Origin of the sequence: Eggerthella sp. BIOML-A1, assembly GCF_009875595.1 — a bacterium.
In the GTDB taxonomy this organism is placed as follows: Bacteria; Actinomycetota; Coriobacteriia; order Coriobacteriales; family Eggerthellaceae; genus Eggerthella; species Eggerthella lenta.
Map to the genome: position 1 here is coordinate 288358 of NZ_WWRZ01000001.1, position 57671 is coordinate 346028.

General features: G+C 59.9%; 51 protein-coding genes and 1 tRNA gene (2 of these 52 only partly in view). 27 read left to right on the forward strand and 25 right to left on the reverse strand.

Features of this window, described 5'->3' with window-relative positions:
- Nucleotides 1-378 carry the 5' end (the start) of a GGDEF domain-containing protein gene (locus tag GT590_RS01220; RefSeq protein WP_161170798.1) on the reverse strand. 1485 nt of this gene lie to the left of the window's left edge, so the window shows 378 of its 1863 coding nt (coding positions 1-378); it begins with the start codon at nt 376-378; the stop codon falls past the left edge of the window.
- 175 nt (nt 379-553) lie between these two features.
- The gene (locus GT590_RS01225; protein WP_015761530.1) at nt 554-2149 is read right to left on the reverse strand and encodes an LCP family protein; all 1596 of its coding nucleotides are present in this window, start codon (nt 2147-2149) and stop codon (nt 554-556) included.
- Nucleotides 2150-2539: 390 nt separating this feature from the next.
- Between GT590_RS01225 and GT590_RS01230 the strand changes: the two genes are divergently transcribed.
- Nucleotides 2540-2815, forward strand: a complete 276-nt coding sequence (locus tag GT590_RS01230) for a helix-turn-helix domain-containing protein (protein WP_009305432.1) — start codon at nt 2540-2542, stop codon at nt 2813-2815.
- Here GT590_RS01230 and GT590_RS01235 read toward each other — a convergent pair.
- The 3 genes from GT590_RS01235 to GT590_RS01245 form a co-directional block, all read right to left on the reverse strand.
- Complete coding sequence (locus GT590_RS01235) at nt 2812-3291, reverse strand: VanZ family protein (RefSeq protein WP_009305433.1); 480 nt, start codon at nt 3289-3291, stop codon at nt 2812-2814. The genes GT590_RS01230 and GT590_RS01235 overlap by 4 nt on opposite strands.
- A gap of 12 nt (nt 3292-3303) precedes the next feature.
- Nucleotides 3304-3960, reverse strand: a complete 657-nt coding sequence (locus tag GT590_RS01240; protein ID WP_009305434.1) for an HAD family hydrolase — start codon at nt 3958-3960, stop codon at nt 3304-3306.
- A 54-nt stretch (nt 3961-4014) separates the two neighbouring features.
- Nucleotides 4015-4089: transfer RNA gene (locus GT590_RS01245), tRNA-Gly, on the reverse strand.
- Nucleotides 4090-4461: 372 nt separating this feature from the next.
- Here GT590_RS01245 and GT590_RS01250 point away from each other — a divergent pair.
- The gene (locus GT590_RS01250; RefSeq protein WP_009608951.1) at nt 4462-5088 is read left to right on the forward strand and encodes a type IV toxin-antitoxin system AbiEi family antitoxin domain-containing protein; all 627 of its coding nucleotides are present in this window, start codon (nt 4462-4464) and stop codon (nt 5086-5088) included.
- Nucleotides 5085-6044 carry a nucleotidyl transferase AbiEii/AbiGii toxin family protein gene (locus GT590_RS01255; protein WP_009305542.1) on the forward strand — a complete coding sequence of 320 codons (960 nt, stop codon included), beginning with the start codon at nt 5085-5087 and terminating at the stop codon, nt 6042-6044. The genes GT590_RS01250 and GT590_RS01255 overlap by 4 nt, the downstream gene beginning before the upstream one ends.
- A 403-nt stretch (nt 6045-6447) precedes the next feature.
- Here GT590_RS01255 and GT590_RS01260 read toward each other — a convergent pair whose 3' ends face one another.
- From GT590_RS01260 to GT590_RS01280, 5 genes are all read right to left on the reverse strand, one after another.
- Nucleotides 6448-7944: an ABC transporter ATP-binding protein gene (locus tag GT590_RS01260; protein ID WP_009608943.1), complete on the reverse strand. Its 1497-nt coding sequence runs from the start codon at nt 7942-7944 to the stop codon at nt 6448-6450.
- On the reverse strand, nt 7941-8711 hold the full coding sequence (locus GT590_RS01265; protein ID WP_009608920.1) for an energy-coupling factor transporter transmembrane protein EcfT: 771 nt from the start codon (nt 8709-8711) through the stop codon (nt 7941-7943). Before GT590_RS01265 ends, GT590_RS01260 begins: the two co-directional genes overlap by 4 nt.
- Before the next feature lies 1 nt (nt 8712).
- Nucleotides 8713-9363, reverse strand: a complete 651-nt coding sequence (locus tag GT590_RS01270) for an MptD family putative ECF transporter S component (RefSeq protein ID WP_009305545.1) — start codon at nt 9361-9363, stop codon at nt 8713-8715.
- An 84-nt stretch (nt 9364-9447) separates the two neighbouring features.
- Nucleotides 9448-11181: an ABC transporter ATP-binding protein gene (locus GT590_RS01275; RefSeq protein WP_114548002.1), complete on the reverse strand. Its 1734-nt coding sequence runs from the start codon at nt 11179-11181 to the stop codon at nt 9448-9450.
- Nucleotides 11178-13052 carry an ABC transporter ATP-binding protein gene (locus GT590_RS01280; RefSeq protein ID WP_009305547.1) on the reverse strand — a complete coding sequence of 625 codons (1875 nt, stop codon included), beginning with the start codon at nt 13050-13052 and terminating at the stop codon, nt 11178-11180. The genes GT590_RS01275 and GT590_RS01280 overlap by 4 nt, the downstream gene beginning before the upstream one ends.
- A 248-nt stretch (nt 13053-13300) precedes the next feature.
- On the opposite strand from GT590_RS01280, the gene GT590_RS01285 reads away from it, so the two are divergent.
- Entirely contained in the window at nt 13301-14719 is a 1419-nt protein-coding gene (locus tag GT590_RS01285; RefSeq protein ID WP_015761535.1) for an MATE family efflux transporter, read from the forward strand.
- 167 nt (nt 14720-14886) lie between these two features.
- On the opposite strand, the gene GT590_RS01290 is transcribed toward GT590_RS01285, so the two are convergent.
- Together GT590_RS01290 and GT590_RS01295 are read right to left on the reverse strand one after the other, a co-directional pair.
- On the reverse strand, nt 14887-16551 hold the full coding sequence (locus tag GT590_RS01290) for an ATP-binding protein (protein WP_114526920.1): 1665 nt from the start codon (nt 16549-16551) through the stop codon (nt 14887-14889).
- A gap of 159 nt (nt 16552-16710) precedes the next feature.
- The gene (locus tag GT590_RS01295) at nt 16711-18171 is read right to left on the reverse strand and encodes a GntR family transcriptional regulator (RefSeq protein ID WP_015761537.1); all 1461 of its coding nucleotides are present in this window, start codon (nt 18169-18171) and stop codon (nt 16711-16713) included.
- A 269-nt stretch (nt 18172-18440) separates the two neighbouring features.
- Between GT590_RS01295 and GT590_RS01300 the strand changes: the two genes are divergently transcribed.
- The 14 genes from GT590_RS01300 to GT590_RS01370 all read left to right on the forward strand — a co-directional run bounded on the left by GT590_RS01300 (nt 18441) and on the right by GT590_RS01370 (nt 32505).
- On the forward strand, nt 18441-18695 hold the full coding sequence (locus tag GT590_RS01300) for a hypothetical protein (RefSeq protein ID WP_015761538.1): 255 nt from the start codon (nt 18441-18443) through the stop codon (nt 18693-18695).
- Between the two features lie 446 nt (nt 18696-19141).
- Entirely contained in the window at nt 19142-20437 is a 1296-nt protein-coding gene (locus GT590_RS01305; RefSeq protein ID WP_009608932.1) for an MFS transporter, read from the forward strand.
- A gap of 149 nt (nt 20438-20586) precedes the next feature.
- The gene (locus tag GT590_RS01310) at nt 20587-21858 is read left to right on the forward strand and encodes a CaiB/BaiF CoA-transferase family protein (RefSeq protein ID WP_009305553.1); all 1272 of its coding nucleotides are present in this window, start codon (nt 20587-20589) and stop codon (nt 21856-21858) included.
- A 128-nt stretch (nt 21859-21986) separates the two neighbouring features.
- Nucleotides 21987-23144 carry an acyl-CoA dehydrogenase family protein gene (locus GT590_RS01315; RefSeq protein ID WP_009305554.1) on the forward strand — a complete coding sequence of 386 codons (1158 nt, stop codon included), beginning with the start codon at nt 21987-21989 and terminating at the stop codon, nt 23142-23144.
- Nucleotides 23145-23254: 110 nt separating this feature from the next.
- Nucleotides 23255-24796, forward strand: coding sequence for a class I adenylate-forming enzyme family protein (locus GT590_RS01320; protein WP_161170799.1), 1542 nt, complete (start codon nt 23255-23257; stop codon nt 24794-24796).
- 51 nt (nt 24797-24847) lie between these two features.
- Nucleotides 24848-25642, forward strand: coding sequence for an enoyl-CoA hydratase/isomerase family protein (locus GT590_RS01325; RefSeq protein WP_009305556.1), 795 nt, complete (start codon nt 24848-24850; stop codon nt 25640-25642).
- Between the two features lie 132 nt (nt 25643-25774).
- A complete protein-coding gene (locus GT590_RS01330; protein WP_009305557.1) occupies nt 25775-27019 on the forward strand; it encodes a CaiB/BaiF CoA-transferase family protein in 1245 nt (414 codons plus the stop codon).
- Nucleotides 27020-27112: 93 nt separating this feature from the next.
- On the forward strand, nt 27113-27574 hold the full coding sequence (locus GT590_RS01335; protein ID WP_009305558.1) for a MaoC/PaaZ C-terminal domain-containing protein: 462 nt from the start codon (nt 27113-27115) through the stop codon (nt 27572-27574).
- A gap of 36 nt (nt 27575-27610) precedes the next feature.
- Nucleotides 27611-28150 carry a MaoC/PaaZ C-terminal domain-containing protein gene (locus GT590_RS01340; protein ID WP_009305559.1) on the forward strand — a complete coding sequence of 180 codons (540 nt, stop codon included), beginning with the start codon at nt 27611-27613 and terminating at the stop codon, nt 28148-28150.
- A 281-nt stretch (nt 28151-28431) separates the two neighbouring features.
- A complete protein-coding gene (locus GT590_RS01345) occupies nt 28432-29190 on the forward strand; it encodes an electron transfer flavoprotein (protein WP_114551895.1) in 759 nt (252 codons plus the stop codon).
- A gap of 16 nt (nt 29191-29206) precedes the next feature.
- Complete coding sequence (locus GT590_RS01350) at nt 29207-30091, forward strand: electron transfer flavoprotein subunit alpha/FixB family protein (RefSeq protein ID WP_114551901.1); 885 nt, start codon at nt 29207-29209, stop codon at nt 30089-30091.
- A 348-nt stretch (nt 30092-30439) separates the two neighbouring features.
- Entirely contained in the window at nt 30440-31741 is a 1302-nt protein-coding gene (locus GT590_RS01360) for an FAD-dependent oxidoreductase (RefSeq protein ID WP_161170800.1), read from the forward strand.
- Nucleotides 31738-32037 carry a ferredoxin family protein gene (locus GT590_RS01365; protein ID WP_086414152.1) on the forward strand — a complete coding sequence of 100 codons (300 nt, stop codon included), beginning with the start codon at nt 31738-31740 and terminating at the stop codon, nt 32035-32037. Before GT590_RS01360 ends, GT590_RS01365 begins: the two co-directional genes overlap by 4 nt.
- Nucleotides 32038-32049: 12 nt before the next feature.
- A complete protein-coding gene (locus GT590_RS01370) occupies nt 32050-32505 on the forward strand; it encodes a MarR family winged helix-turn-helix transcriptional regulator (RefSeq protein WP_114552287.1) in 456 nt (151 codons plus the stop codon).
- 368 nt (nt 32506-32873) lie between these two features.
- On the opposite strand, the gene GT590_RS14275 is transcribed toward GT590_RS01370, so the two are convergent.
- The 4 genes from GT590_RS14275 to GT590_RS01385 all read right to left on the reverse strand — a co-directional run bounded on the left by GT590_RS14275 (nt 32874) and on the right by GT590_RS01385 (nt 40817).
- The gene (locus tag GT590_RS14275) at nt 32874-33023 is read right to left on the reverse strand and encodes a DUF5679 domain-containing protein (protein ID WP_009305565.1); all 150 of its coding nucleotides are present in this window, start codon (nt 33021-33023) and stop codon (nt 32874-32876) included.
- A gap of 147 nt (nt 33024-33170) precedes the next feature.
- The gene (locus GT590_RS01375) at nt 33171-36332 is read right to left on the reverse strand and encodes an aminopeptidase (protein ID WP_161170801.1); all 3162 of its coding nucleotides are present in this window, start codon (nt 36330-36332) and stop codon (nt 33171-33173) included.
- Nucleotides 36333-36473: 141 nt separating this feature from the next.
- Nucleotides 36474-37796 carry a hypothetical protein gene (locus GT590_RS01380; protein WP_114556646.1) on the reverse strand — a complete coding sequence of 441 codons (1323 nt, stop codon included), beginning with the start codon at nt 37794-37796 and terminating at the stop codon, nt 36474-36476.
- 24 nt (nt 37797-37820) lie between these two features.
- Nucleotides 37821-40817, reverse strand: a complete 2997-nt coding sequence (locus tag GT590_RS01385; protein ID WP_057385271.1) for a helicase C-terminal domain-containing protein — start codon at nt 40815-40817, stop codon at nt 37821-37823.
- Between the two features lie 97 nt (nt 40818-40914).
- On the opposite strand from GT590_RS01385, the gene GT590_RS01390 reads away from it, so the two are divergent.
- Nucleotides 40915-41559 (forward strand): hypothetical protein, encoded by a 645-nt coding sequence (locus GT590_RS01390; RefSeq protein WP_021410630.1) that lies wholly within the window; start codon nt 40915-40917, stop codon nt 41557-41559.
- A gap of 52 nt (nt 41560-41611) precedes the next feature.
- On the opposite strand, the gene GT590_RS01395 is transcribed toward GT590_RS01390, so the two are convergent.
- Nucleotides 41612-42535 carry a D-alanine--D-alanine ligase gene (locus GT590_RS01395; protein WP_227101147.1) on the reverse strand — a complete coding sequence of 308 codons (924 nt, stop codon included), beginning with the start codon at nt 42533-42535 and terminating at the stop codon, nt 41612-41614.
- Between the two features lie 59 nt (nt 42536-42594).
- Between GT590_RS01395 and rlmN the strand changes: the two genes are divergently transcribed.
- Complete coding sequence (gene rlmN, locus GT590_RS01400) at nt 42595-43656, forward strand: 23S rRNA (adenine(2503)-C(2))-methyltransferase RlmN (RefSeq protein ID WP_009305571.1); 1062 nt, start codon at nt 42595-42597, stop codon at nt 43654-43656.
- Nucleotides 43657-43789: 133 nt separating this feature from the next.
- Here the strand turns inward: rlmN and GT590_RS01405 are convergent, their stop codons facing one another.
- Nucleotides 43790-44839, reverse strand: coding sequence for a ParB/RepB/Spo0J family partition protein (locus GT590_RS01405; RefSeq protein ID WP_021410621.1), 1050 nt, complete (start codon nt 44837-44839; stop codon nt 43790-43792).
- Entirely contained in the window at nt 44832-45803 is a 972-nt protein-coding gene (locus GT590_RS01410) for a ParA family protein (protein ID WP_009608924.1), read from the reverse strand. The genes GT590_RS01405 and GT590_RS01410 overlap by 8 nt, the downstream gene beginning before the upstream one ends.
- A gap of 254 nt (nt 45804-46057) precedes the next feature.
- Between GT590_RS01410 and GT590_RS01415 the strand changes: the two genes are divergently transcribed.
- On the forward strand, nt 46058-46459 hold the full coding sequence (locus GT590_RS01415) for an endonuclease domain-containing protein (protein WP_009608929.1): 402 nt from the start codon (nt 46058-46060) through the stop codon (nt 46457-46459).
- 177 nt (nt 46460-46636) lie between these two features.
- On the opposite strand, the gene rsmG is transcribed toward GT590_RS01415, so the two are convergent.
- The 6 genes from rsmG to rpmH all read right to left on the reverse strand — a co-directional run bounded on the left by rsmG (nt 46637) and on the right by rpmH (nt 49819).
- A complete protein-coding gene (gene rsmG, locus GT590_RS01420) occupies nt 46637-47278 on the reverse strand; it encodes a 16S rRNA (guanine(527)-N(7))-methyltransferase RsmG (protein ID WP_009305576.1) in 642 nt (213 codons plus the stop codon).
- 430 nt (nt 47279-47708) lie between these two features.
- Nucleotides 47709-48230, reverse strand: a complete 522-nt coding sequence (locus tag GT590_RS01425) for a R3H domain-containing nucleic acid-binding protein (RefSeq protein ID WP_009305578.1) — start codon at nt 48228-48230, stop codon at nt 47709-47711.
- A gap of 37 nt (nt 48231-48267) precedes the next feature.
- Nucleotides 48268-49053: a YidC/Oxa1 family membrane protein insertase gene (locus GT590_RS01430; protein WP_009305580.1), complete on the reverse strand. Its 786-nt coding sequence runs from the start codon at nt 49051-49053 to the stop codon at nt 48268-48270.
- 46 nt (nt 49054-49099) lie between these two features.
- Nucleotides 49100-49333, reverse strand: a complete 234-nt coding sequence (gene yidD, locus GT590_RS01435) for a membrane protein insertion efficiency factor YidD (RefSeq protein WP_009305581.1) — start codon at nt 49331-49333, stop codon at nt 49100-49102.
- 11 nt (nt 49334-49344) lie between these two features.
- Entirely contained in the window at nt 49345-49671 is a 327-nt protein-coding gene (rnpA, locus tag GT590_RS01440) for a ribonuclease P protein component (protein ID WP_009305583.1), read from the reverse strand.
- A gap of 13 nt (nt 49672-49684) precedes the next feature.
- Nucleotides 49685-49819 (reverse strand): 50S ribosomal protein L34, encoded by a 135-nt coding sequence (rpmH, locus tag GT590_RS01445; protein ID WP_013981168.1) that lies wholly within the window; start codon nt 49817-49819, stop codon nt 49685-49687.
- Nucleotides 49820-50573: 754 nt separating this feature from the next.
- Between rpmH and GT590_RS01450 the strand changes: the two genes are divergently transcribed.
- The 6 genes from GT590_RS01450 to gyrB form a co-directional block, all read left to right on the forward strand.
- Nucleotides 50574-51722 (forward strand): ATP-binding protein, encoded by a 1149-nt coding sequence (locus GT590_RS01450; protein WP_009305585.1) that lies wholly within the window; start codon nt 50574-50576, stop codon nt 51720-51722.
- Between the two features lie 123 nt (nt 51723-51845).
- The gene (gene dnaA, locus GT590_RS01455) at nt 51846-53408 is read left to right on the forward strand and encodes a chromosomal replication initiator protein DnaA (RefSeq protein WP_009305586.1); all 1563 of its coding nucleotides are present in this window, start codon (nt 51846-51848) and stop codon (nt 53406-53408) included.
- A 362-nt stretch (nt 53409-53770) separates the two neighbouring features.
- Complete coding sequence (dnaN, locus tag GT590_RS01460; RefSeq protein WP_009305587.1) at nt 53771-54871, forward strand: DNA polymerase III subunit beta; 1101 nt, start codon at nt 53771-53773, stop codon at nt 54869-54871.
- A gap of 18 nt (nt 54872-54889) precedes the next feature.
- The gene (locus GT590_RS01465) at nt 54890-56152 is read left to right on the forward strand and encodes a DNA replication/repair protein RecF (RefSeq protein WP_009305588.1); all 1263 of its coding nucleotides are present in this window, start codon (nt 54890-54892) and stop codon (nt 56150-56152) included.
- Nucleotides 56149-56724 carry a hypothetical protein gene (locus GT590_RS01470; protein ID WP_009305589.1) on the forward strand — a complete coding sequence of 192 codons (576 nt, stop codon included), beginning with the start codon at nt 56149-56151 and terminating at the stop codon, nt 56722-56724. Before GT590_RS01465 ends, GT590_RS01470 begins: the two co-directional genes overlap by 4 nt.
- Before the next feature lie 165 nt (nt 56725-56889).
- On the forward strand, nt 56890-57671 hold the 5' portion of the coding sequence (gene gyrB, locus GT590_RS01475) for a DNA topoisomerase (ATP-hydrolyzing) subunit B (protein WP_157011223.1). Its footprint extends 1171 nt past the window's final position; only the first 782 of its 1953 coding nucleotides appear in the window; its start codon is at nt 56890-56892; its stop codon lies off the right edge, out of view.

A 57671-nucleotide genomic window follows, 5' to 3' on the forward strand; every position in this document is an offset into this window, starting at 1 on the left:
CAGCTCCTCGATTGGAGTATAGGTAACCTGGAACGACCCCTGCTGGTTCCATTCCTCCAGATACGCAGCGAACGTCGAGCCGGAAGGATCGATGTCCGGGGACTCGGCCAACACGCACATGGTGGAGATGACGGAGCTCACCTCGCTGATGAACGACTCGACTTCCACCTTTTGCGCAGCCGTGTAGTCGTCCATGCTGACGCTGGCTAAATCGTAGAATTCGTCGCTGAGCTCGTTGGAGTAGACGCGGAAGATCGCGAACATCACGAGGCAAACCGCGATGATGGAGACGATCACCCCTATCACGGTGCGCAAAGAGCTGGCAGGGCCGACGCCCTTGTTCTCTTTCGCATGTTCGTGATTGTGTACGTCGCTCATGTCTTTGCGAGCCCCATCCGTCTTTGCAACCGGTGATCACCAGTATCCCGCAGAGGGTACGAAAACTCAACAGGAGAGCCGAAGCTCAACCTACCGGTTGAGGAGCCGATTAAAAAGCGGCATCGATCGAAGCCGATGCCGCTTGCGCAGTTCGAGAATCCCAACGAGACGCCGGCTAAGCAGCGGATGCCGTCCCGTCGTAGGCGCCCGGATCGGTATAGCCGGGGTCGTATCCGCCTGCACCGTCGGTACCGCCCGCACCGCCAGCAATAGTTCCATTGTCGTACCCGCCGGTTCCACCCGCTCCGCCGGTGTTGTCAACGTAACCGTTGTCAACGTAACCGTTATCAACATAGCCGCCGTTGTTAGCCCCTCCGGTTCCCGATGCATCGGTGTAGCCCGGATCGTAATAATTGGTGTTTCCTGCGCCGTTGCCGGCGCCCGAACCAGTGCTGCCGTAACCGTTGCCGTACGTGCTGGCACCGCCTGTGGTGTCGCCCGGATCAACGTATCCTGACGAGACAACCGAGCTCGGATCCTCTCCAGCCTCAACCAGCTTCATCATCTCCTTCGTCGCCACGGGATCGTTGATGACGTACGATACGTCGCCGATCATCGCCGTGGTAGAAGGAACCATCGCAGAGTAGATGGTAAGATCGCCGTCATCTTGGAACTGCTGGGCCAACGCGGCGATATCGCCCACCGCAAGATCCGTGGTCACGCAGTTGGCCGCTGCTTGAACCGCACCCAAAAGCTCGGCGGTGTTCAGTGCCAGCACCTTGTTGACGATGGCCATGATCAGCTTGCGCTGGTTCGCCGTGCGCGTGAAGTCTCCGTCGGGATACGCGCGGCTGCGCGCGAACACCAGCGCTTGGTTGCCGTCGAGGTGCTGCTCGCCTTCCTCGATGATGACGCGCGGCCACTCGGGATGAGCCGTGGTACCGTCTGCGTCGGGATCATCGACGCGCTCGGTCACTTCGACGTCCACGCCGCCGACTGCGTCGACCAATTCCTTCAACTTGCCGAAGTTCACTTCCGCGTAGTGCGATATCTCGATGCCCAGCAGCTGATTCGCTTCGCGGATGGTTCCGGCAGCGCCGCCGTAAGCGTAAGCGGCGTTGAACTTGTTCGTCCCGTAGCCGTCGATGTCGATCTTCGTATCGCGGGGGATGGATACCATCGTGGCCTGGTTCTTTGCAGGATCGATGCGCACCACGATGTTCGTGTCGGAACGATGCATGTCCTCGGTGCTGTCCTCGGCCTCGTCGGTGCCGATGAGGATCATGTAGAAGGGCTCGGTGAAGGTCATGTCCTTTTCAGGCTTGAGCGCATCGTTGATGGCCATGATCTCTTCGTCAGACTTGTTTCCCTTGATCAGCTTCTCGTTGACGGAGTTCTTCCACAAGGCGAACGCCGAACCGCCCCCCACGGCCACCACGAGAATCGCGATGATCACGCCGAGGGCTATCTTCTTGCCGCGCCCGGCTTTCTTGCGGGCTGCCGAGTAGCTTGGATTGTTGCGCGAATATTGACTTGCCGCAGTCTGCCGGGCGTACGCGCCGTTCGCGCCGGAACCTTGGCTGCCGGGCGTGTAGGCCGCACGGTACGAAGAGCCATCGCCATACGCATCGCGGGAGAAAGCGCTTGCCTGGCTGTACGGGGCGATGCGACCCGACTGCGCGGCCTTGGCAGACCGCACGGCGCGAGCAGACTGAGGAGCCCGCGATGAGCGCGCTTCTTTACGGTTCGTTCGAGAGTTTCTTGACGCCATATGGTCTCCTCATCGACTCCGAACACGTCTGCCAAAGCAGGCACCGTACGTCGCGTACCCCTCGCGACACAGCGCTTCGATTGTCGAAGCCTTCATTTTCTCATACCTACGAGAACCCGCTTTCGCCGGCGATTACACCATTTCCGCAACATAACCCGAGGTCGACGCGCATAGATTCTCACGTATGGCAGATATTGTAGCATCGTTGACCTACCATCATAAAATAGGCATGGGCTGGGTACAAACCGCACATTTTCTAAAAATGAACCGAAACGTATTCATGCGGTTACAGCCTTCTGCTCGCACGCCGGTACTCTAGTGGACATGCAAGCCGAGCACGAACATAGTCCGCTGAATGATGACGAGCCTGATCAGAGCAGGTTCTCTCCCGTGCTTGGCGAGAACGTCAGACGCATGCGCTCGTACAGCAACATCACGAAAACGCGCCTCGCGCTCATGGTGAGCATAGGTCGCCCGCTGCTCAATAGGATAGAGGACGGCACGGCGGACGTACGGCTATCCGTCGTCACGAAACTGGCGGATTCCCTTGCCACGACACCGAGCTTCCTGCTGGCGAAGCACAGCGATGAGGACATCCGCCACGAAATCGCCCATCGGAAAGCAAGCTCCCCCGTCGCTGCGGTGCGACACGCGCGCTTTTACTAAGAGCGGGCATCTCTTTTTCGCAGCACCGCGTACGCGATCCCGGAACCCAGCGCGCTGCCCGCAGTATCCACCATCCAATCCACCGGGTCGCACATGCGCTCGGGCACGAACAGTTGATGAACCTCGTCGCTCACCCCGTACAAGCTGGCACAGGCGATGGCGATGAGGCACGCACGACGCAGCGGCATGTGGCAGCGCAGCGCGTTGGCCAGAAGCGCGCCGAACATCGTGTACTCGCAGAAGTGCGCGATGGACGACAGCGCGTCCACCCCAGGCCCCAGCAGCTGCTCCTGCACGGCCTGCATTGCCCGGTAGATGCTGGAGAAGATGCCGAGCCCCGTGTTGAGACCCGTGCCGGTGTTCGAAGACATGAAGAAGATGAGGAACGCCCACGCCGCCACGAGAGCCCAGCTGACGATGACGAACCGTTTCGACGGGCGGGGCTGATTGGAGAGGGTCGACGGCTGATGCTCCATAATGCCCGCCGCCTAGCGCTCGACCGCGAACTGCAGCAGTTCGCGCGCGTCTTCGATAACGACGTCCGCGCCCGCCTTACGCAAGGCGTCGGCGTGGTGATAGCCCCACGACACGCCGATGGCGAACGCGCCGGCGTTGCGCGACACCAGGACGTCCCCCGGCGAATCGCCCACGTACGCCGTGCGGGCTGGTGCGGACCCCAGCTCGTCGATGCAGCGCAGCAGCCCCGTGGGGTCGGGCTTGCGCGGAATCTCGTCGCATTCGCCATACTGCACCGGGAACAAGCCGGGAAGATAGGCGTCGATCACGTCATGCACGCCCTGGTCGAACTTGTTGGACAGAACGCCCAGGCCGATGCCGCGCTGGGCGAGGGCAGCCAGCGTCTCTTCCATATGCGGGTAGGGCTTCGTCAGCTTGTTCCCGATGACGGGATAGAGCTCCATCCAGCGGCGCATGGCGGCCTCGGCCTGCTCGGGCGAAGCATCGGCGGGCACGGCCTGGTACATGAGCGCGCGGGCTCCGTTGCCCACGAAGCTGTGGATCTCGTCGGCCGTGCGGCTGGGGAAGCCCTGCTCGTTCAAGGCGGCGTTCGTCAGAACCACCAGGTCGGGCAGCGTATCGAGAAGCGTGCCGTCAAGGTCGAACACAAAGGTATCGAAACGAGCCATGTCAATCTCCTCGCTAAATGAAAAATCCAAGCCGAAGCTTGGATCGTAGGTTCATGGAGCGGGTGACGGGACTCGAACCCGCGAATACAAGCTTGGGAAGCTTGGGCCTTACCACTTGGCGACACCCGCATGATTGAGGATTATAGCGCAAGATGCGCGAAGTGAGAAACAGTAACGAAAATTCGCGCACAGACCACGAATACCTATGACGCGGCGAACAGAGCGAGCACGACGCGCTGTTGCCGCCTCCACGCATCCTGCCAGCCCGTCGCAGCGATGCCAGCTGTTTTCCGAAAACCTATAAGAAGACACGGGCTTCGTGTTTCTAGCCGAAGCAACTTTCACCGCTCTCGCCTTGTCCAGCGAGCCGCCCCAATCCCTCTCCGACCGCTTACGAGCATCATCGCTGGAGACGAACCTGTCGAACGCAAAGACGCCTGAGCAACACCAAGCTACGTTAAGAGATGTTGCAAAAGTATCGTATTTCGATACAATTGAAACATGAACAAGAACCGCCACACCTCTGCGATAGAAGAGCTCTCGGCTTCGGAAGGCGTTTTCACCACAGCGCAGGCCGAGCGTCTCGGCATCCCCCGCAATGCGATCGCCAAAGCATGCGAGGCGGGGAGGCTCGTGCGCGTCGCCCATGGGGCGTATCGGATGGCCGGGGTGCCGGCATCGCAGCTCGACGACCTGGCGGCCCTCTGGAAGCTCACCGATCCCGCGAAGATGACGCACGAGCGGATGCAGGCTGGCGAATGGGACGGCGTCACCGTTGCGGGAAGCACGGCCGCATCGATTCTCGGCATCGGGGACTTCTACCTCTCCCCCTACCGTATCCTCGCCCCGAGGCGCATCAACTCCCGCAACGCCGAGGCAAGGTTCGGCATACGCGGCGTACCCCGTGACGACGTGTCCTTCATCGAAGGCATACCCGTGACGGGAGCCGAGCGAACCCTCGTAGACCTTGTCCTGGACGGCGAGGAGCCGTCGCTTGTGCAAGACGCGTTTGCCGACGCTCGGGCGAAGGGGCTCGATACGGAAAAGCTCGAGCGTCTTGCGGCGGAAGCGAAGGCCTCCGCCAGGGAGAGAAAGACGATGGATCGGCTCTTCGGAGGGGAGGCATGATGGTGTGCAAGACCCCGGCAGCTCTGGAAATGGCTATAAAGGCCGCGGCCAAGGCTTCTCCCCTCGAAACCGGCAGAGCCGTTTCCGGCTTCTACTTCCACAGGCTCTTATGTCGCGTGTTCAGCAAGCCTGACTCCCCTTTCATGCTCAAAGGCGGCCAGAGCATGCTGGCGCGCACCATGGACGCGCGCGCCACCCGGGATATCGACCTGCTTTCGGAGGAGGCAGACCTCGACGCCGCGCTCGCCGAGCTCAGAGCCCTCGCAGAAGCCGATCTCGGCGATTTCGTGGTCTTCGAGTTCGTAGGAGCCGTGCCGATCAAGGTCGAGGACGAGTACCGATCGGGGCTCAAGGTCGCCTTCGTGCCCTTGCTTGGAGGAAAGCGGCTGCAGGAGGTCTCGATAGATTTGGTGGCCGACCGCGTTGCCTGCGGAGAGCCTGAGATAGTGACGCCGGCCGACAGGATCGACGTTGCAGGCGTTCCGATGTTCGACTACCGCGTGTATCCCCTTGCGAACTCCCTCGCCGACAAGCTCTGCGCCATGGTCGAGACGCACGACGGCAAACCTTCGTCTCGCATAAAGGATCTCGTCGACGTTGCGATCTACGCAACTACCGTCGATATCGATGGCGGCGAACTCTGCAGGCGGGTGCGCAGCGAGGCGGGCGCACGCGGAATAGTGCTCCCTGACAGGTTCTCGGTGCCGGATGAATGGAAGCAGCTGTACGAGGGCGCTTTCAAGAAGCTGGTTAGCCGTACCGGTCTTTCTTCCGAGCTCTCCGACATCGCGGCGGCCGAAGCACTTGCCGCAAGTTTGTTCGATCCTGTTTTGGCTCGAAAGGCTGGCGATCTGCATTGGGATCACGAGAGTCTGAGTTGGGAAGGCCTTGTCCTCGAGCATGGCGAGGATGGACGCCGCACCTCCGAGCTTCTCCGACTATTGCACGATTGCTGACACGATCTCTTCGGGTAGAGTGGTATGCGGACCGCTACGATGCCGACGCGGCGGCAGAAGAGGGCTCTCCCCATGGCAAGAAACCATCGAATTCGGAAGTTTTGCGCCGGGCTCTGGATGCACCGGAAACCCTTCTTCCGCATAGCGCCTGGTCGAAGGGAGGCGAGCTTCCGCGACCGCGCGCCGCGGGCGGCGAAGGCGCGCGGCCTCTTCCGAATTCGATGCCTTTTCGCCATCACGGGCGGCTCGCCTTGCTCGCATGCGGCCCGGACAAGCGGCCCTGGAGCGCGAGGAATGTTTCACGTGAAACATCCTTACGAGAAAACGGAACGCCCGGACGGGCGGCACCCGGGCGCCCGGATGTTTCACGTGAAACGCTCCCAGCTCCCCACCCCTCCTGCCGTCAACGCGCGCGGCGCTCGTCCTCGTCCGCACCTGCGCCTTCGAGCGCGAAGACGTGGGTGCAGCACTCGCGCATAAACTCGTTGTCGTGCGTGATGACCACCACGGCCGCCCCCTCCTCGGCTGCGCAACGCAGCGCGTCGGCCAACCGGCGCATGCTGAGGGCGTCAAGCCCGCTGGTGGGCTCGTCCAGGATGAGCACCGACCGCCTCGACGCCAGCCCGCAGGCAATGGACAGCCGCTGCTTCTGGCCGCCCGACAGCGAGGACGGATGCCTATCCCCCAGCTCGGCCAGGCCCAACCGGCCCAGCACATGATCGGCGTAGCGGCGCGCCGCGTCGTCCTGATCCGAGAACAAGAGCACTTCTTCGTCAACCCGGGAAGAGAAGAACTCCATGCTCACGTCGTTGGGGCTGTACCACACGCGGCGACGCAGCTCCCGCCGGGACAGCTTCCGCCCTCCCACGCGCACGCAGCCCTCGTCGGGTCGGCCCAAGCCAACCGCAACCTGCGCCAGGCTCGTCTTGCCCACGCCGTTTTTTCCCGTCAGAGCCATGATCTGCCCCGGTTCCACGGCGAAGCAGACATCGGAGAACAGCAGATTCCCACCGCGAGAAACGGCCAGGCCGTCCACCTCCAGGGACGCGGCTTCCAGACGCGCGCCGAAAGCTTCGCCGGACACGGCCCGCTCGCCTTCCCGCGCGGGCCCCGCGGCAAGAGGCGCAGGCTTCAAGGAAGGCCGGGGGACGAAAGCAGGGCTGCGAACCCCCATGGCAACGCGCTCGGAGCCCTCCATGGCGAACACGTCGTCGCGCGAGAGAACCGCCCGCATCCGCCCGGCCTCCATATAGCAGAACCGGTCGGCGCACTCCATCAGGTACGAGATGCGATGCTCGGCCACCACCAGCGCGTAGCCCTGCCGCTTCAGCTCCATCAGCACCGCGCCCAACTCTTGAGCCGCATCTTCGTCGAGGTTCGAAGAGGGCTCGTCCATCACCACGAGCCTCGGCGCAGGAGCAAGCGACGAGGCGATAGCCACGCGCTGCTTCTGCCCGCTGGAAAGCTCGTCCACCGCTATCGTGCGCAAACGGTCCAGACCCAAACGGCCGATCGCCGCATCGGTGCGCCTCACCACCTCCTCGGCGGGATAGCCGATGTTCTCGCACCCGAACGCCACCTCGCCCGCCAGCTGACTGGAGAAGAACTGGGCGGTCGGGTCTTGAAACACGCTTCCCACCAGCTCGGCTCTTCGCCACGCCTCCATATCGCGCGCAGAGAGCCCGCCCAAGAACACGTCGCCGGAAACGCTGCCGCGATAGTAGCCCCCGGCCAGGCCGTTCAAGACGCGCACGATCGTGGTTTTACCGCTGCCCGACGCGCCCATAAGCACGACGCATTCGCCGGCATGCACGTCCAAATCCACGGCATGCAGCGTTTCCGGAGCGCCGTAGTACGAGAAGCTCGCGCCTTTCAGCTGCGCGACAAGATCGCCGGTCATCCGAACCACCCTCCCCGCACAACCCAGACGCACGCAGCCAGCGCCGTCGCGACGGCCGTCAGGCAAACCGCGTCCGCCACTCCGAAAGAACTGCGATAGTAACTCGTCCGCCTGGTCGGCGCTTCGGCGGCGCGGGCGATGGCGGATGCGGAAAGGCGGTCGGAGCTGTCCACCAACGAGAACATCAAGGGAACCAGCGCATGCTCGAGCGCCTGAACGGGGCTGCGCGCGACGTTTCCCGCCGAAAGCACCCCGCGCCTTTTGCACGACTCGGACAAACGCCGGAAGCTCGAGCGAACGGTGGGGAAGAACCTCAGCAGCACGAGCACGCCCACGATCAGGCGCTTCGGAATACGAGCCTTCGCCAACGCGGCGCTGATAAGCCCCGGAGGGGAAAGCGCCACCGCGAAGAACGCAACCATGATGGGATAGGTTTTGATCGCGGCGTAAAAATGAACCGGCGAGAAAACGATCACGGTCATCTTCCCGTATGCAAGCGCCAGGCACGCGCCCCACAGCGCCGCGTAGAAAACCAGCATCTTGAAAGCCATGGAACGCTGTCCGCATGCAGCAAGGTAAAGCAGTAAAAAGCAGGTCAGCGCAGGCGACAGCCGCACGCTGTCCACCAGGGAAACCGTCGCGATCGTCGCAGCCAGCACGATGGACTTCGTCGCCATGGAGAACCGCTCCCCGTCGGGCGCCGTCGCCGAACGCCCGACGGCGCGAGCGCCCGATGAGAACCGCTCGTTTCGGATGCCCTCCTCCACGTCAGATCACCCCTGCCTTCAGGAAGTGCTTCCTCATCAGACGCTTGCCCACGAGGGCTCCCAGGAATCCGGCGAACGCCGTGAGAGCGACTATGAACACGATCCATTCTGCATTCCCGTAGTACTTGAGGTACGCGTTCACGTACTCCTCGCCCATCATCCTCACTTCGGCAAGCTCTTGCAGGTACCCCTGAAGGTTGACCAGTATGGGGATGATCGACGACAGCGAGTACAGCGCGCTGAACGTCGCCCACGCCGCTACGATGCGGTTCGGCTTAGCCCGCTGCGCGGCCGTGCGCAGGAACAGCGCATCGATAGCCAAACCTCCCACCAGGTAGAACGGCAGCATGTACCACAGGTTTCCGAACATGAGGTACACCAGCGCCATCACGCACGCGTAGAACGCCGTGACGCCGAAGCGGTTCACCCTCATAACCATGAGCATGTACAACGGCGCAACCACCAAAACGTACGTCGCCGCCATGAACAGCATGGAGAAATCCACACCCAGCATGGTAACCGACCCCACCACGAACATGACGACGATCATCAAGGCGCTGAACAGCACCGCGGTGACGACCTCCTTGACGCCCCACATCTCGAACGCGGCCCCTTTGCGGGACTTCGACGTCTCATAAGGCGAATGTTCCATATCGACCTCTCTTTCCCATGCGTTTTGCATGTCTTGGTTCATCTGATGTTCCGGCACCGAACGCGCCGGATCGAATCCGAAGCGCTACTGCTCGCTGGCCAGCCGCCAACCGGCCGCCTGCTGGCGCTCGCGCCAAAACGACCGATACCGGCCGGGCACCTTCACCAGATCGCCGTGGGTTCCCTGCTGGGTGATGCACCCCTTCTCTAGGACGGCTATCTGATCTGCGGCGGCGATGGTGGACAAGCGATGGGCTATGGCGATGACCGTGCGATCGCGCGCCAACTCGTGCATAGCCTCCACGATGGCCGCTTCGTTTTCCGCATCGAGCGCGGCCGTGGCCTCGTCGAACAGCACGATGGGCGAGTCCTTCAGCAAAGCGCGCGCGATAGCGACGCGCTGGCGCTCTCCGCCCGAAAGGCGGCAGCCTCCCTCGCCCACGGGCGTGTCCCATCCCTGCTCCAGACGGGCGGCCACCTCGTCAAGGCGCGCGACGTGCGCGGCGCGGCGCGCCTCCTCGGGCGTTGCGTCGGGGCGCCCCGCCAGCACGTTCTCCTCGATGGTTCCGTCGAACAGGTACACGTCCTGGAACACGAGGGATATCTGCTGCATGAGCTCGTCGGGACGCATGTCGCGCACGTCCACCCCGCCGATCGAAACGCTGCCCTCGGAAACGTCCCAGAAACGCGCGACCAACCGCGTCAGCGTCGTCTTTCCCGAGCCGGAAGGGCCCACTAAAGCGGTCAGGCTGCGCTCGGGGCACGTCAAGCTCACGCCTTGCAGCACCGGACGGGATTCCTCGTAGGCAAAGCCCACGCGATCGAACGCCACGCTGGATCCGCAAGGAACGCGGGGGTTGCGGGTTTCGGGCAGAGGGGGCGTCTTCAATATCCCCTCGGACGCGTCCAGCGCGTTCTTCGCCACGCGCAGCGCCATCCCCTGCGACCCGATGAGCGTCAAAGGATCGACCAGCCTCAAGGAGAGCACCGCCACGAACACGTACGATGCCACGTCGATCTGGCCCCAGGCCAAAAGAGCCGTGGCCGTTGCGAACACGACGGCGAACACGACCTGGATCAGCATCGTGTAGCGCGCCACGGGTGCCGATGCCATGCGCAAGGTGGCAACCGTCGCCGCACGGTCCCGCTCGATGGCCTGCTGCAAAGCGTCCCAACCCTCCACCGAACGCTTCGTCGCGCGCAAAACGGGCTGGGCGTGCGCGAACTCCAACACCCGGGCCGCCACTTCAGCGTTCGAGAGCTCCTCCTGCCTATGGCCTTCGCCTGCGGCCTTCGCCATGGCGCGCGAAGCCCACAGCAGCAGCGGAGCCGCAATCACGAACACCAGGCCGATGCGCCAATCCACGAACAGGAACAACACCACCACCGCAGCCGGCGTGGTGACGGCGATCACCATCTGGCGCAAAAAAGTGCTGGGCACGTCCATGGCCATCTGCAGCTCCTTGGTGAGCAGAGCCGCAACCTGCCCCGAGCGCTCTTTCGTGAACCACCCCAGCGGTAGGCGCACGATATGGTCGCCCAAGGCGTCCTGCAGCGCATGGCAGATCTGCTCGATGCCGATACAGTAGCCGCGATTGTCCGCGAAAAAGCCGATCACGGAATGCAACAGCGCCAGCGCTGCAGCCAGCGCCACCAGATACCCCGCCGCAACGTAGTCGCCCGCTATCAGCGAGCGCAGCAGCGGAAGCAGCGCCACGTACACGGCCGCCTCCGCCAGGCCGCACAGCACGTACAGGAAAGCCTGCGTCTTCACGCCGGTCGGCCGCCCTACCAGATCGTCGATTTGGGTCGTTATCATCGTTCCTCGCTTTCGCGCGAATCGGCACCGTTCGGCTCCGCTTCGCCATCCGCTTCTTGCGGCCCCGCGGCCGCGCCGCGCATCGCGGCTCCTTCCACAAGTAGCGCCTTTTCCAGCGCATCCACCTGCTGAGATCGCCACAGCGCCGCATAATGGCCGTCGGCCGCCAGCAGTTCCTCATGGACGCCGCGCTCCACCACCTTGCCCCCGACCAGCACTAATATCTGGTCCGCATGCACGATGGTGTCCAGCCGATGCGCGATCACGACGGTCGTCCTGCCTTTCGCCAACGCGTTCAGCGCTTTTTGGATGGCCGTCTCGTTCTCAGGATCCGCATGGGCGGTCGCCTCGTCGAGCACGAGAATAGGCGCATCTTGGACGATGGCGCGCGCGATGGCCACGCGTTGCGCCTCGCCGCCCGACAGGTCCGAGCCTTCGCTTCCCAGCACCGTGTCGTAGCCTTGCGGCAACTCCATTACGCGATCGTGAATCTGGGCCTGGCGCGCGGCGGCCTGCACCTGCTCGTCGGTGGCACCGGGACGGCCCAAACGGATGTTGTCCGCGATGCTCGCTCGCAAAAGCATGCTGTCCTGGAACACCACGGCAACACGCGAAAGCACCTCGCCGGAGGCCATCTGGGGAAGCTCCGTTCCGTTCATGCGCACCGACCCTGAAACGGGATCCCAGAAGCGAGGGATCAAGCGGGCGAGCGTCGTCTTGCCGCTGCCCGAATCTCCCACGAGGGCCGTCACCGTTCCCGGCTCCAACGCGACGTCGACGTCTTGCAGCACGAAAGGCAGGTTCTCGCCGTATGCGAACGCCACGCCCTCGAACTCCATGCGCACGGGTCCTTCGGCCGCCGGGCGAGGCCGCTCGGGTTCGGCCAACGGAGCCACGTTGAGAACGGAGGCCAGATGGTCGGCGGCCTGCAGCGACATCTGCAGCATTCGAATGCTTCGAAACAGGTTGACCAGCCCCGCGGGAACTCCCACGCCCAACACCAGAAAAGGGACGCACCGCTCCAAAGGCAAAACGCCGTTCGCGACGAAGGCCAGCGTTGCAGCCAGCAGAACCACCAGCATTGCTCCCGGCGAGAACAAGGCCGACACCCAGCTGAACGCGTTGCCATTGCGCTTCGTCCACACATAGCACGCTTTCGCCAGCTCCTCGGTAGCCGCCCGGTACCGTGCGCCCGCACGGCTTCGGGAACCGAAGGTCTTGATGACGGCGATGCCCTCCACCATCTCCACCGCAGCGGAGGAAACCTCCACCATCGCTTCGTTGAACCTCTTGTTGAGAGGACCGAAATCCCTCATCATGAACGGCCACGCAACGCCTATCACCACGACGAAGTACGCCACCAGAAGAAGGGCGAAGCGAACGTCCACCGTGAACAGGTACACCAAGGGGATCAAGGGCGAGAGCAGCGCGGCGGTCACGTCGACCGGCGCATGCCCGACCGATTGATGCAGGTTGAGAACGTCATCGGTGGCAGCTTGCTTCACCTGCGCCGAGCTGTTGTCGTTGAACCATCCCAGCGGAATCTTCCCCAAGTGCTCTATCAGCACGGTGCGCACGTGAACGCGAAAATCGGCGTCGGCGTAATGACAGCGGCCGGTGGCCATGCTGAACAGCATCCTTCCCGCCGCCGCGCCCGCGACGGCGACCAGAACCCACATCGCCAGCACGTCGGACGGGGGAACGCCTTCCGTGATGGACAGCTGGGCAACGCGCGCGATTGCGAGATAGGGGACGAACTCGCACGCCGACGACAAGGCCGCGATGGCGACGTTGCCTATGATCCTCCCTTTCACCGGCTCGATCAGACGCAGATACGTGCGCCGAGCGGCGGCACTGTCGACAGATTCCATAAGCGGCACTCTTTTCTCTCTCGGAAACAGGGGCGGCGGCGGGGCAAGCCGGCCGATGTGCAGATGTTAGCCATAGCTAACTTCAAGAAATGATTTTGGGGATTTCACCACATAATCTACATACATTCTTATTCCGCACTTGCATGAGTCGGAAACAACAAGTAAGTTAGACATGGTTAACATATAGCGAGCAGACCCGCTCCCGACGTTCGGGCGGCTTATGCCCGACAAGGAAAGCGAGGAAACTCATGGCTCGACAGGTTCTACAGCAAGACAAACGCGCGCTCATGCTCACGCAAACGCCCGGCAAGCTCATGATGTCGCTCAGCCTGCCTGCCATCGTCGGCATGGCGGTCATCGGGCTGTACACGTTCATGGACGCCGTGTACGCAGGACAGCTTATCGGGATGGAGGCCATGGGAGCCGTGGCCGTGGCCTACCCGTTCACGTTCATCAATTCCGGCGGCGCTTCGATGATCGGCATGGGGTCGGCCTCGGTGCTGTCGCGCGCCATCGGCGCGAAAGACCAGCGCACCATCGACCAGGTGATGGGCAACCTCGTGGTCATGAACCTGGTGCTGTCGCTCACCGTCACGATCGTCGGCACGGTGTTCGCGCGCCCGCTGCTGGCCCTCACCGGCGCACAGGGGCAGGTCCTCGACCTGGCCGAATCCTACCTGCGCATCATGCTCGTCGGCAGCCTGTTCGTGAACTTCGCGCAAAGCTCGAACATGGTCATGCGCGGCAAAGGCGAGCTGGCGCGGGCCATGGCCATCATGGGAGGAGGCGCCGTCCTCAACATGGTGCTGGCCCCTCTGTTCATCCTGGCCCTGCGCGACCAAGGGCTCGGCATCCAGGGGGCGGGCTGCGCCACGGTGATCACGCAGATGATCCAAGCGGGCGTCATGCTGTGGTGGTTCGTCAAGCGCGAGAAGACGGCGCGTATCGTCCGCGTGGCCGTTTCGCCCGCGATACTCCCCGAAGTGCTGAAGGTGGGCGCGTCCGCCATGCTCATGCAGGTGCTCGTGCTGGTACAGCAAGCCATCGCCTACCGCGCGGCCGCCGCATGGGGCGGCGCGGAATGGCAGGTGCTGCTGGGAGCTGCGCTGCGCATCCAGGCGTTCGCCTTCATCCCTTTGTGGGGCATGAGCAACGGCCTGCAGCCCGCGGCCGGAACGAACTACGGCGCCGGACTCTACGGTCGCGTGCGCAAGCTGACGATCGTCTTCTGCCTGGGCTCGATGGCGCTGGCGCTGCTGTTCTGGGTACCCGCGATGCTGGCGCCGGAAGCCACGCTGTCGCTGCTCGTCTCCGACCCGGCCGTCGCCGCGATGGGCGCCGACGATTTCAGGGTGTTCTTCTCCACCTACCTGGTTGCAGGCCCCATGGTCATGGGCATCACGCTCTTGCAAGCGCTCGGACAAGGCGGCAAGGCGGCGATCCTCACGTTCGCGCGACCCGTGGCTCTGTTCGTCCCACTCGTGCTGATCCTGCCGAACGTCGCAGGGCTCGGCATCCACGGCGTATGGGCCGCATCGGCCCTGTCCGACGGCGTCATGATCGTGGTGGCGGCGTTCATGGTGGCAAGCGTGATCCGCAACCTGGGAAAGGACGAAGGCTCCGCAGCTGACCGCGTGACCATGGAAGAGGAAGCCGCCCGAGCCTAGCGGGCCGGCGCGCCGCCCTCTTGCCGCTGCCGTCTTGCTCGTGCATCATGCAGGCGTTACCCTCGAAGAGCTGGCAGCGCAACGGTTCTGCGCATACGGCATCACGAGCAAACCGCCCGATGTTTCACGTGAAACATCGGGGTTCGCACGCTGCCCCGTCGCCTCGTTCAGCCGCAAACCTTTCCGAGCACGCATGCAAGCCCGTCTATGTCGACCGGTTTCGCCACATGGGCATCCATGCCCGCATCGAGCGCGGACTTCACATCTTCGGCAAATGCGTTGGCCGTCAGCGCGACGATCTTCACTTCTTCCGAGCGGGCGCTGCTGCAAGCGCGCAGAGCGCGCGCTGCCTCGTAGCCGTTCATCACCGGCATCATCACGTCCATGAACACCGCATCGTAATATCCTGCCGGGTGCTTCGAGAATGCATCGATCGCCTTTTCGCCGTTCTCGGCCCACTCCACTTTCGCGCCGCGGCAGCCGAGAAGCTCTATCAATATCTCAGCGTTCAGCTCGTTGTCCTCGGCCAGGAGAAACCTCTTGCCCTCGAATCGATAGGAGGTGCTCTCCGGCACGACTTCAAGCGGCGGACAAGCATCCGCCGACGAGACGACGCGAAGTTCCAATGTCACGCGAAACGAGCTGCCTCGTCCTTTTTCGCTGTCGACCTCGACAATGCCGCCCATGGCGTCGATCAGCGCCTTCGTTATGGACATCCCCAACCCGGTTCCCTGTATCCGCGCGATAGACACCTCTTCGCTGCGCTCGAACGGATCGAAAATACGCTCGACGAATTCCGGCGACATGCCCATGCCGTTGTCGGTTATCGTGAAAGCAACGCTCGCATAGCTGGGCCGCGTTTTCGCCAGCTCCTGCACGACGAGGGCTATGGAGCCGCCCTCCTGCGTGTACTTCACCGCATTGGACGCAAGGTTCAAAAGGATCTGGCTTATGCGCAGCTCGTCTCCCGAGAACGCCTTATGCTTCATCTTCGAGCGATCGATGCGCAGCTCTTGACTCTTCGCCTGAGCCTGAGGACGGATGATGGCCTCTACCCCGCCCACGACGTCATCGATGTCGAACCGACGCTCCTGAAGCTCCATCTGCCCGCTTTCGATGCGCGACATGTCCAGAACGTCGTTTATAAGCTCCAGCAAATGACGAGACGACGCGGTGATGGCATCGAGGCAACCGGCTATCTTCTCGCTGGCCTCGCCGCTTTCCCGTGCGATCTTCGTCATGCCCACGATGGCGTTGATGGGCGTGCGTATGTCGTGCGACATGTTCGCAAGGAACTGGCTCTTCGCCTCGTTCGACGATCGTGCGATATCGAGCGCCTGCTCGAGCATCAAACTTCCTTTTTGCTCGTTCGTGCGATCGGACAGCACCAGCACGTACTTATCCACCCCTTTGATGGATTCCCGGTACAACGTTTCCTGGTACCAGCGACGCTCTCCTGTGCGCGCTTGAATGCGCTCGCGAAACACTTGAAGGCACTCGCCCTCTTCCAACGACGCAATGTCATCGATTCGAGGGTCGGACGATGGATCGGCCGCCGAATCCGACAGCGCTCGTATGTTGTTCTTCACCGCTTCGACCGACACGCCCAAAAGCTTCTCCACATTGGGACTGACGTATTCGATCTCGTACGCATCGGGAGAGAACATAACGTAGATATCGTCGGCATTGCGCACCAGCATGCTGAACAGCTGCTCGCGGCTCTCGATGGCCAGCTCCTTCGCATCAGCCCGGCGCCGCACGCGGCGAAGCAGGGTCAGCAAACCCGCCAACCCGAAGATGCGCGTCCAGCGCGCATTCGGCGCTCGCTTCATGCGTCAGCCAATCTCTGAGCCATCGACATCCCCTCGATCAAACCGACCTGCCTGAGTGCAGAAATTGTTATACCTGATCAAACATAGCCTTATTGCATGCGGTGTCAGAGTATAGCACCCTATTGGGAAGGAGGTAAACCGTCGGAGCCCGCCGCGGTCCTAGGGCACGATCGTGCGGTCGACGTCAATCATACCCGCCCTCTCGAGAAACGCGAGCACGGACTGGAGCATAAGGCGGTAATACGCGGTCATCGATTGGGAGAACCCCTCGTCGTCGGCTCTGCGCGCCTGCCCGAGAGCGATGCTTTCGAGAGACGAGAGAGCGGACGCGCTTTCTCGCGAAGCCGCGAACAGCGTAAGGAAGGCTCCCCAGCGCAGCAAATCGTTCAGCTCCCGCAGAATCGTCTGCAATGCGCAAGGCTCCGTGCATTCGATCAAACCCGTTATGAGAGCCTTCGACACCGCCCAATCCCCCTCCTCGACCGCGAGGGCGCGTTCCGCAGAAGAGGCCACCTCCTCCGCATGACCTTGCACGCGGCTCAATGCAGCAGGCAGCACGGCGCACATCATCTGCGCCGCATGGACGTACGTGCCCACATCTCTCTTGAACGAGTGATCTTCCAGCCAGCGCTCGCTGAACGTCGCATTGCCCAACTGCACGCGCGTGCCCAACCCGTTGACGGTGCGCGCGACGCCTATGACGTTGAGCGCGCCGTACGCTTTCTGCACCGTGGAAGCGGAGACTCCATACTGCGCCGACAGCTCGGCGATGGAAGGAAGCAGCTGGCCGTCAACGAATTCCCCCCGAACGATGCGTTCCACAAGATTGCGAGCTATTTGTCCGTGCACGAATTCCAACCCGGCCTTCGCATTCCACGCGTACCCGAACGATCCGATGTCCACGGCGGGGGCATATGCGTTCTCGAGCGCGTCGAAATACGCCCCGACGCGCTGCGCGACGCCGCGATACATGCAACCGAACCGATACTGCACCTCATCAGCATCGCGCAAAAGCAGAGAGGAGAACATCCACGTCATCAAACCCCCGTCGACGTCGACCGCACGCGAGGCAAAAGGGCTTTCGAAACCCGGAACCACCGGCACCAGACCGATGCGCTCCAAGCTTGCGAAGCACGACGTGAACAACGGGTTGCCTGCCTTTGCCACCAGGCCGTGCAAAACAATCGATGCGTGCGATATGCGCCACCCTTCCGATACGCCAGAGCGATCAACGCGCTTCGCATCCTGAGCCAAAGCGAAAAGATCCTCGTCAGAGCAGCATCGAGCGGCTAAGTGGAACAACGGGGGCATGACCAGTTCGAGGGTTCTGTAGCAATCGGCAACCACCTCGCGACGCGCCAGCAGCGCACGGATGCGACCGTCATCCGCGTCATCGGCCGGACGGTACGCCACGACAGCGCGCTTTCGCTCCTCCACGACAATGTACCCGTCGGCCTTCAAAGCACGCTGCACGTCGCGGATGGTTCTGATGCCCACCCGAAATCGATCGCACAAGTCGTGCAGCGACGGCAACGCGTCGCCATAGCGCAGCGCTCCCTGCTCGATGTCGCTGACAAGCTGACGATACACGTACTCGAATAAGGTGGCTTTCTTTTCCAAACCTCTCCTTCGCCGCTTCCATGATGCGGTATTGTACCGCGGCGGCTACCAATCAAGCAGATTGCTTATCGAATGAAGCAGAAAATATTTTATCGGATATCTAATGAAATCCCCGGTCAAACAGCTGCTACGACAACGAGAGGAAGCAAACGAGCACCGATGTCGATTCACCATGCTAAACGTGGTTGACATTAAATGTTTTACCGTCTAAACTACTGGAAGTCGTCATAATTTGACGAATTCACGGGGAATGTTAGGACATGGTGTTGATGTTTGAGCTGAACGTCAAATCCTACATCAAGCGGAACCCACGCTTACGCCAAGCGAAGATGGGTATGCTCATGAGCAAATGGGCTTGGAACCGCAAAGTCTGCCCCCGCCAGTTCAAGCGCTTCTTCTCCAGCTTCACGTTGCCGAAGACTTCCGCGCTGTTCGCCTCGTTCTTGAATACTCGCCGCGTTGCGTATTCCTCCGCAAACTACGGAGACGCCTCGGCAACCAAGCTCTTCATCTTCCTTTCCTAAGTTGGTGCCCCTCGGGGGAAGTGCGCCCTTCGTCGGGTCGCGCTTGCCTTGTATCGTTGTGCCCGAAGTAAGGAGAGAAAGGGGGTGAAGGCAGGACGTTGACGTCCTACCTTCCCGGAGGATCTCCGGATGCCCCTAACAACCGATCCTTCTCACCAGATCGTTGCCAAAAGTATACGAACACCAGCCGATCTCAGCAAGAGTTCGGCAAGCGGTCGCATATTTTCCTCCGATCTCCTATCGGTAGTTAGGTTCCGCATCCCGCCTCCCGGAAGGCGACGCGAAAGTCGAGGGCACGGCTCAGCGTCACTCCACTGAACATCGTTTTCACCAGGACCGCCTCATAGCGGCCAGGGCGAAGCACGGTCTGCGGTGGATATCGATCCGCAAGAATCGTAACTGAATCGCGGACGGTCCCTGCGACCGAACGCACACAGGAGGTAAACATGGCTACCACTACAGCCAAAAAGAAGGGGATCCACTTCGCATGGTTCGTCCTCATCGGCGTTCTGCTGATGATGGGTCTGTGCCGTGGCGGCATCAACAGCGGCATGGGCTTGTTCTTCCAGCCTATCAGCGCCGACATGCACATCGGCGTGGGCGAAGTGGCAATGATGTCGTCCATCTCGGCATTGATCACTATGTTCTGGAGCCCGTTCGCGGGTCGCCTGCTCGACAAGTTCGACATCCGCATCATCACCGTAGTCGCCGTCGCCATCCAGGCGGGCTGCTTCGCCGCGCTGTCGCTGGTCGACGCAGTGTGGGGCTTCTACGCGCTGGCCGGCATCATGGCGTTCGGCTCGGTGTTCGCCACGCAGCTGGTGGGTCCCATGATGATCAACCGCTGGTTCAAGGATAAGAACGGCCTGGCCATGGGCATCATGATGAGCTTCGTGGCCATCTGCTCCGCCGTTCTCTCGCCGGTCGTCGCCTCCATCATCGCATCGAACGGCTGGCGCATGGGCTATATCGTGCTGGGCGTGCTCGCGCTGGTTATCGTGATCCCGGCCGTGCTCATCTGGTTCCGCACGCCCGAGCAGAAGGGGCAGCTGCCCCTCGGCGCCACCGAGGCCGACATCGAAGCCGCCAAGAACGCCGATCCGAAAGCCGCCGCCGAGGCCGCGAAGAACCTGCCGGGCCTCACGTCCAAGCAAGCGCTGAAGACCCCCACGTTCTGGTTCTTCTTCATCTTCATGGTGCTGCTCACCGGAACGCTGGCGTTCGCCTCCATCGTTCCCACCCTGGCTATCGAAGCTGGTTTCGATACCGTGACCAGCGGATTCGCTATGACGGCGTACATGATCGGCACGGCTATCGCCGCCGTCGTGTTCGGCACGATCTCCGACAAGCTGGGCCCCCTCAAGGCCACGATGGTGGCGTGCGCGTGCGGTTTCATCGCCCTCTTGGGCCTCATCTTCTTCCGCACGAACCTGTACATGTTCTTCGGCTCGCTGTTCTTCTACGGCTGCCTGTCCGCCACGCTGGGCGTCATCGGCCCGCTGGTGCTAGGCACGCTGTTCGGCCAGAAGGAATTCGGCTCCATCTACGGCATCGTCATGATGGCCACCGGCATCGGCTCCATGATCCTCATCCCGGCGTACGGCTTCATCTACGATGCGACGGGCAGCTTCACGCCCGCCCTCATCATGATCTTCTGCTTCATCGTCGTCTGCCTGATCTCCATGATCATGGCCTTCAAGACCGGCAAGAAGGTTCAGGCCATGTGGATGCCGAAGGCGTAAATCAGACGCGCCACCCGGCGCTTTGCGCGGAATGCGCTGCGCGCCACCCGTTTGGTTCCACTGCGGGGCACGAGCCCCGCAGCCGGCGGGCACCGGAAACAACCGGACCGCCCGTCACACTACAGTCCTTTTGAAAGAGGAGGAAACACATGGCTCTGAAACTTCTGGAAGGCATGAAGGTCATCGAGATCGCCGCGTTCATGGCGGCTCCGATGGGCGGACGCATCCTGGGCGAATGGGGCGCCGACGTCATCAAGGTCGAGCCTCCCACCGGCGACAGCAACCGCGGCATCGGCCTTGCCCGCCATATCTACAACGGCGACCAGGCCGGTTGGGACTCCATCAACTCCTGCAAGCGCTGCATCACGCTCGACACCCGCAAACCCGAAGGGCTGGCCATCCTCAAAGAGATGCTGAAGGACTGCGACGTGTTCCTCTCGCATCTGCGACCGAAGGATTCCAAGAAGCTGGGTCTGGACTACGAGAGCCTGTCGAAGATCAATCCGAAGATCATCTGCGGCAACACCTCCGGCTACGGCACCAAGGGCGAGTGGGCTCCCCGCGGCGGGTTCGACGCGGCCTCCTACGCCGCGCGTGCAGGCTACGACTTGGACTGCCCCATCAAGGGCGACAACCCGATGATCCCGTACTTCGGCTTCGGCGACATCCCCACGGGCACCTATCTGGCCATGGCCGTGCTGGCCGCCTACATCGAGCAGCAGCGCACCGGCAAGGGTCAGGAAGTGAACGTGGCCCTCATGCACGCCGGCATGTGGAGCGTGGGCGTCCCCATCGTGACCGCCGCCTACGGCGACGAGTACCCCACGGATCCGAACTCCGTGCTGCCCCTGGCCCGTCCGTACATGTGCTCCGACGAGAAGGCCATCGCCCTGATGGGCCTGCAGTGGCACAATTCCTGGCCTGAGTTCGTGCATGCCTTCGGCATGGACGAAGACCTCATCGCCAAGTGGCCCGACTATCAGACCGCGCTGGCCGCTTCTGCCGAGATCACGCCGATCATCACCGAGGTGCTGGCCAACGTCACGCGCGACGAGGCCATCGAGAAGCTCATGACCACCGACATCCCGTTCGACCTGTGCCAGCATTTCGCCGACCTGCAGGACGACCAGCAGGCATGGGACGCCGGGTTCTTCCAGGGCATCGACTACCCCTCCGGCAAGCACATCGGCATCGTCAAGGCCCCGGCCATCTTCTCCTCGGGCGAGGCCGAGTTCGGCCCCTCCGGCTATCCGGGCGAGTACACCCGCGAGGTTCTCAAGGAGTACGGCTTCGACGACGCGAAGATCGACGAGCTGCGCGAGCAGGGTCTCGTGACCGAAGAAGACCAGTGGGACAAGGACCAGTACAACATGGAGAAGCTGATGGCCCAGGCCGCGGCCGCCAAGAAGAAGGCCGAGTAACCGCTGGAACCACCTGATAGGAAAGCGGATCGCCAGCTGCGGCGACGATCCGATGAAGTACTGTTTTCAACGCGCGGGTTCCGGGAACCGAAACCCGCGCACCACGACCGCCAAGGAGGCATGCAACAATGATCGATTTCTCGAAGACCGAAGAGCAGGAGCTGCTCATCGAAAGCATCAAGGAGCTTCTGGAGCGCGAGATGCCGGCCGAGAAGGAGCGCGAGTGCTACCGTAACGGCGAGTTCCCCTGGGACGCCTGGAAGGCCATGGCAGAGGCCGGCTTCACGGGCTTGGGCCTGCCTGAAGAAGTGGGCGGCACCGACGTCGACCTCATGACGGTGGCCCTGGCCAACTTCACCATCTCCCGCTACGGCGGCCCGCTTGCGGCGTTCTACTCCATGGGCATGCCCACGATGTACGACGTGTGCGAGTTCGGCACGCCCGAGCAGATCGAGAAGTACGTGAAGCCCTACATCGCGGGCGGGGCGCCGCTGGCCCTGGGCATCTCCGAGCCCTCCACCGGCTCCGACGTTGCCGGCATGCAGACGTCCTACGCGTGGGACGGCGACACCGCGGTCATCAACGGCGGCAAGCACTACACCACCTGCGGCATGGAAGCTCCGGCCATCATCGTCATCGCAAAGGATCCGACGGTTGACAACGTCCATCGCGGTGCGACGATGTTCTTGGTCGATCGCGACACCCCCGGCGTGACTATCAACAAGCTTCCCAAGATGGGCCACGAGAACGCCCCCACCAGCATCTGCGAGGTGTTCCTGAACGACGTACGCGTGCCCCGCTCGGCTATCCTGGGCGTCGAGCACAACGGCTTCATGCAGACCATGGCGAACTTCACCCGCGAGCGCATCGCCAACGTGTCCGGTGTCATCGCCACGGCGGTCAATGCGTTCGAGGACGCCTGCGCCTACGCCAACCAGCGCGAGCAGTTCGGCCAGCAGATCGGTCGCTTCGAGCTGGTGCAGGAGATGATCATGGAAATGTCCTGCAAGATCGAGAACATGATGAACATGCTGTACAAGCTGTGCTGGCAGGCCGATCAGGGCCAGGACGTGCGCATCCTCGCCGGCATGGCCAAGTACTACTGCTCCAAGGCCACCTGCGAAGTGGTTGACGACGCCATCCAGGTGCTGGCAGGTATCGGCGTGGTGGGCGACCATCGTGTGGGCCGTTACTACATCGACATCCGCAGCGCCCGCATCGCCGGCGGTTCCGACCAGGTCATGGTGTTCAACACCGCTCCGCAGATCCTCAAGCGCTACCGGTAAGACGCCAGAACGAGCAAGGGGCGGGCTGACGAAAGCCTCGCGTCCGCCCCGTTCAACGCACATGAGGAAACGGGCAGCGCTTGCTGCTGCAGAAGGAGGTGAGTAACGCGATGGATCGATGTGACGGCATACCGATTGACAAGGTTGCTTTTTCGAAACAGCTTCAACAGCTTGCCGAAAAGTGGGGGGACGAGACGGCTCTCGTCGATGTCTCCCGCGACGGATCGGAACGGGCGTTGTCTCGTCGAGAGCTGTTCGAGGCGATCGAGAAGGTCGCCTGCCATCTCAATGATCGAAACGTTCAACAGGGAGATTACGTCGTCATAGCCCTTCCCAACGGTTACGAGAACGTCGTTGCGACGCTTGCCGCCTGGCAGCTGGGAGCGTGTTGCGTATTCATGTCCCCCAAGGGAACCGATGAAGAACGCAACCATATACACGCGCTGTTCGAGCGCAAGCTGCTGATATCGACATGGGATTGCGACGACGAGGATTGCATATCGCAGCAAGACGTGCGGAACTGGATCCGAGGAGAGTTCCCCCATGGAGCCGAGATCCTGCCGTTCTTCGCCTGCGAGCCCTCGCGGGCTATCCCGACGGGAGGGTCGTCGGGAAAACCCAAGCTCGTCGTGCAAAAAGTCAGGCCGGCCTACTGCGAGATGGATCTGTCGGCTTGGACGGCGATGACGGGGCAGACCCCTTGGTCGAAACAGCTTATCCCCGGTTCCCTGTTTCACAACCTGTACAGCAATGCCACGTACATCGGACTGTTCTTCGGGCAGACCGTGTACCTCATGGAACGCTTCGATGAAGGACAGGCGCTCGAGCTCATCGAAAAGCATGGGATTCAATTCATAGGCTTGGCTCCCACGATGATGGACAGGATGATGCGCCATCCTTCCTTCCAAACCAGAAACCTGGAAAGCCTGGAGGCCGTGTTCCACAGCGGCGGCCCCTGCCCCGACAAGGTCAAGCTCGCCTGGATCGAGCGCATCGGCGCCCGGAAGGTGTACGAGATGTACGGCGAGACCGAGATGATCGCAAGCACGTTCATACGCGGCGAAGAATGGCTGGAGCACCGCGGCAGCGTGGGACGCCCCTTCGGTTGCGAGCTGCAGATACGCGACGAGGAGGGTCGGGCGCTTCCCTGCGGCGAAGTAGGCGAGATATTCGGCAAGCCGGCTATGGGGCTTTCCGCAAAGTACGTGGGGCCGCAATCCATCAAATCCGAGGAAGACGGGTTCTTCAGCGTCGGCGACCTCGGTTGGCTCGACGAGGAAGGCTTCCTGTACATCTCCGACCGTCGTTCGGACATGATCGTGACCGGCGGGAAGAACGTGTACACCGCCGAGGTGGAGAACGCCATTTTCGACTATCCCGGCATCTCCGACGCTGTGGTTATAGGCATTCCCGACCAGCAATGGGGTCTTAGGGTGCATGCGATTCTCGAGATCGAAGGCGCGGAAAGCGAGTTTTCGACGGATGGTCTCAAAGAATTCCTCCACACCAAGCTGAGCGGATACAAATGCCCGAAGACCTACGAAATCGTACAGGACATGCCTCGCAACGAAATGGGGAAAATCCGGAGACGCGAACTGATAGAGCAACGTGTGTCCAGCTTATCCGAACGCGAACCCGGAACGAAAGCGTGAGAAAGCGATGCAAGAGTCGCATCGCGAAGACTAAAGAAAGGGAGTTTCATTATGGCAGAACGAGAGCTGAAGGCGACCTTGGCCGAAAAGCGCGACGGCGTGGGCATCATCACGCTGAACCGGCCTGAGAAGCTGAACGCCATCAATCAGGACGTCATGGACGACCTGTACTACCTGTTCGACGCGTACGAGGAGGATCCCGAGGTCCGCGTCATCGTGCTGACCGGCGGCGACGGCAAGGCCTTCTGCGCCGGTGGCGACATCGAGGGCGAGATCCAGATGGACGTCGTGGGCTCGTACCATGGCGGCATCGAGGGCAACCGCCTGAACACCCGCATCGAGAAGTGCCGCATTCCCGTCATCGCCGCTATCAACGGCTTCTGCCTGGGCGGCGGCTTCGAGATGGCGCTCGCGTGCGACATTCGCCTCGCTTCCGAGCGCGCACGCATCGGCCTGACCGAAGTGAACATGGGCGTCATCCCGGGCTCTGGCGGCACCCAGCGCCTGCCCCGCCTCATCGGCCCCAGCCGTGCGAAGCTGCTCATGATGACGGGCAACCACTACAAGGGCGAGGCTGCGCTGGCCATGGGCCTGGTGGACATGGTGTTCCCGGCCGAGGAGCTGCTGGAAGCGGCCGTGAACATGGCCAAGGAGATGGCCGCGAAGCCGCCGCTGGCGCTCGAGTACGTGAAGTGGGCCGTGAACGAGGGCATGCAGATGGATCTCGACCGCGCGCTGCTGTTCGAATCGGCCTTGTTCGCCCACTTGTACAGCACCGAGGATCAGAAGGAAGCGATGTCGGCATTCCTGGAGAAGCGTCCCACGCGTCCGTTCCAGGGCAAGTAGGAAACGCGGCTCATCCGCAAAGGGCGGGAAGGCCGCAACGACCTCCCCGCCCCGGCGGAGCCCCGCGCTCCGCGAAACATGATTTTGAAACAGCTGCGCGCATGAGGCCGCAGCGAGTGAAAGGAACGAGCAATGTCTGATTTGAAGCTTCTTGATGGCGTCAAAGTCGTCGACATGTCCGCGTTCGTCGCGGCACCGATGGCCGCCGAGATCCTGGCCGAATACGGTGCGGACGTCGTTCGCATCGAACCGCTGACCGGCGACGGCATCCGCGGCTCGGGCATGACGCAGAACATCTACAACGGCGACGCCCCGCTGTACGACGCCATCAACGGCAATAAGCGCCACATCGCGGTGAACACGCGCACGGCCGAGGGCATGGGCGTGCTGTGGAAGCTGCTGGAGACGGCCGACATCTTCATCTGCCACATGCGCGAGAAGGACATGGTCAAGCTGGGCATCGACTGGGATACGCTGCATGCGAAGTTCCCGGCGCTGATCTATGCCAACACCACCGGCTACGGCAGCACGGGCCCGCTGGCCAGCCGCGGCGGCTTCGACATGATCGCCTACGCCACGCGCACGGGACTCACCACCGACGTGGTTCCCGAGGGCGCGCATCCCTACATGCCCTACCAGGCGCAGGGCGACATCCCCACGGGCCTGTACCTGTCCATCGGCATCATGGCCGCGTACATCAACCGCCTGCGCACGGGCCTGGGCGACCAGGTGTCGTGCAGCCTGTACGGCTCCGGCATGATGAGCGCGATGGTGCCCATCCTCTCCGGCCAGAAGCCCTACAACAACCTGTGGCCGAAGGGCCGCGAGAACGTCCTTCCGTTCTCCTGCATGTACCGCGGCTCGGACGACCGCTGGATCATGGTTGCCGGCCTGCAGTGGCATAAGGACTGGCCGCGCTTCGTGGCGCGCCTGGGCCTCGACCCCGAGCTGGTGACGAAGTACCCCGACTACATGACCGCGCTGGCGAAGTCGAACGAGATCATCCCCATGCTGGACGAGCTGTTCGCTACCAAGACCGTGCAAGAGTGGAGCGACATCCTCACCGAGGAAGACATCCCCAACGACATCTGCCTGAAGTTCAGCGAAGTCGCCGACGATCCCGCGGTGCTGACCGGCAACCTCATGAAGGAAGTCGAGATGCCCAGCGGCGAGGTCATCAAGATGCCGCGCACCCCGGTCTACTTCCGCGAGGCCGGCGCTCCCGACCCGGTCGTCGCTCCCACCGTGGGTGCCGACACCGAAGTCGTGCTGAAGGAATGCGGCTATACCGACGAGGAGATCAAGAAGATGGCCGAGGAAAAGGTCGTCGGCCTGGGCGACACCTGGGATCGCTCCATGTACGTCATCAAGTTCTAACTGCATCACGAAACGATTTCGCGGGTCGCACGGAGCATCGCGCGCGACCCGCGCATCGGAACAAGAAGCGCAACCAACTGAGGAGGAGTCAGAATGCTGCAAGCACCTTTGTATTTCGAAGACGTCGAGGTCGGCTACAAGTTCCAGTCCCCCGGCGGCCGCACCATCACGAACGCCGAAGTGGTGAACTTCGCGCAGATCACAGGCGACTACAACCTGGTTCATCTGGACCACGAGTTCGCGAAGACCGGCATGTACGGCGAGAACATCGCCCACGGCGCCCTTACGCTGACGCTGGCCGGCGGCATGTTGAAGCGCACCGAGTTCTGGTCGGCCACGGCCGAGACGCTGGGAGACCTCACGGGCTTCAAGCACGTGAAGTTCATGGCCCCGGTGAAGTTCAACAGCACCATCCACCTGGAGTGCGAGATCACGGACAAGACGGACAACGGCGACGGCACGGGCACCATCGAGCTGGCCGTGCATGGTATCGACCAGGACGGCACGCTGGTTCTGGACAACGTGCGCTACTACAACATCGCCAAGAAGAACTAGCCCTCGCCCGCCATCATCCTGAAGGAGGAATTCAACATGAACGAGCAACTGCAAGCTGCTTTCGACAAGAAGTTCAAGGACACCTGGTTCTTCGAGGACGTGCCGCTGAACCATGCGACCCCGGCCACCACGGGCCGCACCATCACCGAAGCCGACATCCTCAACTTCGCCGGCATCTCCGGCGAATGGGCGCCCATCCACATGGATCTCGAGTATTGCAAGGCCCACGGCCATGACTCCGTGCTGGCTCAGCACATGCTGATCTATACGTTCACGCCGTCCATCAACCCGTCCGATCCCATGATGGCAAAGATGAACAACTCCATTCTTGCGACCAAGGGCACGAAGAACTGGAAGTTCCTGAAGATGCCGGCCGTGGGCGACACCGTGTACACCACGTCCGAGATCGTCGCCAAGGACGACAACAAGCCCGAGCGCGGCGTCATCATCATCCAGATGTCGATGATCGACCAGAACGGCGACGTGCTGCAGACCGGCGAGTACCACCTTGTCGTAGCCAAGAAGATCTTCTTCGAGAAGCAGTTCGAAGCTGCCGCCGCCAAGGCGCAGCAGTAGCACCCCGCTCGCCCGTTGCCGCGGCCTTGGAGGGAGGGTCGCGGCAACGCCCGCGGGCATGGACATGCCGGTCAAACGGGAACTGACCCTCGTCATCCTGAGCGGAGCGCCGCAGGCGCGAAGTAGAAGGATCCCGTGCGGCGCCAGCCGCAGCACTCCCTGTTAACGCAGCACGGGATCTTTCGACTTCGGCTTACGCTCGGAACGACAGGCAAGCAGTTTGCCCGGCATGTCCATGCCGCAGAACGGCAGGACGATAGGAGAAGAAAGGAAAGGCATCCATGAACATCATTGTTCCTATCAAGGTGCTGGCCGACGATCAGGACATCGTCGTAGCCGCCGACCGGAGTCTGGACGACTCGAAAGCCCATCGCATCGTGTCCACGTACGACCTGAACGCCATCGAGGCCGCCGTGCAGCTCGCCTCCGCCCACGAGGACTCGAAAGTCGTCTGCGTGTCGGTCGCCGACGCGAAGGCCGACGACTCCAAGCTGAAGAAGGGTATTCTCGCCCGCGGCGTGGACGAGCTGGTCATGATCGCCGACGACGCCTGTGCCGACCTCGACGCCCACGCGACGGCCGCCATGCTGGCGCGCCTTGTAGACGGGCTGGACGCCGCCGACCTCATCGTGTGCGGCGACGGCTCCGCCGACAACTACGCGCAGCAGGTGGACGTGCAGCTGGCCGATGCGCTGGACCTGCCCGTGGTCACCGCCGTGTCCGCCGTGTCGGTGGAGGGCGCCGTCGCCACGTGCGACCGCATGCTGGAGACCCAGTTGCAGACCGTGCAGGTGGACTTGCCCGCCGTGATCAGCGTGGTCCCCGACATCGCGCTGCCCCGCATCCCCGGCATGAAGGACATCCTCGCCGCCGGCAAGAAGCCGTCCTCCGTGAACGCCGCTTCCGATGTGGCGGCCGCGGTCGTCGACGTCGTGGAGACCAAGGCGCCGCAGCAGGCCGAGCGCAAGATGGAAATGCTGGACGCCTCGGTCGACGGCGATCTGGAGAAATTCGCGGCCGCCCTCAAAGCGGCCCTGTAGGAAAGGTGATGTGGACATGAAAGCATGCGTTATCGCTGAAACCTCCGCCGCCGCCCGCGCCCTGTGCGCCGGCGCCCGCGGCATGGCCGACGAAGTGGTGCTGATCGCCCCCGGCGTCGAGGCTCTGACCGGCGTGGCCGACAAGGCCGTGCATATCGACGTTCCCTCCGGAAACGCCATCGACGACGCGTACGCCAGCGTGAACTCCGTCGTGGACGCCGAGGCTCCGGGCATCGTCCTGGTCGAGCCCACCCGTTCCATGAAGGTTCTGGCCGGCAGGCTGGCCGCCCATCTGGGCACGGCGGCCATCACCGACGTCATCGAGTTCGAAGGCGACCTGGCCACCACCATGTACTTCGGCGGCGTGGGCCAACGCAAGAGCAAGGCCAGCGGCACGGCCATCTACACGGTGGGTGCCGGCGTGTTCGACGAGGCCTCCGCTTCGGGCACCGACGCCGTCGAGGAAGCCCCCTTCGCCGCCCCGGCTCGCGCCCTGCGCGTGACGGGAACGAAGGATCTGCCGAAGAGCGACGTGGACCTCGCAGCAGCCGGCGTGGTGGTGGCCGGAGGCCGCGGGTTCGCTGAAGAAGCCGACCTGCAGCTCATGCGCGACGTGGCCGCGAAGCTGGGCGGCGAGTGCGGTTGCTCCCGTCCGCTGGCCGAAGGCGTGGACTGGATGCCGCGAGAGGCCTACATCGGCGTGTCCGGCATGATGCTGGCGCCGAAGGTGTACCTGGGCATCGGCATCTCCGGCCAGATGCAGCACATGGTGGGCGTGAACCGCGCGGGCACGATGTTCGCCGTGAACAAGGACAAGAACGCCCCCATCTTCAAGCAGTGCGACTACGGCCTGGTGGGCGACCTGAAGGACGTCCTGCCGAGGCTGGCGGCGGCTCTGTAGGCTTTTCGACCTGTCCGGGAGGGTGCCCGGCATGCCCAGTCGCTCGGCAGTCCTGGCTCGCACGGACAGTCCACTGGACTGTCCGGCTCGATGGGTGCGGCGCCGCGGAGCGAAGCGGAGCAAGTCCCCGAAGGGGAAACTCGCTTGGTGGGCACGCCGGGCACCCTCCCTTCGATTCACGTCGCTGCCGCCCGCCTTGGACGATGGGACGGCTTTGGAGAACTTGAGGGATGCCCTGGAGAGAGGCGGCCCCCCTTCGGGTGGCCGCTTTCGCCTCCGTGATGCGGGGGGGGCAGGGCGCCCTTACCGTATTGGAAAAGAGAAGAGAGAAAGAGAGAGGAGAGGAACGTGGCTGAGACCGATTTCGACGCGATCGTCGTGGGCTCCGGGTGCGCGGGCGCCGTGGCGGCCTACGAGCTCGCGAAGGCCGGCAAGTCGACCCTCGTGGTCGAGCGCGGCAACTTCGCCGGCGCGAAGAACATGACCGGCGGGCGCATCTACTCGCACTCGCTGAAGAAGGTGTTCCCGGACTTCGAGTCCGAGGCGCCCTTGGAGCGCAAGATCACCCACGAGCGCATCGCGCTCATGGACCCGGCCTCGCAGACGGCGATCGACTTCACGAGCCCCGAGCTCGCCGAGGAGGGCAAGGACTCCTACAGCGTGCTGCGCGCGCCCTTCGACCAGTGGCTGGCCTCCAAGGCCGAGGACGCCGGCGCCGAGTACATCTGCGGCATCGCCGTCGAGGAGCTCCTGAAGGACGAGGGCGGCAGGGTCGTCGGCGTGCGCGCCGGCGAGGACGAGATCACCGCCGAGGTGGTCGTGCTCGCCGAGGGCGTGAACCCGCTTCTGTCCGAGAGGTGCCTGGGCAACCCGCGCCCGAAGCCCTCCCAGATGGCCGTCGGGATCAAGCAGGTGTTCGAGCTGCCGGCGCAGACGATCGAGGACCGCTTCCTGGTGCCGGAGGGCGAGGGCGCGGCCATGCTGTTCGTGGGCGACTGCACGCACGGCAAGGTCGGCGGCGGCTTCCTGTACACCAACAGGGACTCGATCAGCCTGGGCCTCGTGGCCACCATCTCGCTGGCCGCCGACGGCGCGAACGAGACGCCGGTGTACCAGATGCTCGAGGACTTCAAGGGCCACCCGGCGGTCGCGCCGATCATCCGCGGCGCGAAGCTGGTCGAGCACTCCGGCCACATGGTGCCCGAGGGCGGCTACGGCATGGTCCCGAAGTACGTGTTCGACGGCTGCCTGGTGGCCGGCGAGTCGGCCGGCCTCTGCATGAACATGGGCTACCAGGTGCGAGGCATGGACTTCGCCGTGGCCTCCGGCCAGATGGCGGGCCAGGCGGCCGTGCGCGCGCTCGACGCGGGCGACACGAGCGAGGCGGGGCTCGCCTCCTACAAGGAGGCGATGGAGGGCTCCTTCGTCATCCAGGACCTGCGCACCTTCTCCAAGTGGCCCCACGTCATGGAGGGCTGGGACCGCATGTTCACCGAGTACCCCGTCATGGTGCGCGACGTCTTCAACGCCATGTTCAGCGTGGACGGGAAGCCCCAGAAGCCGCTCATGAAGCGCATGATGCCCATAGTCAAGCAGCGCGGCCTGCTCAAGCTGGCCGGCGAGGTTCGGAAGGCGGTGAAGTCGCTGTGAGCGAGGTCAAGGAGATCACGGTCAACGTCGACGAGTTCCTGGCCATCGACAAGTACGAGGTGGACGAGGAGAGCGCCCACATCGAGCTCGTGGACGACCCCGACATCGAGGAGTTCCTGAAGCTCGTGCGCGTGTGCCCGGCGGCGCTCTACAAGATCGACGGGGACGGCAAGAAGTCCTTCGACTACGCCGGCTGCCTGGAGTGCGGCACCTGCCGCATCGCCTGCGAGGGCACCATCGTCAAGAAGTGGGAGAACCCCCAGCCCACAATGGGCGTGGAGTACCGGTTCGGGTAGGAGGAGAGCAGCATGCGCGAAACGTACAGTACCATCCGCCATCTCCTACATCTGGCGACGGAGCTTGATCGCGCATGCGCGCTATTCCTCAGCACCCACATCAGCATCACCCATGACGAAGCCCGCGTTCTGCTGGAACTGGGCGCGGCTCAGCAATCGTTGCGCCCCGGCGCGCTTGCGAAGCAGCTGAACTTGCAGCCCAGCACGTTATCGCGCGTGTTGAGAAACCTGGAAAATCGCGGCTTCATCGAACGGCACCGCACCACCGAGGATGCGCGTAGCCTATCGCTGAGCCTTACCTACTTGGGAGCGCGCACGGCAAAAGAGACCGAGCAGACGCTTGATCGGTTCTTCGACGGGCTCGGCAAACATTTGGGATACGACGACCTCGACGGTCTTTTGAATGCTTTTCAGGACGCAACCGACTATCTGTCGAGCTGCTGTCCTTCGTGCGAAACCCCATCGTAGGAAAAGACGCGTCCTTTCCCATCTAGCGGGAAAGAAAACCTCGGAGCTACGTTCGTCTGCGCTTCATGCTTCATGCGTCAAGCGGACGAACGCAGCTCCGAGGAAGCTGTCGAAAATCGCGAGCGCCGATTGTTTCACGTGAAACATAAATCGTAAAGTCTCACAACAATGCGACAAGTGTTTCACGTGAAACATGTTGATACGGATAGAGCATCCGTTATCGCCCGCCGAAGACCGAACCCGACCCCTCATCCGCCTCGATCGTTCCTCGCCCTTACTATCCTCATTGATTGCTTCACGTGAAACACCTTCATAATGCAAAAAAAGGACGGCCAAAGCCGTCCTTTTCGTCATCAGTGAGAGCGAGGTTATTTCGCAGCGCCGATACGGCAAATCGTGGTACCGCAGTCGGGGCACTTGCCCTTCGTGATAGGCTTACCGTTCTTCGTCAGGCTCTCAACGGGATCCTTCATCTCTTTCTTGGCCTTGCATTTCACACAATAAGCTTCAATAGCCATGGCTGCAAAAACACCTCTCTGTTCTGTACTTGAGCAGGACGCTTTCATCCCGCACCTTATCGTGGCATACCCTGGCAATAACCAGCGCATACAAACCCGTATTATAAGGCAGGCTGAAAACCGCCCACCGAGGACGGATAGGGGCACCTATACATTCTTCAACAACTCCATAACAAAGTCGGCATTCGTTTCAAGCGTTTGCTCGTCAACGTTTTCTAACACATCATCGCCTTGCGCAAAGAACGCCGGTTTCGCTCCGTTCATGCCTACCAGATGCATTGCCTGGTACCCTTGTTTGATGGCGTAGGAAGCAGCGCTGTCCTTCCATTTGATCTGCGCGCCGCCCACGTTCAAACCGGTGGCTTGCGAAGCCTTCTTGATGTAACGCTTCATACGCGAGGACGTCTTCACCGTCCGGTACATGCCCTCTTGCTCGATCATGCAGAGGTCGCCAGCACCCAAGCCGTCGAGATCGATGATGATAGAGCCGCGAAGCTCCTGCTGATGTTCGGTGATGAATGCGCGCATACCGCCGTTTTGAGCGAGCTCCGAACCCAGCGCGACGAACCACACTTCCGTGTTGATGTCGGGGTTGCGGAACTGGTATATCTGCTTGAGCTCGGCAGGGACGTCGGGATCATCGAAATCGAGGGATTCAGACGATTCGTTCGAAGCGCTGTTGAGGTCGAGTTCAGCCTTCTCCATACGACGGGGCGAGAAAGCTCCGCCATGCCAAGGACGACGCTCGTCAGGCCCGTATCCGTCATCGTATTCGTCAACGCCCTCGTAGTCGTAAGAGCCGTCGAATCCGTCTTCTTCGATCGTATTGTACTGGCCGTTCTCGTAGTCCGCGTTGTAGGGATCCAATTGCGTTGTCGCACCGGGATCGACGACTCCCTCATCCTCTCGGAAGCTTTCCCAGCCGCCGCGCTCAGCTCCCACCGTGCGAGCATCGAAAGACTCATCCACTTCAAGCCACTCCTGAGGCGAAGGCTCTTGGTCTTTGCTCTTACGGCGCAGACGGTCGAACAGACGATGAACGCGCGATTTGGGCATTTCCACGTACCCGGGGCCGGCGAAGGCTCCCGACTCGGTGAAGTTCTGCTCGTAAGCGGAATCATCAGCATCGTCGATGTAGATATCTTCAGGGTCGACATTATCCAGCAGCTCATCGCCAATAGGCGCGAACGTGCCCGTCGCTCCCGCAGGAACGAACGCGCCTGCTGCGCTGACGTTCGAAGTTTTGCCCTCTGACGCATCGGCGCGGCTGATCGAACCCGAAAGCGATGGCAGCATCGAGCGGAGCGAATGCTTCTTCTCAACCGAATCGCCGCTCGCGTTCGTGGCGTTTTCCCCCGATACTCTTTCCGTCGAATCGCCGCTCACGTCGATGGAGGGAAGCATGCTCAGCAGGCTCTTCGCGGCAGATTTACCAGACGTCTCAACATCTGCCAACGGAGCACGTTGCTTCGGCAGCTCTGATATGGGAGGCAGATTCGTAGCCGAAACTCCTATATCAGGCAACACGATAGGCCGATGGGCAGACGTTTCGGCCTGAGGGACGGCTTCCTCGGTGGAAACCTCGTAGCTTTCGATGTCGACGTCGATTCGTCCGCTTGCGCCGATAGGGGCGCCCGTCACGTCCACTCGGTTGCCAGAGCGCTGCATGTCGGCTTGAGCAGCGCGGGCCTCTTCTTGCACCTTGCGCGGATCCAGGAACGAGGGCATGGGAACATCGCTGATGGGCGGCATGTCATCCAGACGAAGCCCGCTTACGTCAATAGGCGGCATGGCGGTTGTCGATAACGGATCGCCTTGAGCATCCTCGACGGCAGCCTCGTGCGCGGCGCTCGACGGAGCTTGCAAGCCCTCCTCGCCGGACGGGACCTCGTAATCGCCATCGTCAGAGAGACGCTGCGAACCGTCCGCAGCGCTTGCTTCCGTCATGTGCCATTGGGGAGCCTGCACATCAAGAGAATCGTTGCTACCGGAATCGGATACATCCGCCGTTCCACGATCCGAGGGCTTGCTCACCTCGGCGAAACTTCCGGCGCTTTCGCTGTCGGCTGCATCAAGAGCGCTTGCGAAACGAGAGCGTTGCACCGGCTTGTCTGCGTTACGAGGCTTCTTCGCCTTCTCCTGAGCTTTCTTGAACCAGTCCGGAACCCCGTTGCTCGTTTCACCCGCCTGGCTCACGGCATCGTACGACGATGCCGCCATGCCGGCCGTGGCCGCCGCGATGGCGGCCGCCTCCTCGGCGGCGCGGCGAGCTTCCTCGGCAGCTGCAGCCTCGGCGTTCGCCAGAGCCTCCTGCATGGTATCCTCGGGAATGCTGGACAACGCTTCGCGCGTCTCGTCGCGCAACTCTCGATAGCCTTCGTCAGTAGCCGCAGGCAACGGGGGTTCTTTGATCTGGACGAGGTTCTGAGCGATATCCGACGCTGTAACCCCTGAAACGGGCTTGCCTGACAGCGCGGCGATGGCGGCTTTCGCTGCAGCCAGGCGTGCTTCGGGAGTCTGCGGAGCAGGCGCAGGAGGCTTCACGTTAGCGGCTTCGTACACCAGCTGCGCGCCTTCAGGAACCAACCCCGCCTTGCGCGCCGCATCTTCTCCGTGGATCGCAGCATCGGCGTTCGCGGCCAGCTCGGCTTCGCTCACACGGCCTCGGCCTACACGGCGTGCGACTTCCAGCATCACAGCCGTGCCCGCGGCGTTGCAGTTCGCTCCTTCGTTATACGAAGCCAGCTTGTGCAGCAGTGCGAACACCAGGGGCAAAGCAACCAGAACCAGCGCGATGCACGCCAGTACGTTCAACACGATGGCGGTAGCGCCTTCGGCGTTGAGGAATACCACGTTACGAACGATCAGCAGCACTGGCAGGAATACCATGGCGCCGAACGTAGCCCATTGCAGGATGGGAAGAATCGAGAGCAGCGGGCCGTTGAGCTCGGCGTTCACCTTGCCGCTGTCGTAGCGCGACACCACGATCACCTTGCGCCGACGCGATCCGCCCGTTTCGGCCGAGTAGCCGGGCTCGTACTTCGCCACGACGTTCTGGCTGACACCTCGTGCGAAAGCGCGGGACAGCACGGGTCGGTTGAACACCTCGGCGGCGAACAGGAGAGCCGCTAACAGCGTGACCACGATGGACACTACACCCGCCGCTGGCAAAAACAGTGCAAGAATAGTGACTACCAGCGTAGCCGCGCAGCAGATAACGCGCGGGGCTTCGGCTCCGGGAGCTCCGCTGAAATCTTCTATGATTGCGGAAAGACCCGCATCCTTCTGCATCTGCTCGGTAATGTACAACGCCGCTTGCTGCTCTTCTTCAGTCCCCGCAGGACGAGGTCCGATTTCCTGTGATAGATATGCGACGTGATCTAGTATGTCCGGCATACTCTTTTGCCTTTCGTTGATGATTCTACAAGGCACACATAATGCAAGTATACGCTATTTGCTCTCCGCACCCAAATAATCACTAATAAAAGCGTCTGCGCTGCGCGCTTGTAAACGTGCTGTTGAATAGGCCTTTGCAACATCCGCCGTGGCTTCTGCGAAGGTTTCGTCGATGATGACCGCAGGATCTTCGGGAAGCGATTTCGCAAGCACCGCCGCTTCGGCATCGGCGATGTTGTAAGCATTGTTCTGAGCCGTGGCTTCTTCCTTGTTCTTTGCCAGAATCGCATCGTCCGACGCGATGGCATAACCGAGCGATTCCTGACGTTTGCCAATATAATCGAAGTACTGCGAGAAATCAGCCGACGCATACGTCGATTGAACGTCCGAAAAAGCCTGATAAGCCTCATCGAAGGCAGCCAGCGCTTCTTTCGTCTTGTTCTTAGACGCCTCGACGTTTTCAGCCGTCGTCTCGGTGACCAGCTGAGCGGCCTGGCGCGCCAAATCGTCGCCTTTCAAAACGGTTTTCCAAGCACGATCCACCTGCTCGGCGGCGAGCTGAGCCTCCGTCGCGGCGTTCATGAGAAGCTGGCCCTGTTCGACAAGCATGTAGCGCGCTGCGATCGCCGCTACCGTTTGGTTCGCAGCCTCCTTCTCGCGAGCACCGTTCAGCTCCAGCGAGACAGTGCGCGCTTTTTCATCAGCATCCTGCAGCTTTCCTTCGACATCCTCGAGCTGCGCTTGGATATCAACACGCTGTTCATCGCTTCCATCAGCAAAAGGATTCTTCACTACCTCATCGAGCTTTTCTATGGTCTCGTCAGCCTCTTTGACGAGCAGCAACGCATCGTCAAGTACCGCAACGTGTCCTTGTTGGGTTTGATAATCGCGATAGAGGTACACGCCTCCCGCACTCAACAGGCCGGCGCTCACCACCACGACCACCGCAATCGCAAGCCATTTGCTCAGACGACGCCGCGCTTTGCGGAGGGCTATCTCTTCTTCGGGAGAGCGTTTTGGTTTGACAGGGGCAACCGCTAGGGTCGTGGATGGGTTTTTCTCCGTCGAGCCGGACGAACGCGACGGCGGAGCGATCATTCCAAGTTTCGACGTCGGTCCACTATCATCAACCGACACGAAACCGCCAGTTGAAAGCGGCAATCCACGTTCCTTGGTCGGCGTGGGAGCAGGCTTTTTCCGCTTGCCCGGAAGAGTGAAGAGCGAGATGCGGCCTGGCCTGTGCTTCAGGCCGTCGTCATCGCCTTCCAGCGCGTTCTTTGCCGCGTCGAGCACGCTGAACGATATCTCGTTCGACGTGCCGCGCGTATGCCTTTTGATATGCGCGGCACGCGTTATCTTGTCTTCCCTCTTACCCATTCGTACCAGCCGGATCGCCTTGCGTTACCCGTTGTTGGAGCGCTCGAGATCGGATACAATCTCAGCCGCCGTCATCACCTTGATGGTCCTGCTCGGAAGGGAATTAAGGAACGCTTTGCCGTAGCTTTTCGTCAACAAGCGACGATCGGCGAGAATAAGCACGCCCGTATCATCGGCCTTCCTGATAAGTCGACCAGCAGCCTGTTTCGTCTCAAGGACGGCGGCGGGTAGCACGTAGCGCCTCCACGCCTGATCGTCGCGAGCCGCCCGTTCGCACGACAAAGGATCGGTCGGCTTCGCGAAGGGCAGCTTGGGAATGACGACCCCTTTGAGCGTAGCGCCCGGAGCATCGAATCCCTCCCAAAAGCTTTTGAGAGCGAAGAGCGAAAGATGCTCGTCCGCCAGAAAATCATCGCGCAAACCTTTTACCGACACACCCCATTTTTGACACACGACGCGCAGGTCGTCGACTTTGAGTTGGGGTTGCACCTCGTCAAAGCAACGCTCCATCTCGCGACGGTTCGTGAACAAGGTCAGCATCGAGCCGTTCTGCGCACGGTGAACGTCCACCAGCAGGCGCTGCAGCGCGGCAAGATACGCGGCTTCGTTCGGTTCCGGCATATCGCTGGCCACGTACACTGTCATATGAGCGTCGAAATCATAGCTTGAATCCAGCTTGCACATCTGACAGGTCGAATGCTCCGAAGCGTTCAATCCCAGGGCGCTTTCGAATGCGTCGAATTTATCGTCCACCGCCAACGTGGCGGACGCGAACACCGTCGAGTGCGTGCGCTCGAACAACGTCTCGTTCATCGCTTCGCCCACGTTGATCAGCAGCGCTTCCAGCTTTTCTGCGACGCGATCTTTCTTGCGACTCAAAGTGGCCGCATAGGCATACGTTTCCGGAGCCCTGTCCAAGATGATGTCGGCGGCGTTCATCTGGTCTTTGAGCTCCATCGCGGTCGATGCTATCTCGCGCTGGATCTCTGCCGCGCCTTCGAGCTCTTCCAGATATCCCACGAGCTCCTGACACACGCGCACCAGCTTCTCCGCTGCTTCGGTCATCGCTCGACCATAGCTTGCTACCTGGGCAAACGTTGCGCTGGAACGCACATCTGAATTGATCCACAGCTCGACGATCTCGTAGCCTTTTCCTTTTTTGTTCTGATCGAAGAACAGAAGGTTCTTGAGGTGAGCGGAGAATTCCCGCGCAGCATCAGCGTAGGCCTTGCCCGCAGAGCGCGCCTTGCCGGTAAGGGCGTAGAACAGCGAAGAACCTTCTTCCATGCCGGGCACCACCACACGGCGCTCGGCACGCACGAACACGTTACGGGAAGCCTCATCGGCACCGACACGGTTGGCCAGACGCGTTATGTCCTCGGCCGAAAGCGACAACGAGAAAGCCCGACGAGCTTCGGCTTCGGCTCCGTGAGCCTCATCCACCACCCAATAGCGGATCGGCGGCAGCAATCCACCATCTGCTACGAGATCGCAGAACAGCAAACTATGGTTGGTGACCACGATATCGGCCGCCTCGGCGCGCCGGCGCGAACCGTGCACAAAGCATGAAGTACCGAAATAAGGACACTTACGCCGTAGACAATCGTTCGCCGTCGTAGTGATAAGACGACGAGGCAGCACGCGATAGTCGATTTTCAAGCTGTCCATGTCATCGTATTCAGTCTGCTCGATAAACGACAGCAAGGCGGCAAGGGAGGGAGCCTGGGTCTGCTCTTTGTTGCCGAACAGCTTCGTCTGCGCTCCTTCCTCGACGATATGGCCGATCTTACGCAAACAAGGATAGTGCGAGAAACCCTTGAGCGGAGCATACGTCAGAGACGGCCTGTCAGGGTCGGCCAACCGAAGCGCTTTTTCCAATGCAGGCAGCTCATGGTAAACCAACTGATCGAGCAGGGTATTAGTCTTCGTTGCAACGCCGACGGCTATGTTGTTGGCCCGCGCCGTCAACGCGGCGGGAACCAGGTACGCCATGGACTTTCCAACGCCCGTTCCCGCTTCGACCAACAGGTTCTCCGAAGAAGAAAATGCCTTTCTCACTGCCTCTGCCATAGCGACCTGCTCTATGCGAGGCTCGAACTCTTCGTACAACGACCCCACGAGCCCGGTTTCCGAAAAGGCTTGAACGATATCCGCATCTGAAGGGAACGTAAGCGAGCGTTGCGGATCGGCCGCGATATCGTCGGCGTCCAGCTTCGCCGCGCGCTCCAGCTTGCCCAAGCGGTCACGACGAAGGGCGCGCAAAGAGAATCTCAAACTTGGTGTTTCACGTGAAACATCTTGGTTCGCTTCCACCTCGTACTTTCGGGCGAACTGCTCGAATACCATCCTCGTCGACCACTCGTCAGGAGTCGCCATATGGGCGATCTCGCACACAAGCGCCGGCGGCATCGCGGCGACACCTGCAAGCAGGATGCGGAAGATGGCGCAGGTTGCCTCGACGTCGGCATCGGCGCGATGTGTCGACAAAGGCGCGCCGAAAGCCCGTACAAGATCGAGCAAGCGATGCGATTTCATGCGGGGAAGCGCGATTCGCGCAAGATCGAGCGAATCGATCCAGGTATTCTCCAACAGGGGATAACCGCTGGGATGACGCGTGGTGAACGTACGATCGAACTCTGCGTTATGCGCGACCACCTTCGCATCGCCAATGAATTCCACAAGCTTGGCCAGTGCGTCGGCGGGAAGCGGAGCATCGGCGACATCGCTATCGTGGATATCGGTCAGATGCGCGACGTCTTCCGGAATGGGCTTCCCGGGATTCACGAACGTGATGAACCATTCGACGATCTCGCCTTGCTCCATTCGAGCTGCGGCGATCTGCGTCAACTCGTCGTGATTGAACGAGAAACCGGTGGTCTCCGTATCAAGTACCACGACGTTATGGTCGAGATCGCCGAAATCCATCGTCGCTGCGATTTCGGGAAGCGACGCATACCGGTCGCGGACGGCCTGGGAAGTGCCATCGCTTATGAAACTTTGCAGGGTATCCTGCGAGAGCATATTTTGTTTATCCATACCGTCCAGCCTATCATCTATCATGGGATCATACAAACTGTTACGCCGACGTTGACAAAAAGAACGGCTCGAAGGAGAGAATATGCAGGCTGAGCGTTACTTCGGTACGTACGCACGATTCGATACCCTTTCAAAGAAAGATGCTGCAATCCTGCTCGGAGCCGATAATCCTATAGGCGACGTGTTCGAGATCGTATTTCAAACCGACAACGGGGTGTCCACCGCTTGGATGAAAAACCGCTTCGGCGCGCTGATCGGATTTCTCGATGCTGAGCTTTCACGCCAGCTGAGCATTCTCGCCGCACGCGAGTGGAAACTGCAAGCCTTGTTGTCGTTCGTCGCGTTCACCGACCATCCCGAACCAGGCCACTACTGGGGCCAAGTCGCCATCATCTGCTACGATTCCAATCTCGATCAAGCTTTCAAGCCTTTCATAGCTACAACGGTGCAGCGTCTTTCCGATGGCGTGCGACCGGAAATCGATCTCGGCGAGCAAGGTGTCGAACAGGTAATCTCCAGCAATGGTAATTGGACTCCAAAACAGACCGTAGCATTTCCTCCAAAGGAAGCGGGAACGGTGATCATGAAGAGTCGACGTAAAATGTCCGAGAAACTCATCGAGCAGGGGCGCAAAGGAAACAAGGGCTGCTATGCGGTCAGCTGGCTGTTCTTGCTGGCGCTCGTAGCCCTTGCTCTTTTCAGCCTCAAATCATGCGGCGCGTTCTAGTCTTTCTTCAAGAGTGGAATGTTTCACGTGAAACATTCCACTCTCCCGTTTATTAGCTGAGGGCATAACCGATAAGCCGCGTACAGAGTTCCGGAAAAGAAATGCCCGCCGCACGCGCGGCATCGGGAAGCAGCGATGTTCCCGTCATGCCGGGAATGGTATTCGTCTCCAGCGTCCAGCACGAACCGTCTTCTTCCAAAATGAAATCAGAGCGCGAAACCCCTTCGCACGACAACGCGCGGTGGGCACGAACCGCAAGCTCTTGCACCATCCGCGTCGTTTCGTCCGACAGCGGCGCGGGACACAAGTGCTGCGAACCACCGGGAGCATATTTCGACTCGAAATCGTAGAAATCGCTTTTAGGAACGATTTCGATTATAGGCAACGCTTCGACTTCTGCGTCGCCAATGACCGCAACCGTCAACTCCTTACCTTTTATATAGCGTTCAACAAGAACCTCTGAATCGATGTCGAACGCCTTCTCGATTGCTTCGCCGATTGCCGCAGCACCTTCGACGATGAACACCCCCAGTGCGCTTCCTTCCGTGCCGGGTTTCACCACACAATGCGTGCCAAGCTTCTCGACGATAGAATCCACGTCGTAAGAACCTCCCTTCTGCAGCGGCACAGAGGGGGGAGTAGGGATGCCGGCTTGTTCGTAGTACAGCTTCGACTTCACTTTATCCATTGCCAAAGCGCTCGACCACACCCCGCTACCGATATAAGGGAGCCCAATCGTTTCCAAAAGACCCTGCACGGTGCCGTCTTCCCCATATTTCCCATGCAAACAGAGAAAAGCAACGTCGAAAGGACCGTCGATCAAACGTTTCAGATCCTCCTTGTCGGCAGGATCGAGCTGCGTAACGGTATATCCGGCTTCTTCAAGGGCCTCTCGCGCGCCTTCGGCCGATGCGAGAGACACCTCGCGTTCCCCGCTCTTTCCTCCGGCGAGCAACGCCACGCGGCATTCAGACATGCATCCTTCTTTCATCATCCTTGATACGTTCGTTGCAGTATAGCAAAGGGATGTTTCACGTGAAACAATGTATAATGGCGGCTATGGATAAATCAATCAAAACCTATTCGCTGCCCGAACTCGCTTCAGTAATGAAAGAACTAGGGCAGCCCGCTTTTCGCACGCAGCAGCTGCAGGAATGGCTCTACCAACGACATGCGTCCAGCTACGACGAGATGACGAATCTCCCTGGTTCTCTGCGAGCAACCCTTGCTGAACGTTTTCCACTCACGATGCCGACTGTCGTCGATCGTCAGATTTCGAAAGACGGGACGCGGAAATACCTTGTTGAGTTCGACGACGGTATCCGCGTAGAGACCGTAGGCATCCCTTCGCGCAACGGCGATCGCTTGACCGTATGCTTCTCCACGCAGGCAGGGTGTCCCATCGCATGCGCGTTCTGCGCGACAGGCCAGGAAGGTTTCGCGCGCAATCTCACACCGGGAGAAATAGTCGACCAAGTACTTATCGTCCAAGAAGACATGGGGAAGCGTGTCACGAACGCCGTAGGAATGGGTCAAGGAGAACCGTTTCTCAATTACGACAACACCATGGCCGCATTGCGCATCCTTAACCACAAGAAAGGTCTTGAGATCGGAGCACGCCATATCAGCGTCTCAACCTGCGGGATTTTGCCTGGTTTGGAACGCTTCTCTGAGGAACCCGAGCAATTTACCCTCGCGGTTTCACTCCATGCAGCGCGTCAACCGATTCGCGACCTCATTATGCCTAATGTTGCTCGCTACGAATTGCCTTCGTTGAAAGAAGCGCTTCAGAACTACGTGGCGAAGACAAACCGCCGGGTTACGCTCGAATACATCATGATCGAAGGCGTGAACGACGCACCTGCCGACCTTAAGGCTCTTCAAAAGTTCTGCTCGAATCTTCTATGCCACGTCAATCTCATCCCTATCAATGCAATAGAAGGTTCGGAATTCCAACCGAGCTCGCCTGAAACGATTAATCTATGGCTTTCCGAAATTTCTAAGAAAGGAACGGAAGCTACGCTGCGCGACTCCCGCGGTTCTGATATCTCCGGCGCCTGTGGCCAACTGAAAAACACCTTCAAGCCTTGCAACTGAAGTGTTTCACGTGAAACACTTCAGTTGCCTACCGTTGCAACGGATATACAAGAGAATACGTATACAAAAATAAGAAAGCCCGGAATGTTTCACGTGAAACATTCCGGGCTTTCTTTTGGGAACCTTTCGACCTTTAGGACGCTGCAGCTATGAGCTCCTCGAACAACCTCTCGAGATCTTCCTCATCTTGGAATTCAATCTCAATCTTGTTCTTTCCGTTAGAAGACTTCACCTTTACGGGTGTGTGCAACACATCTTTCAAAGCTTTCGCCACCGTTTTAAACGTCTTAGGCAACGGCTCCTTCTTCGTCGGGGCGTCATTGCGCTTACCCGAGAACAGACGCGCTATAGCCTCTGCTTCTCGAACCGTAAGTTTTTCCGCAACAAGCTTGTCCGTCAGCTTCTGACGCCCTTCTTTCGTGGGAATGGACAGGATTGCGCGTGCATGACCCGCCGATATCTTCTCCTCGAACAATAATTGCTGCGCCTCTTCGGGAAGCTCGAGCAAACGCAACGCATTAGCCACAGTAGAACGGCCTTTTGACATAGCCTGTGCTACTTCGGACTGCGTGAGGTTACGACGCTCCATCATGCGGCGATAACCGTATGCCTCTTCTATAGGGTTAAGGTCGGAACGCTGAATATTCTCCACAAGAGCAAGCTCGAGCGCTTGATCGTCGTCCGCATCCTTAATGCGTACCGGCACGGTTTTCAATCCTACGATTTTACATGCCTGCCAACGACGTTCGCCCGCGATGATCTGATATTCATTGGTTCCAACGGGACGAACGAGAATCGGCTGCAGCAGACCATCCTTCTCGATTGATGCTGCAAGCTCCTCAAGCGCCTCTCTTTTGAAGTTCGTGCGCGGCTGATCGGGGTTCGGGCTGACGGACTCTATCGGAACCTCGTCGGTTCGGCGCTGAACAACGCTTTTGATGGTTACCTGGCTTTCACCATCGACGATCGATTCCTCTTTCATTGGCGTGATTGTTTCACGTGAAACATTCTGACGTTCAACCACGGGTTCGGTATGCATAGGGATCGGCACGACAGTCTCTTCGCGTTGTTGCTCCACCAACACCCGTTTAGGCGTAGATTCGAGAGGGGCTGCTTCCTCAAACGCTCCACCAAGAAGCGAGTTCAAGCCACGACCTAATCCGCTTTTGTTCGCTTTAGCCACGTTGTACCACTTCCTTTGCGAGGTTTACATACGATTGCGCTCCCTTGCCCGATGGATCGTATTGGGTGATAGGCTGGCCGAAGCTCGGTGCTTCAGACAATTTAACCGTACGGGGAATAAGCGTCGTAAAAACCGTTTTACCGAAATAGCTGCGCACCTCTTCAACGACTTGTCGAGAAAGAGTAGTACGACCATCGTACATAGTAAGAAGAACACCGAAGATATCAAGGGTAGGATTCAGACGAGTTTTGACACGTTTCATTGAATCAAGGAGTTTTGTCACACCTTCCAGTGCGTAAAACTCGCATTGAATTGGTATCAACAGCTTGTCCGCAGCAACAAGCGCGTTGACCGTCAATAAGCCGAGAGAAGGAGGGCAATCGATAAATACATAGTCGTACTTGCCTCGAAGGCTTCCTACGGCGTCTTTTAAGCGATTCTCACGGGCCATCTCGGATACAAGCTCTACTTCTGCCCCTGCAAGATTTATCGTGGCTGGTACGAGATCGAGCCCTTCGCCCACATCCGGGATGATGACATCCTCTATTGCAACGTCGTTCAATAAAACGTCGTACACGCAATTGTGCACTTGGCTCTTCTCGATACCTAAACCACTCGAGGAGTTGCCCTGCGGATCAAGATCGACCAACAAAACTTGCTTGCCCAACTCTCCCAATGCGGCGGAAAGGTTGATCGCAGTCGTGGATTTTCCAACGCCGCCCTTCTGATTGATGATGGCCATCACCTTTGTCTGACCGACCACATGTTTGACAGGCGCTTTATCTTTGATCGTCTTGATAGGAGTAGGAGGAACTTCTTGCTCTGCCAAAGGCTTCACAGTCTCTCGTTCAACCACTTCAATATGGTCGATGATCAACTCGTCCTCTACGATCTCTTCTTTTTTATGTTGCTTGACAGTCTCTGCTGCTTTTTTGTCTCGTTTGAGACCATCGAATAGTCCCACAGGGACCCCCTTTCTTGACCGCGAACACAGTATACCTTGTTTAGTGTTTCACGTGAAACACTCGCCCAAAATGTTTCACGTGAAACATCGGGAGCCTGCTAGAACCAAAAGTGTTTCACGTGAAACAAATATAGAAACCGCGTTGGAAAATGAGGTAAACGGCGTGAGATCCGCATAGACCGCACGCTAGAAACCTGCCATATGCACGTAAGACCACATCTGTACAATACTAGATAGGAAAAAGGAGGTTGCTGATGAATACCACGCGGCGCCAATTGCTCGCCCAGCGGGCAGAAAACATGCGTAATCAAATGACCTATCCAGAGCGAAGGCTTTGGTTCTCGTTCTTACGAGAATATCCTACACCGTTCGTAGCTCAAAAAGTGATCGGATCATACATTGTTGATTTCTATTGCAGAAAGGCGCGTCTCAGCATTGAACTGGACGGTGATAGCCATTATACCGAAAGCCAGAAGGAATACGACCGCGTTAGAACAACCTTTCTCGAAATACTCGAGATCAAAGAGCTCAGATTCACTAATAACGAAGTAATGGAAAACCTCGAAGGCGTGTGCGAAGCGATCCACGCTGAAGTCCTCAAGCGTCGTAACGACGTTCACGGAAGCCTATTCCAAAAAATGAAGGACAAACATTAGACTCCGCTGGATCCGAATTCAATTCACTATCTGCGTTGTCAATGCGAGAACGCGGCGTTTGGCGTTTACTCTGGATCCGAGCTAAATGCGCGTAGGCTGCGTGTTAGAACTGAATGGAATCCGCGTAAGGTTAGCGCTAGATTCTAATGCAGAATGTTTCACGTGAAACATTCTGCATTAGAGCGGGCGTTTTTGCGCGAAGCCTGTTTTGCGCGGAAGCTTTACATGCGGGGTACCCGTTTTTTCGAAGCAAATGATGCGGCGGTGATTCTTGCCAAGCTCAACGATACGATCGGATACAAGCTTCATCGCCAAGCGGTTTTGCAACGATAGGGCATGCTCCATCTCTTCATCGGATACATTGGCTTTATAGCAAATCAACCGCCCACCTTCCTGCAGCAACGGGCTGGCGAATTCCATGAGTATCGACAGCTGAGCAAGCGCCCGAGCGGTCACCGCAGCGAACGAGGCAGGTTCTTCACGAGCAAGGTCTTCGATTCGGCCGGTATACACATCAACGTTATCAAGACCTAACGTTTGCACCATCGAAGCGAGGATCGTGGTTTTCTTACCGACGGAATCAGCTAGAAGCGTAGAACGACCGCTCTCTATAGCTAGGGGAATACCCGGATAACCTGCCCCTGATCCAATATCGACCATTCGACCTTCCGGTGCTTCTCTCAATTCAGGCAGACCAACTAAAGAATCCTGCACGTGGAGAAGCATCCCTTCATCCCATGTCGAAATACGCGTGATGTTGGTGGTCTTATTGGCTTCGATAACCAACTCCAGATGGCGTTTCAAAAGATCCTCGCGCATGTTCACTCCTCTATAATCGAATGCCCTCAGTATAGAGGAATGTTTCACGTGAAACATTCAAATCACGACGTTTCAAATGTTTCACGTGAAGCATTTGAGCGAAACGCACCTCAGGTAAGAGTGTTTCACGTGAAACATTCATGACGCGAAACAGACTGAGGTTAGACCATTGTCTATTGTTTCACGTGAAACACTCACGACAATAAACCGAGCTCTTGACCCTTTTCTAATGTTTCACGTGAAACATTTAGCGTAAGGACAAAGGAGAATCAGGTTTAAGGCGATTCGCTTTCGAAACACGAAGGGAGACGGGGGAGCCATCATCGAAAGTCTCGATTGAAAGGAACTTCTAATGTTTCACGTGAAACATTAGAAACAAAAAACCCGCACCTTTCGATGCGGGCTTGCGGCTAAACTGAGACTTACAAGTTTAGCGAGGAAGAATCACCACATGACGGGCGCTGCCTTCGCCTTCAGATGCCGTCTCCACACGGTCGTCGTCGCGAAGGCAGATGTGCACGATACGACGCTCGTACGGCGTCATCGGACGAAGCTTGATGCTGCGGTTCTGGCTAGCTGCGCGGTTCGCGGAAGAACGGGCAATCGATTCCAGCTTCTCGCGCTGACGGCTCTTGTAACCTTCGACGTCCACGATGACCGGGTAGCGGAACCCGATGGTGCGCACGGTAATCGCCGACACGAGGAACTGCAGAGCGTCGAGCGTCTTGCCGTGACGGCCAATCAGCACCGCCAGATCGTCGCCCGTGATGTCGAGGATCAGCTCACCTTCGTCGCCTTCGTACTCGTCGATGGTCACTTCGCCCACCTCGAAGTACTTGAGAATATCTTGGAGCGCTCCAATCGCCGTATCGGCAATGCGATCTAGATCCTCGTCGGTCAGTTCAGCGGGTTCCTCATCAAGAGGCTTCTCATCAACCAATTCTTCAGCCATGACAGACTCCTCAATGTTTCACGTGAAACAATCGCGGTTACTTGCGCTTCGTCGTATCCTTCTTGGTCGGACGGGGCTTCTTCTGCTTGCGGGTCACGTCCACCTCGATAGGCTTCACCTCGATGGTTTCAGCGGCCTCGGCGTCGCGCTTCTTCATGATGCGCATGGAGATCTGCTGCTGCGCGATGCCCATGAGGGAGGACGCGCCCCAGAACAGAAGCACGCCGGCGGGCGAGCTCCAGCTGATCCAGAGCATGAACACGCTCATCACAGCGGCCATGATCATGGTCTGCTTGCGCTGCGGGTTGTCCTTGTTTCCCATCTGCATGAGAACCATGGGCAAAAACGTGGCGCCCGCGAAGATCACCATAAGGATCAAATAGGGAACAAACGTTCCAAAACCAACGGCCAGAGCCTCAGAAGGCCTCATAACCAAGCTGGGAACCAGGTTGTAGAACTCGTAGGTGGTGCCCGATGTGCGCGAACCCATCTCGCTGAGCACTTGAAACAACGCCATGAAGATAGGCATCTGCAGCAGCATGGGCAGACAGCCCGCCAGCGGGTTGAACTTCACCTCGGCGTAGAGCTTCTGCATCTCTTCCTGCAAGCGAGGCTGATCGTCAGCGTACTTGCGCTGCAGCTCCTGCATGAGCGGCTGCACCTTCTGCATCTGAAACGACGATTTCGTCTGCTTGTGCATCAAAGGCGAGATCAGAATACGGAAGATGACCGTCACGATGATGATGGCCAGGCCCCAGTCGCCGCAGAAGTCATAGAAGAAATGGATAATGTCGAATATCCAGTCCTTAAATACGTCCCACATGTTCAGTTGTTCCTTCCTCTATACCAAAGAAGCCCGCGCGACGACCTCAAGGAACAGGATCGTAGCCGTGCGAACCCCCCGGACGACAACGTAGCACACGCTTCACCGTGAGCTTGAAACCCCGGCAGAACCCGTAGCGCTGGAAGGCTATGAGCCCGTATTCGGAGCACGTCGGCGTGAAGCGGCAGCAAGAAGGGAACAGAGGGGAAATGGCAGCCCGGTAGAAGGTGATGAGAAACACCGCCACTTTGCACGGCACCTGTTTCAGAAATGCCTTCATTCCTCTCGTCCCTAACGTAATTCAGCCCGCTTCAACGTCTCGGCACATGCTGTATGCACTTTACTATAAGAACTCCTCATGATACCCGACTTCGCGAGAAATATCACATCGTAGCCCGCCCACGGACCACCCAGTTCGTGACATATGGCTCGCATGCGTCGTTTAGCGCTGTTGCGCCATACCGCATTCCCTGACTTTTTACCCGCAATAAAAGCAACACGACCTTGCTGGCCGTGCTGCTTCGTGGGTAACACTATGAACGTAAGGTACGGCGTATGCAGACGCTTACCGCATGAGAACAGATCGGAGATATCCCCGCGGGATTTAATGGTCTCCAACCTAAAGCTCTCTTTACACGCAGAGACGCTTGCGCCCCTTGGCGCGACGAGCAGCCAGCACCTTGCGGCCGCCCTTCGTCGACATACGAGCACGGAAACCGTGGCACTTAGCCCGCTTACGAGTGTTAGGTTGATACGTGCGCTTCATATTGATTCCCTTTCATGGTTTTAGAGCAACCTCGAAAGTATAGCTCACGTTACCGGGGAGTCAAGGAAAACTCACAAGAAGGGTTCATGATTTTTTCCAGGTCGCTTCGAATAGAACGAACCCCAGGGAAGGTCTCTTCGCCGTGGAAAACCTCGAAAGTTTGTTCTGAATGCCCTTGACCATGCCCGGGTGGCTATTTTTTCAACCGTTTTCCTCTTTTTCGCGCAGCTCGATTGTGGAAAATGTTGAAAACTCTCGATTCATTCGAGAGCCGTTGTGGAAATCTCTAACGTCATCGGTTTGTCAAGGGATATTTTCTCATTCTTTTACAAGCCTCTCATCAGGCATAAAAGGTGATCGTAGTTATTAACAAAGCTTTGACCTGGTGTTATATATTGCTTGCCGGGTGATTCACCCATGCGACCGGGCAATATGTTACCCAATCTTCACGTAAACGAATTCAAACGGTCACGTCCTGCCGGAGGACGCGTTTCGGCCCAGGAAGCGCCAATCCGCTTGGAGGCTATCAACATTTTTGCACGTTTTTCACCAACGTTCGTACGTTTTCCAGAATATGTTCTTCAACGTTTTCCACATTTTCTGAATAGAAAGTGGAAAACGTTGAAAAGCCCATGTGGAAAGCAATGCAGGATTTAGAAATAGATGAATACATAGTTTTGAATGCTATGAATTCCCCAGGTGGATAGATTCAGAATCGAAAAAACGCTACAATGCCTTTGAATGTTGCTGAAAAATGCTGAATATCGAATCTGAAAACGGAACACCATTGGACAACCAGATTGAAAAAGCAGATCATCAGGATGAAACCGCTGATGAAAACGTGGAGCCTTTCGACTACACGCATGTACACGCCGTAGCGCGCATCGCGCTGTACGACGATCTTCGCAGCGCCCCGCGCGTGACGGAGATACACCCGGCGCCGACGGCTGAATTCATTGAAAGCCTTGCATCGAAAATTTATGAACAGGCTAAAAACGCCGGAGGGACCATTCCGTACACCGTCATCCGCGAAGTATCGGAAAACTTCATCCACGCGCGTTTCGCCGAGGCTACCGTGTCCATCCTGGACGAGGGCAATACCATCCGTTTCGCCGACCAGGGCCCGGGCATACCTTATAAGGATCAAGCGCAGATCCCCGGGTTCACATCCGCCGTGGAGCCGATGAAACACTATATTCGCGGCGTGGGGTCGGGCTTGCCCATCGTGAAAGAGTACCTCGATTTCTCGCACGGCACCATCACCATTGAGGACAACCTGGGAACAGGCGCCGTAGTGACCATCAGCCTACGTGCGGGCGAGGCGACCGATATGCCGCCCGTCGACCAATCGAGCGCGCTTCACCCTGCATCCGCGCAACCATCGGCCATGGAACCCGCTTACCCGATGCACGAGGCGCCGCAGCAGCTGCAGCAGCAGATTCCTCCCCAGCAGCCGATGCAGCAACCCGCCTACCCGGCGCAATACGGATACGCAAACCCACCGTATCCGCAGGAAGCCGCGCCCGCACGACCGCCTTACGGTTACGAGCCCGAACCGCAGTACGCGCCCCCGCGCTATGCGCAGAATCCCTACGCGGCAGGCGCGCCCTACTATCCCCAGCACGGTGCCCCGGCTCATCGCGCTCAGGGCATGGACATGCAAGCCCAGCATGCGATGGCGCCGCTTATCCCCCCGTTGTCGCAACGCGAGCGCGACTTCCTGCCCATCTTCCTGAGCGAAGGAGCCCTGGGAGTAACGGACCTGTCGCGTTTGACCGGCGTGCCGCAATCAAGCACGTACGTGGCGCTGTCGAAATTAGAGGAAGCCGGGCTTATCGAGAAAACGGTCGGACAGAAGCGCATTCTGACCGATCTGGGATACCACGTGGCAAATTCCCTATAATCGGCCTTTACCCGGCTTCGATCTGTTAATACAATCGAAGCGGCGGCGGGTGGCGCCCGCTTGACGCACGAGAGAGATGTTTCACGTGAAACATTCGCGATGCCCCCATCAAGGAAGCAAGCTATGAACAGCGAAAAACTCGAGCAGGTCTGGTCCGAAGTATGCGGCCAGGTGAAAAGCTACAACAATATCGATCCGTCGCAGATCAACGCGTTCTTCTCACGCCTGCATCCGCAGGCTATGAGCGACGGGTTCCTCATGATCACCGCGGACAACGACTTTATAAAGACATGGATCGAGCGTCATTATGTCGAGTTCATCAAACGCGCGCTGAACGACCTGTACCACATGCCGTTCACCGTGATCATCGAAGTGGACATCACAGCCGCCGAACCTCCCGCTCCGGCGCCTGCTCCTCCCGCCGCGCAGGCAGCCCCGGCGGCAACCATGGCGACGGCGGCAGAAACGCCTGCGCCCGTCAGCTCTCCGCAGCCCGCGCCGGCTCCTGCCGCGAATGCCGCAAGTTCGCCGCAAATCGACGCAGGCCGTCCCGAAGCGCATAGAGGGGCGGTAGGGGAAGAGGTCGCCGGCGTCGGCGCGAAACGAGAAATAGCGCTCGACGGCCCCGACAGCCCCGCGTCCACGCTTACGTTCGAGAACTTCGTCATCGGCGATTCGAACCGCATGGCGTACTCCATGGCCGTGGCCGTGGCCGAGATGCCGGGCAAGGCGCACCTCAACCCGCTGTTCATCTACGGCAAGTCGGGTCTGGGGAAAACGCACCTCATGCGCGCCATCCAGAACTACATCAACGAGACGATGCCGCAGCTTTCCACCATCTACGTGGACTCGGCCGAGCTGTTGAGCGACTACATGGAGGCCAGCGCGGCGCACGACAAGCAGAAATCCAGCTACAAGAACTTCAAGACGCGCTACGAGGAAGCCGACGTGCTGCTCATCGACGACGTCCAGTACCTGCAGGGCAAGAAGCAGACGCTCGACATCGTGTTCCAGATATTCAACAAGCTGACCAGCCAGGGCCGCCAAGTGGTGCTGTCGGCCGACCGCGCGCCGAAGAACATCGACATCGACGAGCGCTACCGCAGCCGCTTCAACTCGGGCGGCACGTTCGACATCCAGCCCCCCGAGATCGAGACGAAGCTGGGCATCGTGAAAAGCTTCGTGGACGAGTACCGCGAGTCGGAAGGGTCGCACGACTTCAACATCCCCGACGACATCCAGATGTACATCGCGGAAAGCTCCAGCTCGAACATCCGCGAGCTGAAGAGCGCCGTCACGAAGGTGATCTACCAGATGACGTTCTTCAACCAGCCCGACCTCAAGCTGGACGACGTGCGCACGCTGCTGGAGAACCACTTCACCGGCGGCCCTTCGAAGCGCCTCACCATCGCCGACATTCAAAAGGAAGTGGAGAACTTCTACAAGGTGAGCCACGCCGACCTCGTGGGCAAGAAGCGCACGCGCAACATCATCTACGCGCGCCAGATAGCCATATACCTGTGCCGCCAGATGCTCGACCTGCCGTTCAACGACATCGGCAAGAAGTTCAACCGCGACCACTCCACCGTAATGTACTCGGTGACCAACGTCGAGGAGAAGATGAAGGAGAACCGCGAGCTGCGCGAGGAGCTGGAAGCGCTGCGCGGGCTCATCAACGAGATGTAGCGTACGCGCGTTCGGCGGAAAGATGACTGAAACATGACTGACAAGTTGCCGAAAAGCGGTGCAACCCTATGGAAAGATAATAAAAGCGATAATTGATGTTGAGGGAGGGTGCTCGGTCTGCACGATCGATTCAGGAAGAATTCCAAGGGTTGACATGCGATAACGTAGGTTTTCCACATTTCCACCGCCCTTATTATTACAACTATTAAAACCTTAGATATATTAGAGAAGATCAAGAGCAAAGAGCAAAACCCGAAAACCCGCATTCATACGTCATGCCGATCATGCGCAATGTTTCACGTGAAACATTCGAACCTCTATAATGACGGCAGCGCTCGCTGCTTCTAGAGAAAGGGAACGTCTTGAAATTCAGCATCAACCAATCGGAATTGCAGAACGCGTTGTCCGTGGTGCTCAAGGGCATCGCAACCCGATCGACGCTTCCCATTCTGTCGGGCATCTACCTCGACGCGCACGACGACACCCTTACGCTTCAAGCGACCGACCTCGAGCTGTCCATCCAGTACTCGGTTTCGGCGCTCATCGAGGAGACGGGCAAGGCCGTGGTTCCCGGCAAGCTGTTCTCCGAGATCGTGAAGAACCTGCCCGACGCAGCCGTGCACGTGGCAGCCGAGGACGACTCGGCGGTCATCACGTGCGACACGGCGTCGTTCTCCATCAAGACGCTCGACGCGGAGGACTTCCCCGGATTCCCTCACGTGGACGTGCAGCAGGAAGTGTCCATTCCCTTCACGCAGTTCGCTTCCATGGTGAAGCGCGTGGCGCGCGTGGTGTCGAAGGACGAGAGCCGCGCCATCCTCACGGGCGTGCTGATCACGCTGGAGGACACCACGCTCAAGATGGTGGCCACCGACTCGTATCGCCTCGCCATCACCGAAGCCGAGCTTCCCGAATCCAGCGCCGAGGAGTTCCAGGCGGTCATCGCGGGATCGTTCTTGCAGGAGATATCTTCGCTGCCGCGCTCGGAGGACGACCTCAAGCTGGCGCTGGCTGAGAACCAGATCGTCGTCACGTACCACGACACCGTATTCATCAACCGCCGCCTGGAAGGCAACTTCCCGAACTACCGCCAGCTGCTGCCCGATTCCTACGCCACGCGCGTGAGCATGGACGTGGGGCACCTCGTGGCCGGCGTGAAGCGCACGTCGCTGCTGGGACAGACCAGCTCGCCGGTGCGCTTCGACATCAATATGGCGTCGCAGACCGTGCAGCTGTCCGCCGTGGCGCAGGACGTGGGTTCGGCCCAGGAGACGCTGTCGTGCGAGGGCGAAGGCGAGGACGTGGAGATTGCGTTCAACTACGCCTACGTGCTGGACGGGCTGTCCTCCGTGAACACTGACAACGTGTTCCTCGAAGTGCAGTCATCCATGAAGCCCGGCATCTTCAAGGCGGACGAGGGCGAGAACTTCCTGTACCTCGTCATGCCCGTGCGCATCGCGTAAGGACGCGCGCGGCATATCGTGGATCTGGCCATCGCCCATATCTCGTTTCTGAACTTCCGCAGCTACGAGGCGTTCGATCTCGACGGCATCGGTCCGCTCACGGTGCTCGTGGGACCGAACGCCGCGGGGAAGACGAACGTCGTCGAGGGAATAGGCCTGCTGACGGCGCAATCGTCGTTTCGACATGCGCCCGTCGACCAATTGGTGCGCGCCGGGGCTCCCTTCGCGCGCTTGACGGCCGACGTCACCGACGGCAGCCGTCAGCTTGAGCTGGCGGTACAGATGGCCGAGGGCAAGAAGAAGCACCTGCTGAACGGGAAGCCCAAGCGCACAGCCGACCTGAAGGGCCTCGTACCGTCCGTGACGTTCACGCCCGACGACCTGGAGCTGGCGAAAGGGGCCATGTCGGTGCGCCGCGCCGCGCTGGACGCGCTGGGCTCGCAGCTGTCGGCCAACCACTACCTCATCCGGCGCGATTACGAGAAGGTGCTGCGCCACAAGAACCGCCTGCTGAAGGACGAGGCGCCGGCTGCGCTGGTGGGGGCGATGAACGAGACGCTGGTCACGTGCGGCGCGCAGCTTTCGTGCTACCGCGCCGCGCTGTTCGAGAAGCTGGCGGCTTCGATGGCGTCGTACTACGCTGAGATCACCGACGGGCATGAGCGGCTGGACGCGGGCTTCGTCCCTTCGTGGGAAGAGCACGATCCCCTTTCGTTCGCCACGCGCACGTTCGGGCGCGACGAGGCGCGCGAGGCGCTGGCGGATGCGCTTGCGCGCCGCGGCGGCGAGGAGCGCGTGCGAAAGCGGGCGCTCGTGGGCCCGCATGCCGACCGCATCGAGTTCTTCATCGACGGCAAGAACGCCGCCCTGTTCGGCAGCCAGGGGCAGCAGCGTTCGGTGGTGCTGGCGTTCAAGCTGGCCGAGGCCACGCTGATCCAGGACATTTTGCGCCAAAAGCCGGTGCTGCTGCTGGACGACGTGATGAGCGAGCTGGACGCCGCGCGCCGCCGCGCGCTGGTGGCGTTCATCTCGGGCGACATCCAGACGTTCATCACCACGACGAACCTCGCCTACTTCGACGACGACCTGCTGGGCGGCGCTCGCATCGTAGAGCTGGAGAAACCGCGCAAAACCGGCGAAATGCCTGACGAGGATCGAATGTTTCACGTGAAACATTCGCCGATCGACGCGCAACCGGCGCGCGGGGAGGCCGAAGAGCGCGACGGGCAGCCGTCCGATCCGGCCGAACAACCTTCGGCGCGAATCGAGGGGGACTCATGAGGAAGCTGGGCGAGAGCATCAACGAGCTGATGGCCGCGCTGGCCGCCGGCGACGACGCGTCGCGCAAGGCGCAGCGCGCCGCCGCCGTGAACGTGGCGTGGCGCAACGCGGTGGAGGCCGTGTACAAGGATGCCGCGCAGATGGTGCTCGACCACGTGAACGCCGTGTACATCATGGCCGCCGACGAGGTGGTGAAGGGCGCGACGACGAAGGCGTCGCATACGGGCACGGGCGCGCAGCTGGTGGTGTACGCCGACGACAGCCTCATCCGCTCGGATCTCGATGCGCGCCAAGAGTTCCTCAAGATGAAGTTGAAAGAACAAGGCGAGCACGTGGAGACGTTCAAGATCCTGCCTTCGCGCTTCGAAATGAAGGCTCACCATCCCTTCCGCCGCGCGGAAGAGGACGGTGCCGTCGAGCGCGCTGCGCGCGCGAGTCGCGAGGAAACCCCGCGCACGCCTTTGTCGCCCGAAGAGGAAGCTGCTCTCGAAGCCAGCGTGGGGGCGGTGGAAAGTCCCACGGTCCGCAGGGCGCTCGAGAGGGCGATACGTGCCGATAAAAATCGCATTTAGCGGTTCGATGCGAAAAATAATGATCGAATACGAGATCGCGGCTCGTACGGCTTCTAAAACCCTTCATACTTGATGGATTTTATTGGTATCAAGGCATGGTTATGGTAGAATTTTCAGGTTAGCGCGAATCAGCGCTGCACTCACACATCGCACTATAAAAGGAGCATGTCAGTGGCAAACAAACCTGACCATTACGACGGTTCTGACATTCAGGTCCTCGAGGGCCTGGAGGCGGTCCGCAAGCGTCCGGGCATGTACATCGGCTCGACGGGTCCTCGCGGCCTGCACCACCTGGTGTACGAGGTCGTCGACAACGCCGTCGACGAAGCGCTCGCCGGATACTGCGACGAGATCAAGGTGTGGATCCATCAGGACAACTCGATCTCGGTCGACGACAACGGGCGCGGTATCCCGATCGACAAGCACCCGAAAGAGAAGATCCCCACCGTCGAGGTGGTGCTCACCATCCTGCACGCAGGCGGCAAGTTCGGCGGCGAGGGCTACAAGGTGTCCGGCGGCCTGCACGGCGTGGGCGTCTCCGTCGTGAACGCGCTGTCTTCCCGCGTGGAAGTGCAGGTGCGCAAGGAGGGCAAGGAGTACTTCATCGGCTTCGACCACGGCAAGACGTCCGAGAAGCTGCGCGAAGTTGGCCCCACGAAGCGCGGCAACGGCACGACCGTGTCGTTCTGGCCCGACCCGGAGATCTTCACCGAGACCACCGTGTACGATTTCGACACTCTGGCGAACCGCTTCCGCGAGATGGCGTTCCTCAACAAGGGCCTCAAGATCGTGCTGTACGACGAGCGCGTCACCGATGCCGACGGCAAGCCGCGCACCGAGGTGTTCCAGTACGCCGGCGGCATCGTCGACTTCGTGAAGTTCCTGAACGAGGGCAAGGAAACGCTGAACAAGCCCATCTACTTCGAGGCCGAGAACGACGACGGCAC

What these genes read in the sequence shown, in the direction of transcription:
- GT590_RS01380 (WP_114556646.1), bottom strand. Translation starts at nt 37,796, where the DNA reads ATGGGTAAGAGGGAAGACAAGATAACGCGTGCCGCGCATATCAAAAGG.
- GT590_RS01225 (WP_015761530.1), bottom strand. Translation starts at nt 2,149, where the DNA reads ATGGCGTCAAGAAACTCTCGAACGAACCGTAAAGAAGCGCGCTCATCG.
- GT590_RS01335 (WP_009305558.1), top strand. Translation starts at nt 27,113, where the DNA reads ATGCTGCAAGCACCTTTGTATTTCGAAGACGTCGAGGTCGGCTACAAG.
- GT590_RS01320 (WP_161170799.1), top strand. Translation starts at nt 23,255, where the DNA reads ATGGATCGATGTGACGGCATACCGATTGACAAGGTTGCTTTTTCGAAA.
- GT590_RS01430 (WP_009305580.1), bottom strand. Translation starts at nt 49,053, where the DNA reads ATGTGGGACGTATTTAAGGACTGGATATTCGACATTATCCATTTCTTC.
- GT590_RS01240 (WP_009305434.1), bottom strand. Translation starts at nt 3,960, where the DNA reads ATGGCTCGTTTCGATACCTTTGTGTTCGACCTTGACGGCACGCTTCTC.
- GT590_RS01470 (WP_009305589.1), top strand. Translation starts at nt 56,149, where the DNA reads ATGAGGAAGCTGGGCGAGAGCATCAACGAGCTGATGGCCGCGCTGGCC.
- GT590_RS01255 (WP_009305542.1), top strand. Translation starts at nt 5,085, where the DNA reads ATGATGGTGTGCAAGACCCCGGCAGCTCTGGAAATGGCTATAAAGGCC.
- GT590_RS01305 (WP_009608932.1), top strand. Translation starts at nt 19,142, where the DNA reads ATGGCTACCACTACAGCCAAAAAGAAGGGGATCCACTTCGCATGGTTC.
- GT590_RS01330 (WP_009305557.1), top strand. Translation starts at nt 25,775, where the DNA reads ATGTCTGATTTGAAGCTTCTTGATGGCGTCAAAGTCGTCGACATGTCC.
- GT590_RS01350 (WP_114551901.1), top strand. Translation starts at nt 29,207, where the DNA reads ATGAAAGCATGCGTTATCGCTGAAACCTCCGCCGCCGCCCGCGCCCTG.
- GT590_RS01235 (WP_009305433.1), bottom strand. Translation starts at nt 3,291, where the DNA reads ATGGAGCATCAGCCGTCGACCCTCTCCAATCAGCCCCGCCCGTCGAAA.
- GT590_RS01310 (WP_009305553.1), top strand. Translation starts at nt 20,587, where the DNA reads ATGGCTCTGAAACTTCTGGAAGGCATGAAGGTCATCGAGATCGCCGCG.
- GT590_RS01270 (WP_009305545.1), bottom strand. Translation starts at nt 9,363, where the DNA reads ATGGAACATTCGCCTTATGAGACGTCGAAGTCCCGCAAAGGGGCCGCG.
- GT590_RS01300 (WP_015761538.1), top strand. Translation starts at nt 18,441, where the DNA reads ATGTTTGAGCTGAACGTCAAATCCTACATCAAGCGGAACCCACGCTTA.
- GT590_RS01390 (WP_021410630.1), top strand. Translation starts at nt 40,915, where the DNA reads ATGCAGGCTGAGCGTTACTTCGGTACGTACGCACGATTCGATACCCTT.
- GT590_RS01425 (WP_009305578.1), bottom strand. Translation starts at nt 48,230, where the DNA reads ATGGCTGAAGAATTGGTTGATGAGAAGCCTCTTGATGAGGAACCCGCT.
- dnaA (WP_009305586.1), top strand. Translation starts at nt 51,846, where the DNA reads ATGAACAGCGAAAAACTCGAGCAGGTCTGGTCCGAAGTATGCGGCCAG.
- GT590_RS14275 (WP_009305565.1), bottom strand. Translation starts at nt 33,023, where the DNA reads ATGGCTATTGAAGCTTATTGTGTGAAATGCAAGGCCAAGAAAGAGATG.
- GT590_RS01340 (WP_009305559.1), top strand. Translation starts at nt 27,611, where the DNA reads ATGAACGAGCAACTGCAAGCTGCTTTCGACAAGAAGTTCAAGGACACC.
- GT590_RS01415 (WP_009608929.1), top strand. Translation starts at nt 46,058, where the DNA reads ATGAATACCACGCGGCGCCAATTGCTCGCCCAGCGGGCAGAAAACATG.
- GT590_RS01315 (WP_009305554.1), top strand. Translation starts at nt 21,987, where the DNA reads ATGATCGATTTCTCGAAGACCGAAGAGCAGGAGCTGCTCATCGAAAGC.
- GT590_RS01325 (WP_009305556.1), top strand. Translation starts at nt 24,848, where the DNA reads ATGGCAGAACGAGAGCTGAAGGCGACCTTGGCCGAAAAGCGCGACGGC.
- GT590_RS01450 (WP_009305585.1), top strand. Translation starts at nt 50,574, where the DNA reads ATGCTGAATATCGAATCTGAAAACGGAACACCATTGGACAACCAGATT.
- GT590_RS01345 (WP_114551895.1), top strand. Translation starts at nt 28,432, where the DNA reads ATGAACATCATTGTTCCTATCAAGGTGCTGGCCGACGATCAGGACATC.
- GT590_RS01280 (WP_009305547.1), bottom strand. Translation starts at nt 13,052, where the DNA reads ATGGAATCTGTCGACAGTGCCGCCGCTCGGCGCACGTATCTGCGTCTG.
- GT590_RS01370 (WP_114552287.1), top strand. Translation starts at nt 32,050, where the DNA reads ATGCGCGAAACGTACAGTACCATCCGCCATCTCCTACATCTGGCGACG.
- GT590_RS01290 (WP_114526920.1), bottom strand. Translation starts at nt 16,551, where the DNA reads ATGAAGCGAGCGCCGAATGCGCGCTGGACGCGCATCTTCGGGTTGGCG.
- rpmH (WP_013981168.1), bottom strand. Translation starts at nt 49,819, where the DNA reads ATGAAGCGCACGTATCAACCTAACACTCGTAAGCGGGCTAAGTGCCAC.
- rsmG (WP_009305576.1), bottom strand. Translation starts at nt 47,278, where the DNA reads ATGCGCGAGGATCTTTTGAAACGCCATCTGGAGTTGGTTATCGAAGCC.
- GT590_RS01250 (WP_009608951.1), top strand. Translation starts at nt 4,462, where the DNA reads ATGAACAAGAACCGCCACACCTCTGCGATAGAAGAGCTCTCGGCTTCG.
- yidD (WP_009305581.1), bottom strand. Translation starts at nt 49,333, where the DNA reads ATGAAGGCATTTCTGAAACAGGTGCCGTGCAAAGTGGCGGTGTTTCTC.
- GT590_RS01285 (WP_015761535.1), top strand. Translation starts at nt 13,301, where the DNA reads ATGGCTCGACAGGTTCTACAGCAAGACAAACGCGCGCTCATGCTCACG.
- GT590_RS01260 (WP_009608943.1), bottom strand. Translation starts at nt 7,944, where the DNA reads ATGACCGGCGATCTTGTCGCGCAGCTGAAAGGCGCGAGCTTCTCGTAC.
- GT590_RS01275 (WP_114548002.1), bottom strand. Translation starts at nt 11,181, where the DNA reads ATGATAACGACCCAAATCGACGATCTGGTAGGGCGGCCGACCGGCGTG.
- GT590_RS01385 (WP_057385271.1), bottom strand. Translation starts at nt 40,817, where the DNA reads ATGCTCTCGCAGGATACCCTGCAAAGTTTCATAAGCGATGGCACTTCC.
- GT590_RS01395 (WP_227101147.1), bottom strand. Translation starts at nt 42,535, where the DNA reads ATGTCTGAATGCCGCGTGGCGTTGCTCGCCGGAGGAAAGAGCGGGGAA.